Genomic DNA, 57,307 nt, shown 5'->3' with positions numbered 1-57,307 from the left:
CGCACTGGTTCGGCACCGACGACTTCGGCCGCGACGTCTTCAGCCGCGTCATCCACGGCGGCAGGCTGTCGCTGATGGTGGGCTTTTCCGTCGTGATCGTGTCCAGCGTGCTGGGCATTGCGCTGGGCCTGATCGCCGGCTTCTTCCGCACCGCCGACAAGTTCGTGTCGCGGCTGATCGACGCGATGATGGCGTTTCCCGACATCCTGCTGGCCATCTCGCTGGTGGCCGCGCTGGGACCGTCGCTGGTCAACGTGGTGATCGCGCTGGGCATCGTCTACACGCCCCGCCTCGCGCGCATCGTCCGGGCGTCGACGCTGGTGATCCGCGAACTGCCTTTCGTGGAAGCCGCCCGCGCGCTGGGCGTGCCCACCTGGCGCATCGTCACCGTGCACGTGCTGCGCAACCTGGTGTCGCCCATCCTGGTGCAGGGCACGTTCATCTTCGCCTACGCGATCCTGGCCGAGGCCGGCCTGTCGTTCCTGGGCGTGGGCGTTTCGCCCGACATCCCGACCTGGGGCACCATGATCAACGCTGGCCAGCAGTACATGGGCTCGGCGGACTGGATCATGATCTTTCCGGGCATCGCCATCGTGCTGTCCGTGCTGTCGCTGCAACTGGTGGGCGACGGCCTGCGCGACGTCCTCGACCCGCGCCTGCGCAAGGAGCTGTAATCATGACGGCAAGCACCCGAGACATCGTGCTGTCCGTGGAAGGACTGAAGACCTGGTTCCACAGCCGCGACGGCATCGCTAAATCTGTGGACGGCGTGACCTTCGACCTGGCGCGCGGCGAAACGCTGGCCATCGTGGGCGAGTCCGGTTCCGGCAAGTCCGTGACCAGCCTGTCCATCATGGGCCTGCTGCCCAAGCCGGCCGGCCGCATCGAGGTTGGCAGGATCCTGTTCCGCGACCGCCAGGGCGCGCAGCATGACCTGGCGCAGGCCACGCCCGCCACGCTGCAGAAGATCCGCGGCGCCGAGATCGCCATGATCTTCCAGGAGCCCATGACCAGCCTGAATCCGCTGTACACGGTGGGCGACCAGATCGCCGAGGCCGTGCTGCAGCACGAGGGCGGCTCGTACGCCGCGGCGATCAAGCGCGCGAAAGAGATGCTGGAACGCGTGGAGATCCCCGCGGCCGACCGGCGCGTCAACGAATATCCGCACCAGATGTCGGGCGGCATGCGCCAGCGCGTGATGATTGCGCTGGCCCTGGCCTGCAATCCGGCGGTGCTGATCGCGGACGAACCCACCACCGCGCTGGACGTGACGGTGCAGGCGCAGATCCTGGACCTGCTGCGCCGGCTGCAGGCCGAAATGAACATGAGCATCCTGTTCATCACGCACAACCTGGGCGTGGTGGCCGAGATCGCGCATCGCGTGGCCGTCATGTACGCCGGACGCGTGGTGGAAGACGCCGGGGTCTACGACCTGTTCGAAAAGCCCACGCATCCCTACACGCGCGGCCTGCTGTCCTGTCTGCCGACGGCCGCGCTGCTGGCCTCCGGAGAGCGCCTGCGCGCCATCCCCGGCAACGTGCCCAGCGTGCTGTCGCTGCCGCCCGGTTGCACTTTCGCGCCCCGCTGTCCGATGGCGGCGGACGACTGCCGGGCCGGCGTGCCCGACCTGGTGACGGTGCAGGCCGAACACCGCGCGCGCTGCATCAAGGTGAATCCGATATGACGCACAACCCGACCCTCCGCGGCGAAGCACCGCTGGTCCGCATCGAAGACTTGAAGGTTCACTTCCCGACCTCGCAGGCGCGCAACGCCCCCGTCGTGCGCGCCGTGGACGGCGTGAGCTTCGACGTGCCCCGCAACACGATCGTGGGCCTGGTCGGCGAATCCGGCTCCGGCAAGACGACGACTGGGCGCGCCTTGTTGCGCCTGTTCGCGCCTACTGCGGGACGCATCACGTTCGACGGACAGGACATCACCACGCTGAACGAAAAGCAGATGCTGCCATGGCGCCGCCGCATGCAGATCGTGTTCCAGGATCCCTACGCCAGCCTGAACCCACGCATGACGGTGGCCGAGATTCTGGGCGAGGCGCTGGACACTCACAAGCTGGCGCGTGACCGCCGCAGCGCGCGCATTGGCGAACTGCTGGAGCGCGTGGGTTTGAACGCGGACCACAGCCGCCGCTATCCGCATGAATTTTCCGGCGGCCAGCGCCAGCGCATCGGGATCGCCCGCGCGCTGGCGGTGGAGCCCGACTTCATCGTGGCCGACGAGCCGGTGTCCGCGCTGGACGTGTCGGTGCAGGCCCAGGTGCTGAACCTGCTTCAGGACCTGCAACGCGACCTGGGGCTGACCATGCTGTTCGTGGCGCACGACCTGGCGGTCGTGGACTATCTGTGCGACGACGTGGTGGTCATGTACCTGGGGCGTGTCATGGAACGTGGCCCGACCAGCGAGGTCTATGCCCGACCGCGCCATCCCTATACGCGCGCCCTGCTGTCCGCGGCGCCGGTGCCGGATCCCCGCGCTCCGCGTTCGCGTATCCTGCTTAAAGGCGACATCCCCAGCCCGGTCAACCCGCCCTCCGGCTGCGTGTTCCGCACGCGCTGCCCGCATGCCATCGACGCCTGTGCGGCGGCCGTGCCGCCCGCCGTGGGCGTCGGCGCAGACCACTACGTGTCCTGCATACGCGTCGACGATCCCGAGCTTGCGGCCTGACGTCGCCCCGCCCGATCTGATCCAGGAATCACACATGAACATCATCCGCGACATCGTCTTCCAGATACGCAGTCGGCGGGACGCATTGAGCGTGACAGAACGCAAGGTTGCCGACGCCATTCTGGACGACATCATCTGGAGCGCCAGCGCCACCGTGGACCAGTTGGCCGCGAAGGCCGGCGTCAGCATCGCGACCATCTCGCGCTTTGCCCGCACAGTCGGCTGCGACGACACCCGCGACCTGAAAATGAAGCTGGCGCAGGCCAGCACGGTGGGCAGCCGCTTCCTGGATCCCAGCGCGCCGGCCGAGGAAAGCACCTTCTACGCGCGCATCTACGCCGACATCGAAAGCACGCTGCGCGCGCACCTGCCCACCTTCACAGAGCCGCTGTTCGAAGAAGCCGCGTCCATCGTGGACGGCGCGCGCATGGTCTACGTGTTCGGCATGGGCGGCGCGTCGGCCGTGCTGGCGCAAGAGGTGCAATCGCGCCTGGTGCGGCTGGGCTATCCGATCGCCGTCTACAGCGACGCCGTGCTGCTGCGCATGGTGGCCGCCACGCTCGACGAACGCGACGCCGTATTGATCCTGTCGGCCTCCGGCCTGACGCCCGAGATCGTCGGCGCCGCGCGCATCGTGAAGCAGTACCGCGCGCGCATCGTCGCCATCACGGACGCGTCTTCCGAACTGGCCAGGCTGGCCGACGTGGTGCTGCCCATCCGCACCGACGAGACCGACTTCATCTACAAGCCGTCGGCTTCGCGCTACGCCATGATGCTGGCCATCGACCTGCTGTCCACCGAACTGGCCATGCTGAACCAGGAAGAAAACCGCGAACGCCTGCGCCGCATCAAGCTGGCGCTGGACGAGCACCGCGGCGGCCCGAACCGCCTGCCGCTGGGCGATTGAATCTGGAAACGAAGATGTACGACACTCTCATAGGCAACGTCCGCATCCTGGACGGCACCGGCGGCCCGGAATACTGCGCCAGCGTTGCGTTGGACGGCGGCCGCATCGCCGCCATCGGCGACCTGTCCGGCGCGACTGCGCGGCATACCATCGATGGCGCCGGCCTGGCGCTGGCCCCCGGGTTCATCGACGTCCACACCCACGATGACACCAACGTCATCCGCACGCCGGACATGCTGCCCAAGCTATCGCAGGGCGTCACCACGGTGGTGGTGGGCAACTGCGGCATCAGCGCGTCGCCCGTGACCCTGCGTGGAGAACCGCCGGACCCGATGAACCTGCTGGGCAAGCGCGGCGACTTCAGCTACCCGACATTCGCGGACTACACGCGCGCCATCGAGGCCGCGCGCCCCGCCGTGAACGTGGCCGCGCTGGTGGGGCATACGGCATTGCGCAGCAATCACATGGACCGCCTGGACCGGCCCGCCACCCACGACGAAGTGCTGGCGATGCGCGCCCAGTTGCGCGACGCCCTGGCGCACGGCGCGATCGGGCTGAGCACCGGCCTGGCGTATGCGTCGGCGTTCGAGGCCGATACCGCCGAGGTCAAGCTGCTGGCCGAGGCCCTGGATGAATTCGGCGCCCTGTACACGACGCACCTGCGTTCGGAGTTCGCCGCCATCCTGGAAGCCATGCAGGAGGCCTTCGACATCGCGCTGCACGCCCGCGTCCCGGTCGTGGTGTCGCACCTGAAGTGCGCCGGCGCGGGCAACTGGGGCCGCACGAAGGAAGTGCTGTTCAAGCTGGAAAACGCGGGTCGGCTGCAGCATGTGGGCTGCGACTGCTATCCCTATTCGGCCAGCTCGTCCACGCTGGACCTGAAGCAGGTCACCGACGAGTTCGACATCGACATCACCTGGTCGGAGCCGCACCCGGAGCAGGCTCGCCGCAAGCTCGCGGCCATCGCGGCCGACTGGGGCGTGACGCTGCTGGAAGCCGCCCAGCGCCTGCAGCCGGCCGGCGCGGTGTATCACAACATGCATGAAGACGACGTTCGCCGCGTGCTGTCGCACCCGCTCACCATGGTGGGCTCGGACGGCCTGCCGAACGATCCCATGCCGCACCCGCGGCTGTGGGGCGCATTCCCGCGCGTGCTGGGCCACTACAGCCGCGACGTGGGGCTGTTCCCGCTGGCGCAGGCCGTGCACAAGATGACCGGCCTGTCCGCCGCCCGCTTCGGCCTGGCCGACCGCGGTCTGGTGCGCGAAGGCTGCCACGCGGATCTGGTGCTGTTCGATCCGGCCACCGTCATCGACCGCGCCACCTTCGCCGAGCCCGTGCAGACCGCGGGCGGCATCGAGGCCGTGTGGGTCAATGGCGTCCTGTCCTACCGAAGCGGCGAAGCCACTGGCGAGCGCGCCGGGCGCTGGCTGCCGCGCAGCGGCGACCTGCGCGCGTCGTTTCCCGAAGAGCGGGCAGTCTAGGCCCGGCCGTTCACCCCATATTTGCAAGGAGAACCTTCCCATGAGCGCTACCCCCTCCCCCGACAACAACGGCATCACCCGCTACGGCGTCGCCGGCGGCACCGGCCAAGGCGGCTCGCACATGCCGTTCGCCCGCGCGGTTGCGGCCGACGGCTGGCTTTACGTGTCCGGCCAGGTGCCGATGGAAAACGGCGAAGTCATCGAAGGCGGCATCGTGGCGCAGAGCCACAAGGCGATCCAGCAGGTGCTGGGCATCCTGAAGGAAGCCGGTTACGGCCCGGAGCACGTGGTGCGCTGCGGCGTGTGGCTGGACGACGCGCGCGACTTTGCGTCGTTCAACAAGGTCTTCAAGGAATACTTCGGCGCAAACCCGCCGGCGCGCGCGTGCGTGCAGTCGAGCCTGGTTGTCGACGCGAAGGTGGAAGTCGACTGCGTGGCGTATAAGCGCGCCTGAGGCGGCGCGCAATCGCAGCGCGCAAACAAAAGGCCCGGCTGCGCGCCGGGCCTTCAGGAAACATTTGTCTTTCTGGCAAGGTGTCTGACACCCCGGGAGACGCGGCTACATCTTCACCACATCCACGCCCTTCGGCGCGGTGAATTGGAATTCCTTGGCCGGCAGTGACGGATTGGCCTGGATGGCCGACAGGTCGACGCGGGTTGTCTGGCCGAAGGAATCCAGCAATTCCACGCGCACGGGCAGGTTGTCCTTCATGCCGATGTCGACGCGCGAAAAGCCGGCGTCGGCGGTGCGGGGCTTGGCGCGCAGCCATTCCACGCCATCCTTGGCCGGCAGCGCGGACACATCGAAGGACTGCTCCAGCGACCCCGATCCGAAGAGAATCGCGGCGGGCGACGTGCCGATGGCGGCGTCGACCTTGCGCTCGGTGACCTGGGCCAGGTCCGGGTCATATTGGAACACCTGGCGGCCGTCGGAAATGACCAGCTGTTCATAAGGCTTTTGCACGGCCCACTTGAACTTGCCGGGGCGCTGGAACGAAAACACGCCGGTCTGCGCGGGTTGGGTGCGGCCCTGGTCGTTCACGGTGTATTGCGAGAACGAGCCGGTCGCCGCGGTGACCGTCGACACGAAGGCGCGCAGTTGTTCCTGCGCGCTGGCGGCAAGGGCCAGCGCCGGCGACAGGCCCAGGACCGCGACAGCGGCCAGGCGGCGAAACGTCATCATCATGCTTCCTCTCGGGCGGCGGCAGCAGCGGGAACGAGGATCTCGCGGTTGCCATTGGACTGCATCGCCGACACCATACCCGATTGCTCCATTTGCTCGAGTAACCGGGCCGCACGGTTGTAACCAATGCGCAGATGGCGCTGCACCAGCGAAATGGACGCGCGGCGGTGCTTGAGCACCACTTCGCAGGCCTGGTCGTACATCGGGTCCGATTCGGCATCGCCGCCGATGCCGGTGACGCTGCTGGCGCCCTCGGCGCCATCGCCTTCCACCCCGCCTTCCAGCAGGCCCTCGACGTAGTTCGGTTCGCCCTGCGCCTTCAGGCTTTCGACGACGCGATGGACTTCGTCGTCGCTGCAGAAGGCGCCGTGCACGCGCACCGGCAGGCCGGTGCCGGGCGGCATGTACAGCATGTCGCCCTGGCCCAGCAGCGTTTCGGCGCCCATCTGGTCAAGAATGGTGCGCGAGTCGATCTTGGATGACACCTGGAACGCGATGCGCGTCGGGATGTTGGCCTTGATCAGGCCCGTGATCACGTCCACGCTGGGACGCTGCGTGGCCAGGATCAGGTGGATGCCGGCGGCGCGCGCCTTCTGCGCCAGGCGGGCGATCAGTTCTTCGATCTTCTTGCCCACCACCATCATCAGGTCGGCCAGTTCGTCGATGACCACCACGATGGTGGGCAGCGGCGACAGCGGCTCGGGCTGGTCGGGGGTCAGCGAGAACGGGTTGGGTATCGGTTCCTCGCGCTTGATGGCGTCGCGGATCTTGGTGTTGTAGCCCGCCAGGTTGCGCACGCCCATCTTGCTCATCAGGCGATAGCGCTTTTCCATTTCTCCCACGCACCAGTTCAGCGCATTGGAAGCCTGGCGCATGTCGGTGACGACCGGCGCCAGCAGGTGCGGGATGCCTTCGTAGACGCTCATTTCGAGCATCTTGGGGTCAATCAGGATCAGGCGGGTGTGCGAGGCGTCAGCCTTGTACAGCAGCGACAGGATCATCGCGTTGATCCCGACGGACTTGCCCGAACCGGTGGTGCCCGCCACCAGCAGGTGGGGCATCTTGGCCAGGTCGGCCACGACCGGATTGCCGGCGATGTCCTTGCCCAGCGCCATGGTCACGACGGAATGGCTGGCGTGATAGGTCTGCGAGCCCAGGATTTCCGACAGGCGCACCATCTGCCGGCGCGGATTGGGCAATTCCAATCCCATCAGGTTCTTGCCGGGGATGGTTTCCACGACGCGGATGCTGACCAGGCTGAGGGCGCGCGCCAGGTCCTTGGCCAGGTTGACGATCTGGCTGCCCTTGACGCCGGTGGCCGGCTCGATTTCGTAACGGGTGATGACAGGGCCGGCCTGCGCGGCCACCACGGTGACGGAGACGCCGAAGTCGGCCAGCTTCTTTTCGATCAGGCGCGAGGTGAATTCGATGGTCTCGGCCGACACCGTTTCCTGGTTGCTCAGGGGCGGATCCAGCAGGCTGATGGCGGGCAGGTCGCCCTCGGCGCCGGGCGCGGGCGCGAAGAACAGCGACTGCTGCTTTTCCTTTTCGACGCGTTCGGACTTGGGCACCACGGTGATGGCGGGTTCGATGCGGACGGGCTGCTCATGGACCAGCTTTTCCTGCTTGGCCACGACCTGCTCGGTGCGCACGGCCTTGGCCACTTCGCCGACCTTGCGATCCTGTCGGGCGATGTAGGAGTCACGCACGCGGCGGATCAGGCCTTCCAGCCAGGAGCCCACGCGCTCGGCGACGGCCAGCCACGAGAACGAGAAAAACAGACTGAGTCCGATCGCCAGCATGACCAAAAAGGCCAATGTGGCGCCCGTGAAGCCGATGCTGTTGCCGATCAGGTCGGCCAGCATCTGCCCGATGACGCCGCCGGCGCCGCTGGTGGTTTCAGACGCGCCCGGCAAATGCGTGCCGCGGCTGGCCAGGCGCAGGGCTTCCATGCCCAGCGAGCCGATCATCAGCAGGAAGAAGCCGATGCCCTCTTCCCAGTGGACGCGCGGCAGCACTTCGGGCTGCTTGCTGTTGGCCACGCGCAACTGCGCGGCCAGGCGCCGGTAGCCGGCCCGGACCCGGTGCAGCAGCAGGATGACCCACCACCAGGCGGAAAAACCGAAGAGATAGAGGAGGATGTCGGCCAGATAGGCGCCCAGCCGGCCGCCCTGATTGCGGACGACGTCGCCAGGCACGGAGTGCGACCAACCGGGGTCGGATGCGCTCCAGGTGGCCAGCACCAGGGTGAGCCAGGCCGCCAGGGCGGCAAATAGGATCCAGCGGGCTTCACGCAGCAACGCGGAAATGCGCGTTTGCAGCGGAGAAGGGCCGTTGCGGGTGTTGCGCGAGGCGCGCGGAGAAGCAGTCGAGATACGCGGCATGCGGCTCATTATAATTGGGCGTTAACCTAAAGATACCCGCCCATGTCCACGCCTACCCACGCTAAAGTTTTGATACTCGGTTCCGGCCCGGCCGGTTACACGGCGGCCGTCTATGCCGCACGCGCCAATCTGAACCCTGTTCTTGTTACAGGTCTGGCCCAAGGCGGCCAGCTCATGACCACCACCGACGTCGACAATTGGCCGGCGGATGCGGATGGCGTCCAGGGTCCTGACTTGATGCAGCGGTTCCAGAAGCACGCCGAACGCTTCAACACCGAGATGCTGTTCGACCACATCGCCAAGGTCGACCTTTCCAAGCGCCCCTTCACCCTGACCGGCGACACGGGCAAGATCTACACCTGCGACGCCCTGATCATCGCGACCGGCGCCTCGGCCAAGTACCTGGGCCTGCCGTCCGAACAGTCCTTCATGGGCCGCGGCGTGTCCGGCTGCGCCACCTGCGACGGCTTCTTCTATCGCAACCAAGATGTCGTGGTGGTCGGCGGCGGCAATACGGCCGTCGAAGAAGCCCTGTACCTGTCCAACATCTGCCGCAAGGTCACCCTGATCCATCGCCGCGACAAGTTCCGCGCCGAGCCCATCCTGGTCGACAAGCTCATGAGCAAGGTCGAAACCGGCAACATGGAACTGAAGCTGTTCCACACGCTGGAAGAAGTGCTGGGCGACGACAGCGGCGTCACCGGCGTGCGCGTTCGCCACGTGGACACCGGCGCCACCGAAGACATGGCCGTCACCGGCGCCTTCATCGCCATCGGCCACCAGCCCAACACGGAGATCTTCCAGGGCCAGCTTGAAATGAAGGACGGTTACATCGTCACCAAGAGCGGCCTGTCCGGCATGGCCACCATGACCTCCGTGCCCGGCGTGTTCGCCGCCGGCGACGTGCAGGACCACGTCTACCGCCAGGCCATCACCAGCGCCGGCACGGGCTGCATGGCTGCGCTGGACGCACAACGGTGGCTGGAGAATGCGGGGCAGTAAGGTCGGCCAGGCCGACCTGAAACGCCTGAAGAAAGACCTGCAGGCCGAACGCGAACGCGCCGCCCTTGCCCCGCAACGGGCGGCGGCTCAGAAAAAGCCCGAACCCGCCGCCGAGGACGACATGGCGGCGTTCCGCCGCACGATGAAGTCGGTCACGCCGATCAAGCATGACGCGCGCGTGGCGCACAAGCCGGTCCCGGAACCCGCGCCTGCGCTGCGCCGGGCCAACGCCCTGGGCGAAACGCCCACCCGCGCCGACGCCGGCGTTTCGGACGGCGGAGAAATCACGCACCTGCTGTCGGAAGGCGGCACCGCCTTCGTGCGCGGCGACGTCGCGCCCGACACCGCCCGCAACCTGCGGCGCGGCCAATGGCGCGCGGGCGCGGAACTTGACCTGCACGGGCTGCGCGTCGAACAGGCCCGCCATGCCCTGCTCTCGTTCCTGGACGAATGCCAGGAGCACGGCATCCGCTGCGTGCGCATCGTGCACGGCAAGGGCTACAACTCCGAGGGCCTGGAACCGGTACTGAAGGACAAGGCCCGCACCTGGCTGGTGCAAAAGGCCGAAGTCATGGCGTTTTCGGAAGCGCCCGAACGCGAAGGCGGCGCCGGCGCGCTACTGGTGCTGCTTCGGCAGTCTGAAGGACCGCGCAAATGAAGTGGCTGTACCTTGCCGTTGCCATCGTGGCCGAGATCTTCGCGACCAGCGCGCTGAACGCCTCCCAGGGCTTCACGCGCCTGCTGCCATCCGTGGTCACCGTCTTCGGCTATCTCATCTCGTTCTACTTCCTGTCGCTGACCCTGCGCGAGATCCCCGTCGGCATCGCCTACGCGATCTGGTCCGGCGTCGGCATCGTGCTGATCTCCATCGTGGGCGCGGTGCTGTTCAAGCAGCACCTGGACACGCCGGCGCTCATCGGCATCGGCCTCATCATCGCCGGCGTGGTGGTGATGAACGTCTTTTCCAAATCCGTCTCGCATTGACGGCACGCGCCGCGGTCGTCGCGCAGGGCTTCCCGCGCCGATTCGGCCTGCCGCAGTCCCGCCCCTAGGTGTTGTCGGCCTGCGGACGGGGCGCCCCCGGGTTGCGCAGGTAGTCCACCAGCGCCAGCGTGGCCCGGTCGGGCGGCGGCGTCAGCAGGGACACCACCACGATCGTCAGGAACGCCACCGGCGCGCCAAAGACGCCGGCCGCGATCGGCTGAATGCCCCACCACAGATCCACGGGCTGCGAGCGCGCAATGCCCAGCACCGACTCCCGCAGCCAGGGATGCGTGTGCGTCATGTAGGCGAACGTCACGGCCAGCCCCGCCGCCATGCCCAGCGTGGCGCCCCATTTGTTCGCGCGCCGCCAGAACACGCCCATGACCAGCGCCGGAAAGAACGACGACGCGGCGAACGAGAACGCCGCCGACACCATGAAGAGGATGTCCGCGGGCTTGCGCGCCGCCACCCAGGCCGCGCCGAAGGCCACCACCAGCAGCAGGATCTTGGAGACCATCACCCGCCGCGCCGCCGACATGCGCGGCGACACCATCCGGTACCACATGTCGTGCGACAGGGAATTGGACAGGGTCAGCAGCAGGCCGTCGGCGGTGGACAGCGCCGCCGCCAGTCCGCCCGCCGCCACCAGTCCCGAAATCACATAGGGCAGCCCGCCGATTTCCGGCATGGCCAGCACCACGACGTCCGCCCCCATGCTGATCTCGCTAAGCTGCACGACGCCGTCGCGGTTGATGTCGGTGACGTCCAGCAGGTTGGTGTCCACCGCGCTCCACGCGTGCACCCAATTGGGCAGGCTCAGGAAGTTCGACCCCACGACCTGGGTATAGATCTCGAACTTGACCAGCAGCGCCAAAGCGGGCGCCATGAAATACAGCAACAGGATGAACAGCAGCGACCAGCACACCGATTTACGCGCCTCGATGACCGACGGCGTGGTGTAGGACCGCATCAAAATGTGCGGCATGCCCGCGGTTCCCAGCATCAGGCACAGCACCATCGCCAGGAAATTGACGCGCATGTTGCGCTGTTCCTCGGGGTCCTTGGCGGGGAATGGCTCGGCGTGCGGCGTGGGAGGCGCGGCGCGGGCTTCGTAGGTGGCTTTTGCCTGTGACCAGACGGCGCTGGCGTCCTCGACAGTGGGCGGGTAGGCGGCCAATTCGCGCTCGGCCGAACGGATCTCCACCATCGGGGCGTCGCTGGCGTTCAACTGGGCCAGCCGGCTGCGCAGCTTGTCCTTTTCCAGCGTCCACGATTCGGGCAGCGCTTCCAGGCGGCGCCCCATTTCGTCGGCGCGCTGCTGCCAGATCCGCCGCACTTCGATTTCGGACGGATCGTTCTTCAGGTAGGTTTCTTTCTCGGTCACCTGCTGCAGCACCGCGCCGCCCGACAGTTGCGGCAGCGGCATGTTGGTGTGCTTGACCGACAGCCAGATGACCGGCACCAGGTAGGCGATGACCAGGATGATGTACTGCCCGACCTGCGTCCAGGTGACCGCCCGCATGCCGCCCAGGAACGAGCACACCAGCATGCCGCCCAGCGCCACGAAGATACCGAGTTCAAACGAAATACCGGTCATGCGCGTGGTGATGATGCCCACGCCGTAGATCTGCGCGACCAGGTACGTGAACGAACACAGGATGGCGCAGGCCACGCCGGCCAGACGCGGCAGGTTGCCGCCATACCGCGCGCCCATGAAATCGGGAATGGTGTACTGGCCGAAGCGGCGCAGGTAGGGCGCCAGCAGCATCGCCACCAGCACATAACCGCCTGTCCAGCCCATGATGTAGGCCAGCCCGCCATAGCCCGTCAGGTACAGCGTGCCGGCCACGCCGATGAACGACGCCACCGACATCCAGTCGGCTGCCGTCGCCATGCCGTTGTACACGGCGGGCACCCTGCGCCCCGCCACGTAGTACTCCACCTGGTCGGACGTGCGGCAGACGATGCCGATGCCCGCATACAGGCTTACGGTGACCAGCAGGAATACATAGCCGATCCAGTTGCGCGGCATGCCCAGAATCTCGGCCAGCGCCATCAGCAGGATCATCAGCGCGAAACCGGCCGTGTACAGCACATAGATGCGCCGCAGGCGGATGCGGAATTGCTGGGGCGTGTCTCCGCTGAAAAACGGCATCAGGACTGCTCCCCGGTTTCTTCGGCGCGCTCATCGGCGCGATTCATGACCCGGGCGTAGACGGCGATGATGATGAGGTAGGCCAGCGGAGCGCCATAGGCTGCCATCCAGAAGGCGAAAGGCCAGCCGATGAAGTCGAAACTCAGGCTGCGGGCGAAATACGACGGGACGAATGTGAGCGTGCCCCAGACCACCAGCAACAGCAGGATCAGCCGCAGGTTGCGGCGCCAATAGGGCGTGGCGGATGTCCGGGATACGGGAAGGCGCGTTTGCGGCATAGCGTGGATGAGCAGGTCCCATCTGAATATCGCCAAACGCAGCGCTTGAAAAGCCCTGAAGCTTGATTTGCCGGCTTTTTATGCGACAACGGCTGGCACTTCCTGGTGCCAGCCGTTGTGCGTTTGCTTTTTTTGAGTACTGCTTTACTTTTTTTATGTACCGGTGCCGCCGGCATTTGCCCATGCAGGGCTTTGTCTCCTCACCTGCATGGGAAGAGATTCTGCACCAGATGCGGGAATGCCACACTAGGGGAATGCCCTAAGACGGAGCATTCATTTACATATTTCCTGCACCACATAAGTGCGATTTTCGCTTTCTGTACTAAATATTGGGATTTTTTGGCCTTGAACAGCCGGCGTTCGGGCTAATTCTTGAGGAATGCTCAGTTAGTGAGCAAGCACGATTGCGAATGCGTGCACGCCTCTGCCCGCTTCCGTGCCCTCCGCCATGCCCGATTCCGGGCATGTGCGTCCCCAATTCTGCAGCGGCTTCTTTACGCCGCGTTTACACCCGGCTTCCCAAGCTATACCCCGTTTTTACCCCCTGCTCCGTAACCTGCCGGTGTCCTGATTGGTCACCTCGCCTGCCCCGCCCGTATCCGCATCCGGGGAAGGCTGTCGTTCGAAGGGAGCAAGCCTCCCGGGGAGAAAAAACGTGGATCTCATCTATATCGCCATTTTCGCCGTCATGGCGGGGCTGACATTCGCCCTGCTCCGGTTCTGCGAAGCCTTGTCCGCGGGAGATCAGCCATGAGCTGGCTTTACTGGCTGAGCGGCCTGACGGCCGCCTTGCTCTTCGTGTACCTGCTGGTCGCACTGTTCAAACCGGAGAAATTCTGATGACCGCCGAATTCGTCGGACTGCTGGTCCTGTACCTGGCAGTCCTGCTTGCGATCGCGCCGTTGCTGGGGCGCTATATCCGCATCGCCATGGAAAACGGAACCTCGCGGCTGACCGCCTGGGGACGTCCGCTGGAACGTGGCATCTATCGCCTGGCGGGCATCGACCCGCAGGCCGAGATGGGCTGGAAGCGCTATGCCGGGGCTGTTCTGGCCTTCAATCTGATCGGCATCGTGGTTGTCTACGCACTGCAACGCGTGCAGGGCATGCTGCCTTTGAACCCCGCCGGCCTGGGCGCCGTATCCCCGGATTCCGCCCTGAACACCGCCATCAGCTTCGTGGCCAACACCAACTGGCAAGGCTACGCCGGCGAGGCGACGATGAGCTACCTGACGCAGATGCTGGCGCTGACGGTGCAGAACTTCGTGTCCGCGGCGACCGGCATCGCCGTGCTGTTCGCCCTGATCCGAGGGCTGGCCCGCCATTGTTCGGCCACGGTGGGCAATTTCTGGGCCGACATGGTCCGCTGCACGCTCTATGTGCTGCTGCCGCTGTCCCTGGTGTTGGCGCTGGCGCTGGTCAGCCAGGGCGTGATCCAGAACCTCCTTCCCTACCAGGAGGTCCAGACGGTCGAGGCCGTGCATTACGACCAGCCGCGCGTGGACGCGCAGGGCCAGCCAGTTCTGGACGCGCAAGGCAAGACGGTCGCGGACCCAGCCTCGTCCCAAACCCAGACGCTGGCGATGGGCCCCGTGGCGTCGCAGGAAGCGATCAAGCTGCTGGGCACCAACGGCGGCGGCTTCTTCAACGCGAACTCGGCGCATCCGTACGAAAACACCACGCCGCTGTCGAACTTCCTGCAGATGCTGGCCATCCTGGCGATACCCGCCGCGCTGTGCTTTTCGTTCGGTGAGATGGTGGGCAGCCGGCGCCAGGGCGTCGCCATCCTGGCCGCGATGACGGCACTGTTCGCCGTGTTCGCGCTATCCACCGCCTATTTCGAGCAGCAGCCCAATCCGATGGCCACGCAGGCCGGCGTGTTCACGCCCGGCGGCAACATGGAGGGCAAGGAAACCCGCTTCGGCATCGCCGCCACCTCGCTGTTCGCCACGGTGACGACCGCGGCGTCCTGCGGCGCGGTGAACGGCATGCACGACTCGCTGACGGCGATGGGCGGGCTGTCGCCCATGCTGCTGATGCAGTTGGGCGAGGTCGTGTACGGCGGCGTGGGCTCGGGCCTGTGCGGCATGCTGGCCTTCGCGATCCTGGGCGTCTTCATCGCGGGGCTGATGATCGGACGCACGCCGGAATACCTGGGCAAGAAGATCGAAGCGTACGACATGAAGATGGTGGCCATCGTCATCCTGGCGACGCCCCTGCTCGTGCTGGGCGGAACGGCGCTGGCCGTTTCCGTGTCCGCCGGCCAGGCCGGCGTGCTGAATCCCGGCATCCACGGCTATTCGGAAATCCTTTACGCGCTGTCCTCGGCCGCCAATAACAACGGCAGCGCCTTCGCCGGCCTGTCGGCCAACACGCCCTTCTACAACGTGCTCCTGGGCATCGCGATGTGGTTCGGCCGGTTCGCGGTGATCGTGGCGGTGCTGGCGATGGCCGGATCGCTGGCGGCCAAGCGCAGGCTCGCGGCGGGGCCCGGCAGCATGCCGACGACCGGCCCGCTTTTCGTGACGCTGCTGATCGGCGCCGTGCTGCTGGTGGGCGCCCTGACCTATGTGCCCGCGCTGGCCCTGGGCCCCGTCGCGGAACACCTGCAACCCTGATGCAACAGGCTAGGAAAGAAAATGGCCAAGATTGAAATGCAAACTACCGGCGCCGGCGGCGGCGCCGCCCCCACCGTTCCGGCCGCCGCGCCGGCCCGCCCCTTCGGCATGTGGTCGCGCGCCCTCGTCGGCCCCGCCCTGCTGGACAGCCTGCGCAAGCTGTCGCCCGCCGCGCAGGTCAAGAACCCGGTGATGTTCGTGGTCTACGTCGGCAGCATCCTGACCACCGTGCTGTGGATCATGGCGCTGCGCGGCCAGGCCGAAGCCCCCGCAGGCTTTATCCTGGGCATCACCGTGTGGCTGTGGTTCACCGTGCTGTTCGCCAACTTCGCCGAGGCGCTGGCCGAAGGCCGCGGCAAGCAGCAGGCCGCGACGCTGCGCGGCCTGCGCACCACGATCGACGCGCGCCTGCTCAAGGGGTTCCGAGATTCGGACGCACTTGACGCGCACCCCGCCCGCTGGCGCGCGCAGGCGGTCAGCCAGCCGTCCGGCCTGCTGCGTCGCGGCGACGTCGTGCTGGTGGAGGAGGGCGAGACCATTCCCGGCGACGGCCAGGTCATCGCCGGCGTGGCCTCGGTGGACGAAAGCGCCATCACGGGGGAATCCGCGCCCGTCATCCGGGAATCCGGCGGCGACTTCTCGTCCGTCACCGGCGGCACGCGAGTGCTGTCCGACTGGATCTTCGTGCGCATCGCCGCCGATCCCGGCGAGAGCTTCCTGGACCGCATGATCTCGATGGTCGAAGGCGCCAAGCGCCAGAAGACGCCGAATGAACTTGCCCTGACGATCCTGCTCGTCGGCCTGACGGTGGTCTTCCTGCTGGTCGTGGTGACCCTGATGCCGATATCGATTTACGCGGTGTCGGCGGCCGGCGGCGGCGCCGTCGTCACGGTGACGGTGCTGGTGGCCCTGTTGGTGTGCCTGATCCCCACCACCATCGGCGGCCTGCTGTCCGCCATCGGCGTGGCCGGCATGAGCCGCATGATGAGCGCCAACGTGATCGCCACCTCGGGCCGCGCGGTCGAGGCCGCCGGCGACGTCGACGTGCTGCTGCTGGACAAGACCGGCACCATCACCTTCGGCAACCGCCAGGCGTCCACCTTTCTGCCGGCGCCGGGCGTGTCGCCGCGTGAGCTGGCCGAGGCCGCCCGCCTGGCGTCGCTGGCCGACGAAACGCCCGAAGGCCGCAGCATCGTGGCGCTGGCGGACCGGGCCATCCACGCCCCTGCCGCCCGCCACGCCGCCATGGAGTTCGTGCCCTTCACCGCGCAGTCGCGCATGAGCGGCGTAAACCTGGGCGAGCGCATGATCCGCAAGGGCGCCGTCGACGCCATCCAGTCGTGGCTGGCCGCGCAGGACGGCAGCGTGCCCGAACCGGCGCTGCGCCTGGCCGAAGACGTGGCGCGACGCGGCAGCACGCCGCTGATAGTCAGCGACGGCAACCGCGCGCTGGGCGTGGTCGAGCTCAAGGACATCGTCAAGCCGGGCATCCAGTCGCGCTTTGCGGAACTGCGCCGCATGGGCATCAAGACCGTGATGATCACGGGCGACAACAAGCTGACCGCCGCGTCCATTGCCGCGGAGGCCGGCGTCGACGACTTCCTAGCGGAAGCGACGCCGCAAGCCAAGCTGAAGCTCATCCGCAACTACCAGGCGCAAGGCCGGCTGGTCGCCATGACGGGCGACGGCACCAACGACGCACCGGCGTTGGCGCAGGCCGACGTGGCCGTGGCGATGAATTCCGGCACCCAGGCCGCGAAGGAAGCCGGCAACATGGTCGACCTGGATTCCAATCCGACGAAACTCATCGAGATCGTCGAGATCGGCAAGCAGATGCTGATGACGCGCGGCGCGCTGACGACCTTCAGCGTGGCCAACGACGTGGCGAAGTATTTCGCCATCATTCCCGCCGCCTTCGCGACCGTCTATCCGCAGCTCGACGTGCTCAACATCATGGGCCTGGCGACGCCGGCGTCGGCCATTCTGTCGGCGGTGATCTTCAATGCGCTGATCATCGTCGTGCTGATCCCGCTGGCGCTCAAGGGCGTGCGCTACCGCCCGCTCGGCGCATCGGTGCTCCTGCGCCGCAACCTGCTCATCTATGGCCTGGGCGGCCTGTTGGTGCCGTTTGCCGGCATCAAGCTGGTCGACATGGTGCTGGCTGCGCTGGGCTGGGCCTAGATCCCCTTCATCAAAAGGAATTTCGACATGACATCCACTCCCCTCGCGCCGCGCCAAGGCGGCATCCTGCGCCCCGCCCTGGTGGTCTTCGCCGCGCTGTCGCTGGTCACCGGCCTTGCCTACCCCTTCCTGACCACGGGCATCGCCGCCGCCGTGTTTCCCCACGAGGCGGCCGGCTCGCTGGTCCAGCAGGACGGCAAGGTGGTCGGCTCGGAATGGATCGGCCAGTCCTTTACGTCCCCACAGTACTTCTGGAGCCGCCCGTCGGCCACCGCGCCCATGCCGTACAACGCGGCGGCCTCCGGCGGCTCGAACCTCGGGCCGCGCAATCCGGCGCTGGCCGAGGCCATCCAGGCGCGCATCGCCGCCCAGAAGGCAGCCGACGCCGGCAACTCCGCGCCCGTGCCGGTGGACCTGATCACCGCATCGGGCAGCGGACTGGATCCCCACATCAGTCCCGCGGCGGCGGCATACCAGGCGGACCGCGTCGCGCGCGCCCGCGGCCTGCCGCGCTCGGAGGTCGACGCGCTGATCGACGCCCACACCGATAAACCCTGGCTGGGCGTGCTGGGCGACCCCGTGGTCAATGTGCTGATGCTGAACCTGGCGCTGGACAAACGAGGCGCGGCGCGCTGATGGCGCGGCGTATAGTATTGCCAGCCGTTCCTTCCCCCCTTTTGCGCGTTCATGGCTGACATTGCTGGCGAGCGTCCCGATCCCGACGCGCTGTTGAAAACCCTGGACGAGGCCGAGCGCCAGGCCGTGCGCGGCAAGCTTCGCGTGTACTTCGGCTCGTCGGCGGGCGTGGGCAAGACCTACGCCATGCTGGCGGCCGCGCGCGCGCAGGCGGCGCAGGGCGTCGACGTGCTGGCCGGCATTGTCGAAACCCATGGCCGCCGCGAAACCGCGACGCTGCTTGAGGGCCTGCCGGTCCTGCCTCTCAGGGACGTCGCGTACCGCGGCCACGTGCTGAAAGAGTTCGACCTGGACGGCGCCTTGCAGCGGCGTCCAGGCCTGGTGCTGGTGGACGAACTGGCGCATTCCAATGCGCCCGGCTCGCGCCACGCCAAGCGCTGGCAGGACATCCAGGAGCTTTTGGCCGCGGGCATCGATGTCTGGACCACGCTGAACGTGCAGCACCTGGACAGCCTGAACGAAGCGGTCGGCAGCATTACCGGCGTGCGGGTCTGGGAAACCGTGCCCGACGAAGTCTTCGACGGCGCCGAGGAGGTGCTGCTCGTCGATTTGTCGGCCGACGAGCTGCTGCGCCGCCTGAAGGAAGGCAAGGTCTACCTGCCCGAGCAGGCGCGCCACGCGACGCGCAACTTCTTCCGCAAGGGCAACCTGATTGCGTTGCGCGAACTGGCCTTGCGCCGCACCGCCGAACACGTCGACGACGACGTCCAGGCCTACCGCCGCGACCGCGCCATCGAGCCGGTCTGGCGCACACGCGAGGCCATCGTCGCCTGCATCGGACCCGACGCCGACGCCGAATACGTGATTCGCAGCGCCCACCGCATGAGCCAGCAGCTGGATTGCGACCTGCACGTCGTCACGATCGACACGCCGCGCGCCGCTCCCCAGCCTGCCGCCGAACAGGAACGGCTGCAGCACAGCCTGGCGTTGGCCGATTCGTTGGGCGCCCGCACTGAAACGCTGGCTGGCGGAGACATGGTTGACGCCGTGGCGCGCTATATCCGTCGTCACAACATCACCAAGGCCATCGTCGGCCGCACGCGGGCCAGCGGATTGCAGCGGCTGCGCCTGTCTATCTCGGCCGCGCTGACCGCCATCATGTCGCCGGGATGGCTCTGGCGACGCCACAGCTTTGCCGACATGCTGGCCGCGGGCTGCCCGGAAATCGACGTCATCCGGCTGGGCGCCCCGCCGCTGCCCGCGCATACGCCGCCCGGACGCGACCCGTTGACTCTGGGCCGGCGCGCGGGCCAGGCCGACGACCCGCGCAAGGGCCGTCCGCTGGCCGGCTATGCCTGGGCGCTGTGCTACTGCGCGGTCGCCACGGCGCTGTCGGCGCTGGCTTTCCCGGCCCTGCACCAGACCAACATCGTCATGCTCTTCCTGCTGGCGGTGGCCGCGGTGGCGCTGCGCCACGGCCGCGGACCCGCGGCGCTGGCCTCCGTCGTCAGCGTGGGGCTTTTCGACTTCTTCTTCGTGCAGCCGCTGTCGTCGTTCGCCGTGTCCGACGTGCAGTACCTGCTGACGTTCGGCGTGCTGCTGGGCGTCGGCCTGTTGATCGGCCAGCTGACCGCCGGCCTGCGGTTGCAGGCACAAGCTTCGGTCAAGCGCGAGGCCGACGCGCGCAGCCTGTATGAGTTCGCGCGGGAACTGTCGTCCTCCCTGCTGCCCGAGCAGATCGTCGCCCTGGCAAGCTCGTTCGTGCATGCGACCTTCGGGTCGCGCTGCGCGCTCTATATCCTGGGCCTGGACGACCGGCTGAAACTGGCCTCGCCCGCCGCCGGCGACATGCCATCGCCAGAGTCCGCGCTGGCTCAATGGGTCTATGACCACGGACAACCCGCTGGCGCCGGCACCGCCACACTGTCCAACAGCGACCTGCTCTACCTGCCGCTCAAGGCGCCGATGCGCACGCGCGGCGTGCTGGTGATGGCGGCCGCACATCGCAGCCTGTTTTCGCATCCCGATTCGCGCCGGCAGATCGAGGCCTACGCCACCCTGATCGCCATCGCGCTGGAACGCCTGCACTACGTGGAAGTGGCGCAGCAGGCGCTGGTCAGCATGGAATCGGAGAAGTTGCGCAACTCCCTGCTGGCGGCGGTCTCGCACGATCTGCGCACGCCGCTCACCAGCCTGGTGGGCATGACGGACACGCTGATGCGCCAGCAGGCCGCGCTGCCCCCCGGCGTGCAGGACACCGTCCAGGCCATGCGCGACCAGGCCCAGCGCATGCACGCGCTGGTCGTCAACCTGTTGGACATGGCCAGACTGCAAAGCCACGACGCTCCGCTGCGCCTGGAGTGGCAGTCCATCGAAGAACTCGTCGGCGCGGCGCTGGCCGCCATGCGCGAGCCGCTGGCTGCGCACCGGGTCGCCGTGGACAGCCTGTCGGCATTGCCGCTGGTGGAATGCGACGGCGTCCTGATCGAACGCGTGCTGTGCAACCTGCTGGAGAATGCGGCCAAGTACACGCCCGCCGGCAGCGCCCTGCGCATCCATGCGGCCGTCCACGAAAGCGAAATGCGCGTGGCCGTCAGCGACAACGGGCCCGGCGTCGCGCCGGGGCTCGAACGCCGCATCTTCGAGAAATTCACGCGCGGCGAACGCGAATCGTCCACGCCCGGCGTCGGACTGGGCCTGGCGGTATGCGAAGCCATCATTGCCGCCCACCACGGCCGCATCTGGGTGGAGCATGCGCCGGGCCAGGCCAGCGGCGCGCAGTTCGTCTTCAGCCTGCCGCTGGGCTCTCCGCCCCAGATCCAACCCGAAGCCCCTTGAATTCCCATCGCCCATGTTCGACTTCCAACCTGCCATCCTGATCATCGAAGACGACGCCAACATCCGGCGGTTCGTGCGCCAGGCCCTGGAGAGCGAAGGCTGCATCGTCCACGAGGCCGACACCGTCAGGCGCGGCCTGATCGAGGCGGGCACGCGGCAGCCCGACGCCATCGTGCTGGACCTGGGCCTGCCCGACGAAGACGGCATGACGCTCATCCGCGAACTGCGCGGCTGGACCGAGGTGCCGGTGTTGGTGCTGTCCGCGCGCAGCGCCGAAGCCGACAAGGTCGCCGCGCTGGACGCCGGCGCCGACGACTACCTGGCCAAGCCCTTTGGCGTGAGCGAACTGCTGGCGCGCCTGCGCGTGCTGCTGCGGCGTCACGCCCGGGGTGGCGCGGGCAACGCAGCGGAGATCGCGTTCGGCGACGTGCGCGTGGACTTCTCGAAGCGCACCGTCGAACGCGCCGGCCAGCACGTGCACCTGACCGCGATGGAGTACCGGTTGCTGGCGGCGCTGCTGGCCCACCGCGGCAAGGTCATGACGCACCGCGAACTGCTGAAGCAGGTATGGGGACCGTCGCACGTCGAGAGCAACCACTACCTGCGGATCTACATGGGCCATTTGCGCCAGAAGCTGGAGGCCGACCCCGCGCAGCCCGTATTCCTGCTGACGGAAATCGGCGTGGGCTACCGTTTCGCGGGCTGATTGACGCGGCGTTTACGCGCGCGGCGCAAGTCTTGTCGCGCGTTTTACGCGCGCCCTCCTATCGTTGCGATCCATCCAACGACAGGAGCTTTCCATGCCCCGCTACACCCTGGCCGCGCTTGCGCTGCTGACCTTCGCCAACGCTGCCAACGCCAGCGATGGCCCTGCCGCCGAATCCGCCGATGCCGCGTCGCCATACACGTTGTCCGCCAACGTCACGCTGGCCAGCCAGTACCGCTATCGCGGCCTCATGCAGACCAACAACAAGCCTGCCATCCAGGGCGGCTTCGACCTTGCGCACGCCAGCGGCTTTTATTTGGGCAACTGGAATTCCAGCATCAGCTGGTTGAACGACGGCAATAGCGAAGTTTCCGCCCCCGTTGAAATGGACTTCTACGGCGGCTACAAGGGCAACCTTGCGGATGGCGTGCCGGCGGACCTGGGCGTGCTGCAGTACTACTACCCGGGAGACTATCCGTCCGGCTACACCAGCCCGGACACCGCCGAGTTGTACGCGGGGATCGGCTACGGCCCCGTCGCGTTCAAGTATTCCATCGCCATGACCAACCTGTTCGGCTTCGCGGACAGCAAGTACAGCCAGTATTTCGACCTGTCCGGCAACTTCGATACCGGGTTCTGGGGCCTGACCGTCAACGCCCACGTGGGCCGCCAGACCGTGCGCAACGTCGACAACGGTTCCTACACCGATTGGAAGCTGGGCCTGACGAAGGACTTCGGGCAGGGCCTGTCGGTAGCTCTCGCCTATCTGGACACCAACGCGGACCGAGCCGTGTACACCAATACGCGCGGCCGGGACATGGGTCGCGCCACGGGCTTGTTGTCAGTCACCAAGACGTTCTGAGCCGCGTTCGCCGTTGACGGCATTTTTACGCGGGCCGCGCGCTTTTATCGGTGGGATTTATGGCGCGGTTCCTATAGTGGAATCGTCGCCAACCAACCCGATCCACGGATCGGCGCTCCCGATCCGCTCCCCGCCATGACTCCCCGACTGCAACGTATTTCCTCCATCGTCCCGCGTCCCCTTCCGTCGCCGCAATCCAGCCTGGTCACGCTGACAGTCAGGATCGTCACGGTGGACGCCCTGAACGTGCGGCTGGCGTTGCATCGGGAACTGGGAGGCCGGATTGGCATTTACCTGCTGTCCGTGGACCACAAGCATGCGCAAAGCACGCTTCGGGTGCAATGCGAACGCGGCGAACTGGACGCCTTGATGCATGCCGTCATGTGCGGCCTGCCCCAGGCCGAGTTTGGTGTAGTGCTTCCCGCCTGCGCGGTCACGGAGGGCTGAGACATGGACATGCCCGCCAAACCGCTATTCCGCGGCCTATGGCTCCCCATGGTCACGCCCATGCGGGGCGGATACGTGGACCTGGACGCCGCAAAGGCGCTGGCCCGTTACTACCGCAACGCCGGCATCGCCGGCCTGGTTTTGTTCGGTTCCACCGGCGAAGGAAACCTGCTGAGCATTCCGGAAAAGATCGAGATGATCGAGGCCATTGCCAGCGATCCGCATGCGCTGCCGCTGGTGCTGGGCGTCGGCGGCGTCGATACGCGCGGCGTGGCGGCGGCCGTGCGCCGGTTGGATAAATACGCGCCGGCCGGCTACCTGGTGCCGCCGCCGTATTATCTTGGCCCGTCGCAAGCGGGCATCCTCTGGCATTACCGACAGATCGCCTGGGCAACCGAACGCCCCATCATTCTGTACAACATCCCCAAGCGCGCGGGCGTCACGATGACCGTCCAGACCATGGAAACGCTCGCCGCCCTGCCCAACTTCGGCGCTGTGAAGGAATGCAATCCCGCTGTGCTGTCCACGCTGAACGCGCGCCGCACCCTGGACGTCCTGTGTGGAGAAGACCCGGCCCTGTTGGATCATTTCCTGACGGGCGGCCAAGGGGCGATCCCGGCAGCCGCGCACGTGTTTCCGGAACGCTTCGTCGAAGTCATGCAGCTTGCTCGCGAAGGCCACGCGGAGGCGGCGCGCGAGCTGTTTGAACCCCTGCGGGCGCTGGCGCGGCTGCTGTTCAGCGAACCCAATCCCGCGCCGATCAAGCGCGCGCTGGCCATGCAGGGCCTCATCGCCGACGAACTGCGCATGCCGATGATGCCCGCCAGCCGCGAGCTTGGCGCACGTCTGCACCGGGCGATGAGGTTGGCCCCGGAATCGGTCAGCCGGCTGCGGACAGCCTGACGGCCGGCACGGTACGCGCCGGGTCAAATGCCCAGGCCATCTCGTCGGATATCAGCGGCGCGTCGACTGAAGCGGACGCGCCGTGGTCAGGGCGATCAGCGTGACCATGATCAGGCTGTAGGTGGGGACGCTGCGCATGTTGCGGAACATCATTTCCGTCAGGCTGAACGCGGTATAGCTCAGGCAGAACAGCAGCCCCATTTGGGCACCTACCCGGATGACTCGATCGTCACTGGCCAGGCGCCGGAAGAAGATCGCCGCCGGCAGCAGGTACAACGTCAGCATGCTCAAGAGGCCCAGCACCCCGTAGCCCGACAACGCCGCCAACAGATCGTTGTGCGGTTCGCCAAAACCATCCACGACCTCCTGCGTCACGATGCCCTGGCCTTGCAGCACGCGCAGTTCTTCGCGGAACTTGCTGGGTCCGATGCCGACGACCGGGCTCTTTTCAAACATCAGGATCGCGGCATGCCAAAGCTGCAGACGGATGCCGAACGAGGTGTCGCGATTGGACGACGTGGCGAAGCCCTGCACGTCGTGCGAGATCTCCTGCATGCGGCTGCTGAAGGTCCAGATGGCGGCCGCGCTGGCGATCAGCGCAACGCAGATGGCCAGCGCGCAATACACCTTGTGGCGGCGCCTCCAGTTGCGCAGCCCCAGCAGGACGACAAGCCCCAGGACGGGCAGCAGCATCCAGCTGCTGCGGGTTTCGGACATCCAGGTGGCGCATACGGCCAGCGCCACGGCCAGCAGCTTCAGGGCGGTTTCAAGACGACGCCAGCGCGAGCTGGGCCCCCAGCCAAGCGACAGCAGCGTCATGCCGCCGAACAGCAGGACCATGTTCGCGAAGGCGACGGCGTTGTAGCGGCCGCCGACTTCCACCATGGCCCCGCGTCCGCCCGTAATCATCGTCACGATCAGCAGCACGGACCCGGCCAGCGCGCCGGCAAGAATGGTCCATTCGATATGGCGGAGCCACCGCTGCGGCGCGCGCAACAGCAACCAAAGCACCGGCAGCGCCAGCGCAAAGCGCAGCAACTTTTCCAGTTCGGAATTGCTCCACAAGCCTTTGACCGTGGACGTGACCAGCATACAGGCCAGCGGCGACAGCAGCGCCAGCGCCATGGGCCACAGCGCGCGCAAATCCATCGGCTCGTAGCGCTTGATCGCATTCACGACCATCGCGGTGAGCGCGATGAGGGCGCTCAGATAAAGAACTGCAGGACCGCCCACCGGGCTGGTCAACGCCAGCGCGGGAACCAGGAGCACCAGCCAGACGGCCAAAGATACATACAGTCGGGGCACAACAATCAACCTGAAAAGAACAAAGCAAGCGCAAAGCGCACCATGCTGGTTTGTCAGACAAAACCCGCCCGCCTTGACGGCGGGCGGGTTCTCGGAAAATGCGGGTCAGGTCCGAAGCGAGCCGTACCAGGCCCGCGCATGGCGACCGGCCGCGGCTTACATGTTTTCGATCATCACCTGGCCAAAGCCCGAGCACGACACCTGCGTTGCGCCTTCCAGCAGGCGCGCAAAGTCGTACGTGACCTTCTTGGACAGGATGGATTTTTCCATGCTGGAGATGATCAGGTCCGCGGCTTCGGTCCAGCCCATGTGACGCAGCATCATTTCGGCCGACAGGATCTCGGAACCGGGGTTCACGTAGTCCTTGCCTGCATACTTGGGCGCCGTGCCGTGGGTGGCTTCGAACATGGCCACGGAATCCGACATGTTCGCGCCCGGGGCGATGCCGATGCCGCCCACCTGCGCGGCCAGCGCGTCGGAGATGTAGTCGCCGTTCAGGTTCAACGTGGCAATGACGTCGTATTCGGCCGGACGCAACAGGATCTGCTGCAGGAAGGCGTCGGCAATCACGTCCTTGACGATGATTTCACGTCCGGTCTTCGGGTTCTTGAACTTGCACCACGGGCCGCCGTCGATCAACTGGGCGCCGAATTCCTTTTGCAGCAGGGCGTAGCCCCAGTCGCGGAATCCGCCTTCGGTGAACTTCATGATGTTGCCCTTGTGCACCAGCGTCAGCGACGTGCGGTCGTTGTCGATGACGTACTGCGCGGCCTTGCGCACCAGGCGCTCGGTGCCTTCGCGCGACACGGGCTTGATGCCGATGGACGAGGTGTTCGGGAAGCGGATCTTCTTGACGCCGAGCTTGGTCTGCAGGAACTGGATCAGTTCCTTTGCCTGCTCGCTTTCCGCCATGTATTCGATGCCGGCGTAAATGTCTTCCGAGTTTTCGCGGAAGATCACCATATTGGTTTTTTCGGGTTCGCGCACCGGGGACGGCACACCCTTGAAATACGCTACGGGGCGCAGGCAGACATACAAGTCCAGTTGCTGGCGAAGCGCCACGTTCAGCGACCGGATGCCGCCGCCCACCGGCGTGGTCAGCGGGCCCTTGATGGAAACCACGTAGTCTTTGACGACTTCCAGGGTTTCGTCGGGCAGCCACACGTCGGGGCCATAGACCTTGGTGGCCTTTTCGCCGGCGTAGACCTCCATCCAATGGATCTTGCGCTTGCCGCCGTAGGCTTTCTGCACCGCCGCGTCAACGACCTTGATCATCACGGGCGTGATGTCGGCGCCCGTCCCGTCGCCTTCGATGAACGGGACGATGGGCTGGTCAGGCACATTCAGCGAAAAATCGCCGTTGACCGTGATTTTCTGGCCGCCGGCGGGAACCTTGATATGTTGGTAGGACATGAATGCTCCATTTGCTCCGGGTGGTTTTTCTGCACGCGCCAACTGTACGCGCCGCAGCGCGCGCCGCTGCTCACGCCGACATCGGAATTCGTCCGATTCCGCGGGCCTTGCCGCCCCCTGTGAACCGCACAGGCGATGGCGGATAGCAACCCATTCTATATCGCAAAGCGCCGGGCAAAACCAGAGCCCCGCACAGGGCGGTAAAATAATGCGACTACAGCCGCCATTTTGCCCCCCTCCGATGTTCAATCCCTCCCGCGACCAAGTCCGCGAATTCTTTATCGAAACCTGGCGCAAGCATCGCGCCAACGAGGTGCTGACCCCGTTGGAGGCCATTGCGCTGGACTGGATCATCGAGCACCCGGAATATCACTCCGACCTCGAAAGTCCCGAAGCAATGACGACCGAATACGCAGTGGAAAAAGGACGGACCAATCCGTTCCTGCACCTTTCCATGCACCTGGCCATCGCCGAGCAATTGTCAATCGACCATCCGCCCGGCATCCGCCTGGCCTACCAGCAGCTGACAGCCCGGTCCGACGCGCACCACGCCGCCCATGAAATCATGGAATGCCTGGGCCAGGTGGTCTGGGAAGCGCAACGCCTGGGCACTCCGCTGGACAGCGACACTTACATCGACCTGATCCGCCGTCGCGCAAGCCTCTAAGCCAAAGAAAAACCCTCGCATGCGAGGGTTTTCATCGAGCTTTGGAAGTTTTTTGCGCCGGCTATCTGCGCACACCCAGATCGCTGGGCAGCGACGACAGCCACGCCGACACATTGCTGATGTCCTGGTCGGACAACTGCGTGGCGAAGGCGCCCATGATGGGGTTCTTGCGCACATTGGCCGTTGCCGCGCTGCCGGAGGCCCCGCGCTTGTAGGCCTTCAGCGCGTGAGCCAGGTAATCCGCATGCTGGCCGGCAAGCGTCGGATACGCCGGGTCCACCGCCGTCTTGGCGTCGGCGCCGTGGCAGGACGCGCAATTGAACTTGTCGAAGACGGCCTTGCCGGCCGCCAGGTCCTGTGCCTGGGCAGCAGCGCCCCAGATAGCCAGGGCCGCGCCCGCAAGGGCAAACATCGTGCGATTCATGGTTTTGCCCCCTTATTTGAGATTCGAGTAGTACGCGGCCAGGTCGGCGATGTCCTGGTCGGACAGGCTGCCGGCCACGGCGTCCATCGTGGGATGGCTGCGCGCGCCTTTTTTGTACTCGTTGAGGGCGGTTTCGATGTACTTGGCGTTCTGGCCAGCAATCATCGGAACATGGTAGAGCTCGGGAAACGACGCCTTGTAGCCCTCGATGCCGTGGCAACCGATGCACATCGAAACCTTGTCGCGGGCGTTCTGGACATTACCGACCGGCGCTGCGTCTGCAGCAACAGCCTGGCCGGCGATCGCACAGGATGCCATCGCGGCCAACACGGAAACCGTGCACTTCAGAGAGGTTCGCAACTTCATTGGAATGACTCTTCTTGGTATGGCTAAGGACTAGGGCCTGCTCACACGAAAAGGCCCTCGGCAAACACGTTGCGGGTGGAACCCAAAGCAAAACCGCCTGATTGTACGATAATTGCTCGGGATTAATACCTTTGCGATAGTGTTGATTCCAATCAAACCACAGAAGCCATCAGACCATGCCCGCAGCCCAGACCGCCTCTACTCCCAAGCCAGTCCGCTTCGATGGCACCGACAGCTACGTCGCCACCGATGACCTCAAGCTCGCCGTCAACGCCGCCCTCACCTTGCAGCGCCCCCTGCTGATCAAGGGAGAACCCGGCACCGGCAAGACGATGCTGGCGGAAGAAGTGGCCCGCGCGCTGGGCCGGCCGCTGCTGCAATGGCATATCAAGTCCACCACCAAGGCGCACCAGGGCCTGTACGAATACGACGCCGTGTCGCGCCTGCGCGATTCGCAGCTGGGCGACGAAAAGGTTCGCGACATCCGCAACTACATCGTGCAGGGCACGCTGTGGCAAGCCTTCCAGTCGCATGAGCCCGTGGTCCTCCTGATCGACGAGATCGACAAGGCCGACATCGAATTCCCCAACGACCTGCTGCGCGAGCTGGATCGCATGGAATTCCATGTCTACGAAACCCGTGAGACCATCTCTGCCCGGCACCGTCCGCTGGTCATCATCACGTCCAACAACGAAAAGGACCTGCCCGACGCCTTTCTGCGGCGCTGCTTTTTCCACTACATCCGCTTCCCCGACCGCGACACGATGCGCGACATCGTGGCCGTCCACTATCCGGACCTCAAGCAGGATGTCCTGCGCGCGGCGCTGGACACCTTCTTCTCGCTGCGAGACGCTCCCGGCCTGAAGAAAAAGCCTTCCACGTCGGAACTGCTGGACTGGCTGCGCCTGCTGCTGGCCGAAGACGCCACCGCCGCGCAGATCGACGCGCATACCGCCACCGCCGTGCCGCTGATGGCCGGCGCCCTGCTGAAGAACGAGCAGGACGTGCATCTGCTGGAGCGCCTCGCGGCCATGACGCGCGGCGGCCAGCGCCGCTGACACGGCATCCACGGGCGCGCCGCACATGCTGATCGACTTCTTCTATCACCTCCGGGCCCACAAGCTGCCCGTTTCGGTCAAGGAATACCTTACCCTGGTGGATGCCCTGCGCCAGGACCTGATGTCGCCCACGCTGGACGAGTTCTACTTCCTCGCGCGCGCCACGCTGGTCAAGGACGAATCCCTTTACGACCGCTACGACAAAGCCTTCGGCGCCTACTACAAGGGCATCGAAGCCGCCCTGCCCGCCGGCAAGGAAATCCCGATCGACTGGCTGATCAAGCAGTTTGAAAAAAGCCTGTCGCCCGAGGAAAAGGCCGCCATCGAAAAGCACGGCTGGGACAAGCTCATGGAGCTCTTCAAAGAGCGCCTCGAAGAGCAGAAGGAACGCCACGCGGGCGGCAGCAAATGGATAGGCACCGGAGGCACCTCGCCCTTCGGCAACGGCGGCTACCACCCGGAAGGCATCCGCGTGGGCGGCGCATCGGCCGGCAACCGCACCGCGGTCAAGGTCTGGGACATGCGCCAGTTCAAGGACTACGACGACCAGGTAGAACTGGGCACGCGCAACTTCAAGGTGGCGCTGCGCCGCCTGCGCCGCTTCGCGCGCGAAGGCGCGGAACTGGAGCTGGACCTGGACGACACGATCGCCAGCACGGCCCGCAACGCCGGCCACCTGGACTTGCGCATGGTCCCGGAGCGCCACAACACGGTCAAGGTGCTGATGCTGCTGGACGTGGGCGGCAGCATGGACGACCACATCGGCCGGGTCGAGGAACTGTTCTCGGCCGCCCGCAGCGAATTCCGCAACCTCGAGGTCTATTACTTCCACAACTGCCCGTACGAAAGCCTGTGGCAAAGCAACCGCCGCCGCCAGAGCGAACGTTCCGACACCTGGGACGTGCTGCGCAAGTACAACCCGGACTGGCGCCTCATCATCGTCGGCGACGCCACGATGAGCCCGTACGAGATCCTGCAGCCGGGTGGATCCGTCGAGCACTACAACAAGGAACCCGGCGCGCAGTGGATGCGCCGTTTGCTGGACGCCTGGCCCAAGTCCGTGTGGCTGAATCCCGAACCCACGGCGTCGTGGCAATACCGCCAGTCCATCGCGCTGATGCGCGACATCATGCAGGACCGCATGTATCCCGTGACCGTCGCCGGCCTTGAGCAGGCGATGCGGATGTTGTCCAAATAAGGCCGGTGCCCGACGCGTCGCTCAGGCCGCCACCGAGGCGCCTGAATCAGCCGTCGATGGGGTTTTCCGGGGTGTCCAGCGTCAGCTGGTAGAACGCCAGGTCCAGCCAGCGGCCAAACTTGAAACCGGCCTCCCGGATAGTGCCGGCGTGCTTGAACCCCAGCTTTTCATGCAGGCGAATGCTGCCCTGATTGGCCGCGTCGATCCCGCCGACCAGAACGTGCACGCCGTTGGCGCGCGCCCGCTGGATAAGCTCGCGCATCATCGTTTCACCCAGACCCAGACCGCGGAAGCGGGCATCCACGTACACCGAGTGTTCGACGGAATACTTGAAGGCCGGCCAGGCGCGGAACGTTCCGTAGCTGGCGAACGCCATCAGCTCACCCTCCGCGTTCTCCATCCCCACGACGGGGAACCCGCCCTGCTGCTTGGTCTGGAACCATCCCTGCATGGCCTCGCGCGGGCGCGGCTTATAGTCATACAGGGCCGTGGACGTGATGATGGCGTCATTGAAAATGGCCAGGATCTGGTCCGCGTGACGTGCGTGCGTGCAGTCGACCAGGGAAGCGCCCTGCAAAGCGCTGGATGCGGCGTGTGTGTTCATGGCGGGATTTTAGCCAGCCGGGACGCCCAGGCAGTTGCCGCGGACAAAAAAAACCGGCGGTTCCGCCGGTTCAATGAGGTGTTGCCGCTTCTGGCCACTCTCAGGCGGCGCGGCTCTCCACAGATCGTTGGGCGCTTTTCGCCGAGTAGCGCAAACCCGGGCACTGTCGCCACGACAATTCGTCGGCGTCCATATCCAGGTCGAACAGATCGTGCGCGGCGGGCCAGGGATGGGGACGCGCGGCGGCGCCTTCCATTTCGAGCACATGGCCGGCAAATCCGCGGGGGGATCCCCCGCACTCCGCGAAATACCGCTGCGTGTTCAAGTCCACCACATACGTGGTCATGTCGTGAGTCAGTATGGCCACGTATTGGCCGTCATCACTGGCATAGGCGTACTGAAACTGTCCTTTGATGCCATCGCCGCTAAGGGCGCTGCCTGTCAATTGGGACAAAGCACGCGTGACGAGCTCGGTCAGCATGGGTCGTTCCTCCGTAGAATGCACCGGCAGGATGCCGGCGGCGAAGGCGCGAACGACAAGCACCGGCGCCGCACTGCGGCGGCGTCTGGCGTTGGACGGGAAGCCGGTAGACGGCTGTCGCGCATCCCGTCGGCAACAGCTACTACGTCTTCAAAAGCTTACACCCGCGACCCGGAACGGTTCAAATCGCCCCGGAAATTCATCATGCTGCGAAGCAGCATCCAGTATTGGCGAGGCTTTCCGTCCCTTATGCCGCCGCGACGACCGATGTGTCTGAATCATCGGCGCCGTTGTTGCGCCTGCGCCAGCCATCCCGTCCAATTCGGTACAGCACATGCGCGCGCAAGGCGCTTCCGGCGGGAACGGCGGGGTGATCGAATGAATCCGAGTCGGCCTTCATGCCCAGGCGGTCCATCACCGCGCGCGAGCGCAAGTTTCCGGACGCCGTGAAAGCGACGATCTCGTCCACCCCTACCTGGTCGAAACCGACGCGAAGGGCGGCCTCCGCTGCCTCACTGGCGTAGCCGCGTCCCCAATATGGACGCGCCAGGCGCCAGCCGATTTCCACCCCGGGCGCGAACGGCAACACCGGCGCCAGCGGCTTGATACCCACGAAGCCGACGAACGGCGCCACGCCGGGCGCCTCAACCGCCCAGAACCCCCAGCCGTGCTCGTCGATCCCCGCCGCCAACCGGTCGGCCAGCGCGTCGCTCTCCTGGGCGGTGATCGGAAGCAAATATTCCGTCACCTGCGGGTCGGCATTGAGGTCGGCGAAGGGCTTGCGGTCGGCGGCTCGCCACTGCCGCAGCACGAGGCGGGGCGTTTCGACTTCCACGGAGATAGACATAGCGGACTTCCTTGGCCTTGGGCGCGACGCAATGGGGGACAGCATCTGGAAATGCTGGCTGGCGCTGCCGCGCCCGGCAGGGCCTCCTGAACCATTGCCAACGTATACACTCCAACGGATTCTGCCATGCCAAAGGAATAATCCGCCATGCGCTTGTCCCTGTCGAAGCTGCCGCGCCCATTGGGCGTGCTGCTGTTTTCCTCCTTCCTGGCCTTCCAGGCCGGGGCCGCCAGCCTGCCGGCCGGCGTCACGGAGGCCGCCTCGATCGAAGGCATCACCGAATACCGCCTGGCCAACGGCCTGCGCGTGCTGCTCGTCCCCGACGAATCCAAGCCGTCCACCACGGTCAACATGACGTACCTGGTGGGCTCGCGCAATGAAAACTACGGCCAGACCGGCATGGCGCACCTGCTTGAGCACATGCTGTTCAAGGGCACGTCGACCACGCGCAACGCCATGGGCGAATTTTCACGCCGCGGCCTGCAGGCCAACGGCTCGACTTCCAGCGACCGCACCAACTATTTCGCCAGCTTCGCGGCCAACCCCGATACCCTGAAGTGGTACCTGGGCTGGCAGGCCGACGCCATGGTGAACTCGCTGATCGCCAAGGAAGACCTGGACTCGGAAATGACCGTGGTCCGCAACGAGATGGAAAGCGGCGAAAACAGCCCGTTCCGCATCCTCATGCAGAAGATGCAGGCGGCGGCGTACCAGTGGCACAGCTACGGCAAGAACACCATCGGCGCCCGCTCCGACGTCGAAAACGTGGACATCGGCCAGTTGCGCGCCTTCTATCACCAGTACTACCAGCCCGACAACGCCGTGCTGATCGTTGCGGGCAAGTTCGATCCGCAGACGACGCTGGCGGATATCGAGGCCACGCTGGGCAAGCTGCCCAAGCCCGATCGCAAGCTCCCGCCCGAATACACCATAGAGCCTGTGCAGGACGGCGAGCGCTCGGTGACGCTGCGCCGCACCGGCGGCACGCCCCTGGTCGCGGCGATGTATCACATCCCGGCCGGCGGCAGCCCCGATTTCGTGCCGTTCGACCTGGCCACCACGATCCTGTCCGACACGCCGTCGGGCCGGCTTTACCATGCCTTGGTCCCCACGAAGCTGGCTTCGGGCGTCTTCGGCTTCACCATGGAAAACCTGGATCCGGGCCTGGCCATGTTCGCGGCCCAGCTGACGCCCGGCAAGGATCTGGACGCGGCCATGAAGGCCCTGACCGGCACGCTGGAATCGCTGGGAAAGAAGCCGTTCACACAGCAGGAGCTTGATCGCGCGCGCAGCAAGTGGCTGACCGCATGGGAGCAGACCTACAGCGATCCCGAGCAGGTCGGCGTGGCGCTGTCCGAGGCGATCGCCGCGGGCGACTGGCGCCTGTTCTTCCTGCAGCGCGACCGCGCGCGCCAGGCGACGCTGGCCGAAGTCCAAACGGCCGCGACGACCTACCTGGTGCAAAGCAACCGCATCGAAGGCCGCTACATCCCGACCGAAAAGCCGGAGCGCGCCCCGCAGACGCAGCGCGTGGACCTCACGGCGGTGTTCAAGGACTACAAGGGCGATCCGGATTTCAAGGCCGCTTCGGCGTTTGATCCCACTCCGGAGAACATCGACAAGCTCACGCAGCGCAAGACGCTGGACTTGCCCAATGGCCCGGTGAAGCTGGCGTTGCTGCCCAAGGCGACGCGCGGCAGCCGCGTGCAGGCGCAGATGGAGATCCAGTTCGGCAACGAAAAGGACCTGCTCGGCCAACGCGTGAATTCCAGCGCGGCAGCCGATCTGTTGCTGCGTGGCACGGCGAAGCTGTCGCGCCAGGACATCCAGGATCGCCTGGACAAGCTGCAGGCCGAACTGGGCTTCAGCGGCGGCGGCACCACGCTGAAGGTCGCCATGTCGACCAAGGGCGAGAACCTGCCTGAACTCACGGCCCTGGCGCTGGAGATCATCCGCAACGCAAACTTCCCCAAGGAGCAGCTCGAAGAATACCAGCGTCAGCTCGAGACTTCGATTCAGAACGCCATGACCGAACCCTCGGCACTGGCCGGACGCACCCTGGCCCGCCACGACAACCCCTGGCCCACCGACGATCTGCGCTACGTGCCGACGTTCGAGGAGTCGCTGGCCGGCGTGCGTGCGCTTAACCGCGAGGCGCTGGCGAAGTTCCACGACAAGTTCTACGGAGCGGGCAGCATCGAGTTCTCCGCCGTGGGCGACTTCGAGCCGCAGGCCATTGAGAAGGCGCTTGCTACCGGCCTTGCAGGCTGGAAGAAGGCGCCGGCCTACACCCGCGTCCCGAACCCGTACCGCGACGTCACCGCCAAGCAGTTCGACATCGACACGCCGGACAAGGCGAATGCTTTCTATCTGTCGCGCATCCCCGTGAAGCTTCAGGATACGGACGCCGATTACGCAGCGCTGTACCTGGGCAACTACCTTTTCGGCGCATCGGAAACGTCTCGCCTGTGGAACCGCGTTCGCGAGACCGACGGGCTGTCCTACAACGTGCGTAGCTCGTTGTCGGTGTCGTCGTTTGAGCCGGCGGCCAACTGGAGCATCTACGCGATCTACGCGCCGCAGAACCGCGAGCGCCTGGAAAAGGCCATCAACGAGGAACTGGCTCGTGTGCTGAAGGACGGTTTTTCGGACAAGGAGATTTCCGAAGGCATCACGGCCCTGCTGAACTACCGCAATCTGGCGCGCGCGCAGGATGACGTGTTGGCCAGCACCTGGCTGGATTACCTGGAGCGTGGCCGCACGTTCGCCTGGTCGGCGGAGATGGACAAGAAGATTTCCGCTCTGACGCCTGAGGCGGTCAATGCCGCGATGCGCAAGTATCTGCGTCCGGATGGTTTCAGCACGGCGCTGGCCGGCGACTTCAAGAAGCCCGCCAAGCCCTGAACCGCCCTTGAGCGGAATAGTAAAGCCCCTGCTTCGGCAGGGGTTTTTTTTGCATAAACCATTAGATCCCAGGTTGTCGCGGGGCCCGATTTTTGACCTACTATGCCGTCCATGGTTGTAATTTTTCCAATTAATCGGATTACTCGGATATTTGGAAAGATGTTTTCGTGAAATACGGGTTTATCCCAGGTGGGATGACGCGCACAATTCAGTCATCGGGAACAGCAAACGAACCACGACGGAGTGCCGCCGGATTCGGTCCCTATTTACGACGAATTGGAGGTCTCATTATGAAAACCCTAGCCACCACCCTTTTCCTATCCCTGGCCCTGGCTGGCGTCGGCGCCCAAGCCGCTGGCGTTGAGCAAGCCAAGAGCAGCGCGCAGGTCGCAACCGAGCTGCAACAAGCAAAGGCCAACGGCCAGTACACCTTCGGCGAGCTGGACTATCCGCTCGCCCAGGCCCAGACGACCAGCCTGACGTCGCAGGAAGTGCAAGCCCAGCTGCAACAAGCGAAGGTCAGCGGCCAATACACGTTTGGCGAACTGCAATACCCGCCCGTGGCGGCGGCGACCAGCGGCACGAAGTCGCGTGCCGATGTCCAGGCGGAACTGGCGCAAGCGAAGGCCAGCGGTCAATACACGTTCGGCGAGCTCGAATACCCGCCGATCAGCCGGTGAGCTGCTTGCTGTAGCCCGGCCGGCCTCGGGTGGCGTCATGGCTTGAGGCCGGTATTTTCTGGCGACAGCGGCGGTTGAAGTAGCAGTAGTAGTGAAGTGCAGTTGTAGTTGCTGTTGATGTTGATGTTGATGTTTTTGCAGTTGAAGTTGCAGTTGAAGTAGCAATTGAAGTTGCTTTAAGTGCAGTAGCTGTTGAAGTTGAAGTCGCTTTAATGAAGTTGAAGTTGCAGTTGCTTTAAGTGCAGTAGCAGTAGCAGTAGCAGTGAGACCGCGGCGACAGCCGCGGTTTCTTTTTGGGTGATCGGAATGAGCGGGCGCTTGAGTTGTGGCGCGTGTAGTTCTTTAGCCGCCTGGCGGGGAGTGTCAGATTTTTTGTCTTCTAGGTTCGTGCGCCGGCGTGCAGGACCTTTCATCGCCATAGCGAGATCCCAGGGCGAAAAAAAACCGCGACTCTCGTCGCGGCTTTTTTGGCGCCTGCAGAGCGTGCGCTTAGCTGAAGAATTCCTTCACGCGGTCCGTCCAGGATTTGCTTTGCGGCGAGTGGCGGTCGCCGCCGTCGTTCAGGGACGCTTCGAACTGGCGCAGGATGTTCTTCTGGTCGTCGCTCAGGCGTACCGGGGTTTCGACCACGACGTGGCAGTAGAGGTCGCCGGGGTAGCTGCCGCGGACGCCGCGGATGCCTTTGCCGCGCAGGCGGAAGGTTTTGCCGGACTGCGTGCCTTCGGGGATCGAGATCTCGGCTTTGCCGCCCAGCGTGGGCACCTGGAGTTCGCCGCCCAATGCCGCCGTGGTGAACGGGATGGTCAGTTCGCAGTGCAGGTCGTCGCCGTCGCGCTGGAAGATCTTGTGCTGCTTGATGTGGATTTCCACATACAGATCGCCCGGAGGGCCGCCGTTGATGCCCGGTTCTCCGTTGCCGCTGGAGCGGATGCGCATGCCGTCGTCGATGCCGGCCGGGATCTTGACCTGGAGGGTCTTGTTGCGGCGGATGCGGCCGACGCCGTCGCAGGACGGGCACGGGTCGGTGATTTCCTTGCCATTGCCGTGGCAGGTGGGGCAGGTCTGCTGCACGCTGAAGAAGCCCTGCTGCATGCGCACGGCGCCCGAGCCGCCGCAGGTGCGGCAGGTCTTGGGCGAGGTGCCGGGTTTGGCGCCAGAACCGTGGCAGGTGTCGCAGTTTTCCCAGCTGGGCACGCGGATTTCGGTATCGAAGCCGGCTGCGGCCTGCTCGAGGGTGATTTCCAGCGCGTATTTGAGGTCGGCGCCGCGGTACACCTGGGGGCCACCGCCGCGACGGCCACCGCCGCCACCGCCGAAGATTTCGCCGAAGATGTCGCCGAAGGCGTCGGCAAAGCCGCCGCCCATTCCGGCGCCGCCCATGCCGGCTGCGTTGGGGTCGACGCCAGCGTGACCATAACGGTCGTACGCGGCGCGCTTTTGGTCATCGCCCAGGACCTCGTAGGCTTCCTTGGCTTCCTTGAACTTCTCTTCGGCTTCTTTGCTGTCCGGATTGCGGTCCGGATGATATTTCATGGCCAGCTTTCGATAGGCCTTCTTGAGATCGTCGTCCGAGGCGTTCTTCGCCACGCCCAGGACTTCGTAATAGTCGCGTTTTGCCATGATCCGTGGGCTCGAAAACGAGCCTTCTTTTCAGTGCTACAGAATGAGTTCGCCCGGTAGGCGGATTTCTCCGGCTACCGGGCGGCAGAGGCAGGTCAGCGCCCGGCCATTATTGGTCGCGCTTGACTTCCTTGAAGTCGGCGTCGACGACGTTGTCGTCCACCGGCTTCGCGTTGTCGGCAGCCTGCTGCTGGCTGGCGGCTTGCTGCGCCTGCATGTCGGCGTACATCTTTTCGCCCAGCTTCTGCGATGCCGTGGACAGGGCTTCGACCTTGGCGTCGATGGCGGCCTTGTCGCCTTCCTTCAGCGTGTCCTCGAGGTCCTTGATGGCGGCTTCGATGCTTTCCTTCTCAGCAGCTTCGAGCTTGTCGCCGTACTCGGTCAACGACTTGCGGGTGGCGTGCACCAGCGCGTCGGCCTGGTTGCGAGACTGGGCCAGTTCGGCAACGCGGTGATCTTCCTCGGCGTTGGCCTCGGCATCCTTGACCATGCGCTGGATCTCGTCTTCCGACAGACCCGAGTTGGCCTTGATGGTGATCTTGTTTTCCTTGCCGGTGCCCTTGTCCTTGGCGGACACGTGCAGGATGCCGTTGGCGTCGATGTCGAACGTGACTTCGATCTGCGGCATGCCGCGCGGCGACGGCGGGATACCTTCGAGGTTGAATTCGCCCAGGGCCTTGTTGCCCGCGGCAATTTCACGCTCGCCCTGGAACACCTTGATCGTCACGGCCGGCTGGTTGTCGTCGGCAGTCGAGAACGTCTGCGAGAACCGGGTCGGGATCGTGGTGTTCTTCTGGATCATCTTGGTCATCACGCCGCCCAGGGTTTCGATACCCAGCGACAGAGGCGTCACGTCCAGCAGCAGCACGTCCTTGCGGTCGCCCGACAGCACGGAACCTTGAATGGCGGCGCCAGCGGCGACGGCTTCATCGGGGTTCACGTCCTTGCGCGGATCCTTGCCGAAGAATTCCTTCACCTTTTCCTGGACCTTGGGCATGCGGGTCATGCCGCCGACCAGGATCACGTCGTCGATGTCGGAAACCTTCACGCCGGCGTCCTTGATGGCGACGCGGCAGGGTTCGATCGTGCGTTCGATCAGTTCTTCGACCAGCGCTTCCAGCTTGGCGCGCGTGATCTTCAGGTTCAGGTGCTTGGGACCCGATGCGTCCGCCGTGATGTACGGCAGGTTGATTTCGGTCTGCTGAGCGGACGACAGTTCGATCTTGGCCTTTTCGGCAGCTTCCTTCAGGCGCTGCAGGGCCAGGACGTCCTTGGACAGATCAACGCCTTGTTCCTTCTTGAACTCGGCAATGATGTAGTCGATGATGCGCTGGTCGAAGTCTTCGCCGCCCAGGAAGGTGTCGCCGTTGGTCGACAGCACTTCGAACTGCTTTTCGCCGTCCACGTCGGCGATTTCGATGATGGACACGTCGAACGTGCCGCCGCCCAGGTCATAGACGGCGATCTTGCGGTCGCCCTTTTCGGTCTTGTCCAGGCCGAACGCCAGCGCCGCGGCGGTGGGTTCGTTGATGATGCGCTTGACTTCCAGACCGGCGATGCGGCCGGCGTCCTTCGTGGCCTGGCGCTGGCTGTCGTTGAAGTAGGCGGGCACGGTGATGACGGCCTCGGTCACTTCTTCGCCCAGGTAGTCCTCGGCGGTCTTCTTCATCTTGCGCAGCACGTCGGCCGACACTTGGGGAGGCGCCATCTTCTTGCCGCGCACTTCAACCCAGGCGTCGCCGTTGTCGGCCTTGACGATGGCGTAGGGCATCAGATTGATGTCCTTCTGCACTGCCTTTTCTTCGAACTTGCGGCCGATCAGGCGCTTCACTGCGTACAGCGTGTTGCGCGGGTTGGTAACGGCCTGACGCTTGGCCGGCGCGCCGACCAGGGTCTCGCCGTCATCCATGTACGCAACGATGGAGGGGGTGGTGCGAGCACCTTCCGCGTTTTCGATGATTTTGACCTGCCCGCCGTCCATGACAGCTACGCAGCTGTTGGTCGTGCCCAGGTCAATGCCAATAATCTTGCTCATGGTGGGTTACCTTGATTATCAAATCTATGAAAATAGAGGAAAACTTCTTGTCCACCCATAACTGGGGCTGTCCAAGGGGTTTTTCAAGACGCCTGGCTGGAATTTTCCGTGTCGGGGTCCTGCAGGCGGCGGATCGCCGCCGTGAACTGGGGCAGTCCGGGCCAACCGGTGATGCGCCCAAGGCGCTTTCCAGACCGGTACAGCACAAAAGTGGGGACGCCATGCAGCGAAAAGCGCCGGCCCAGCGGTTCGTCCGCGTAGACGTCCGCCTCGAACCAGGTCAGGCCCAGGCCAAGCAGCGTTTCCTGATGCAGCAGAGCTGCCTGCTTGAAAAGATTGCAGTTATAGCAATCCTGGCCCCACAGGAACACGCAGCGCAAATCGGACCCCGCAGCTTCAACCACGGCCGCATCGAATCCCGGGGAATCGACATGGCGCATGCCGAACACCTGGAATACCTGGGCCGGGTCGAAATGGGGGTCGCTCATCGCGCCTGAAGCTCGTCAGCCCTGCCCGGCCGACACCACCACCAGGGCCGGACGCAGGGTACGGTCGGCGATGGCATAGCCCTTTTGCAGCAACTGGATCACGGTGTTGGCCGGCTGCTCGTTGGGAATGGACGAAATGGCCTGATGCAGGTGCGGGTCGAACTTGTCGCCCTGCGCCGGCGCGATTTCCTTGAGCAGGTTGCGCTCGAAGCCGGCCGTCAGTTGCTTGAGCGTGACTTCGACGCCTTCGCGCAGGGTTTCAACGGTCTGGTCGGGCTGGGCCAGGGCGGCTTCCAGGCTGTCCTTGACCGGAACCAGGCTTTCGGCGAACGACTCGATGCCGAACTTACGCGCCTTGGACACTTCTTCCTGGGCGCGGCGGCGCACGTTCTCAGCCTCGGCGTGGACACGCAGAAGCTGGTCGTGCTGCTCGTTGACGGTAGCCTGGGCGGCGTCCAGCTGGGCGCGCAACTCGTTCAGCTCGGCCTGCGCGGCGTCCTGGGCGGCGGGTGCCGCATCGGCGTTCTGGCCGACTTCGGGCGTCTGGTCTGCAGGCTCGTGGGGTGCCGTCATGGGGAATCCTCCAAAAAGAATGGCTTTCGCAGACATGAATGGGGGCCAATACCCCTAATTCAAGCCCGGGTAAGCGAAATATTCCCTGGGGGCCAGCGGGCCGGACGGCCGACCCGCTGAATATGGCCCCTTATTTCTTGCCGGGCTGCGCCGGGGCCACGGGATCGCTAGCCGGGAAGCTCTCTTTCAGCGCGCGGTCCACTCGCTTGTCGTCCGCGTCCGGATCAGAGGGAATCGCGACCGGGTCGCTGGCCGGAAAGGTGTCCGCCAGAGCCTCGTCCAGTTCGTGTTCGACGTGGTCTTCGTCGACTGGAGTGCTTACCTTTCCCTTTTTGACCGTTTTTCCAGTCTTGGGATCATGGTGCATGCGCCTTCTCCTTCAAGTCCGTGGTGCCTGGAATCCACCCCTGCAAGTGCCGTTCCACCAGGCTGGCCAACCCGGCGATCCAGGCGGGATCGTCGTTGATGGCCGGGATGTAACGGAACTGCTTGCCGCCGGCTCCGATGAAGGCGTCGCGGCATTCCAGGCTGATTTCTTCCAGGGTTTCCAGACAGTCTGCCACAAATCCCGGACACACCACATCGACCTCAGTGATGCCCGAGGCGGCCAGCGCCTTCAGGGTGGGCTCGGTGTACGGCTCCAGCCAGCGGGCAGTGCCGAACCGGCTCTGGAAGGTGACTTCGATCTGATCGCGGGGCAGCGAGAGCCGCTGGGTCAGCAGCCGGGCGGTCTCCATGCAATCGCGGTAGTAGGGGTCGCCCAGTTCGATCGAATAGCGCGGCAGGCCGTGAAAGCTCATGACCAGTTTCTGCGGCTTTCCGTGCTCGAGCCAATACCGCTCGATCCGACCCGCCAGGGCGTCCAGATAGGCCGGTTCTTCGTGGAAGCGCTTGATGAAGCGCATTTCGGGCTGGTCACGCAGCCGTCCCATGTAGCGGGTGACCGCATCAACGACCGTGGCAGTAGTGCTGGCCGCATACTGGGGATACAGAGGAACGGTCAGGATGCGTTCGCAGCCCTGCTTGCGCAGTCGCGAGATGGCATCGGGAAGCGACGGGTTGCCGTAGCGCATTCCCAACTCGACAACCGCGTCCAGACCGCGCGCCTGCAGGGCGGCCCGTACGCCGTCGGCCTGCCGCTGGCTGTAGACCATCAAGGGCGAACCCTCCTTCATCCACACGCCGGCGTAGCGCGGCTCGAGTCTTTTCGGACGACGCCGGAGCACCATGCCGTGCAGGATGGGTTTCCAGAGATAGCGCGGGATTTCGATGACACGAGGATCGGACAGGAATTCGCCCAGGTACTTGCGAATATCCTTCGTGCCCGGCGTGTCGGGCGTGCCCAGGTTCACCAGCAGCACGCCGACCTTGCCCGCCACGCGCGGCGGCGGGTCTTCGTTGAAGGGGTCTTCTTGCTCGGGTTCAGGCAGGTAGCGTTCAGGCCAGAGATACTTGAACAGGCGAAGAAACACAAAAACTCCCCTTCCTCCGCAAGGAGGATGTAGCTTTGAATGGAACTACTGGTTGTGGCTGAGGGCGTTGGACAGCAGCCGCGCCGTGATGTCCACGATGGGAATCACGCGCTCGTAGGACATGCGGGTTGGTCCGATGACGCCCAGCGTACCCACTACCTTGCCATCGACGCCATAGGGCGCGGTGATGACGGAAACGTCTTCGAGCGGCACCAGTTGCGAATCGCCGCCGATGTAGATCTGCACCCCCTGCGCACGGCTGGACACGTCGAGCAGTTGCAGCAGGTCGGTTTTCTTTTCGAACAGCGAGAACATCTTGCGCAGCCGGTCCATGTCGGACGCGATGTCGGTCACGTCCAGCAGCTTGCGTTCGCCGGAAATGACCACGGCATCGCCGTCTTCGGCGGCCTCGGCGCTGGCTTCGACGGCGGCCTGCATCAGGCGCGAGATGTCTTCGCGCAGTTGGGCCAGCTCGGTGGACAGCGTCTGCCGGACAGCGTTGAACGACTTGCCGGCAAAATGCATGTTGAAGAAATTGCCGGCTTCCAGGAGTTCGGATTCGGAGTAGTCGCGCTGAACGAAGAGGATGCGGTTCTGGACGTCGCCGTCGGGCGTGACGATGATCAGCAGGACGCGCTTGTCGGACAGCCGGATGAATTCGATCTGGCGGAACACCTGGGCCCGCTTGGGCGTGAGCACCACGCCGGCGAACTGCGTCAGGTTGGACAGCAGCGCCGCAGCGGCGTTAACGGCGCGGGTGGGTTCCGCCGCGGACAGCATTTCGCCCATGTTGTGCGGCTGCAGCTGGTATGACTGCACCGCCAGCAGGGAATCGACGAACATGCGGTAGCCGCGCGGCGTGGGCACACGGCCGGCGGAGGTATGCGGACTGTGGATCAGCCCCAGTTCTTCCAGATCCGCCATGACGTTGCGGATGGTGGCCGGGGACAAATCGAAGACTTTAGAAAGCGTCCGCGAGCCGACTGGTTGCCCATCGGCGATGTAGCGTTCTATCAACGCTTTCAGTAATGCGCGTGCGCGGTCATCCATAAGGGGTATTTTAGGGAATCTTTTCCGATTGAGGCGATTTTTGTCCCGCAAGCCGATATACGGCCCCATATAATCGGTTAACCGGCCCATTTCGGGCAGGTTTGGCGTTCGGTTTCGCCCTTTTCATTTGTACGCAGCCATGCATTTTCCTACAGTCGCCCTGATCGGCAGATACCAGGACACCGGCCTGGACACACCGCTGAGAGCACTTGCGCACGCGCTGACGCAAGCGGGCCGGCATGTGCTCATCGATGCTGACACGGCGCGCAACACCGGCCTGACCGAATACCCCATCGCCACGCTCGAAGAAATCGGCAAGACCGCATCGCTGGCGGTCGTGATGGGCGGCGACGGCACGGTGCTCGGCGCCAGCCGGCATCTTGCGCCCTACGGCATGCCGCTGGTCGGCATCAATCACGGCCGCCTCGGATTCATCACCGACATCGCGCTGCAAGATGCGCACGCCGCGCTTGCCCGCGTGCTTGAAGGCAGCTTCCAGATCGAAGAACGCATGCTGCTTGAAGGCAGCGTGTGGCGCGGCGACCAGAAAATGTATTCCGCGTCGGCTTTGAACGACGTCGTCCTGAACCGCGCGGGGCGCGGTGGCATGATCGAAGTCCGGGTCGAACTGGACGGCGCCTTCATGTACACGCAGCGCGCCGACGGCCTGATCATCGCCACGCCCACGGGTTCCACCGCGTATGCGTTGTCCGCCAACGGTCCTATCCTGCACCCCGGCATGAATGCCATGGTGCTGGTGCCGGTGGCGCCGCAAACGCTGTCGAACCGCCCCATCGTCATCCCGGACACGGGCGTACTGAACATGACGCTCACGGCCATGGGCCGGGTCGAAGTCGGCGCCAGCGTGCATTTCGACATGCAGACCTGGTCCGACCTGCAACCGGGCGATCGCATCGTCGTGCAGCGTGCGCCCTATACCATCCGCTTCGTGCATCCCGAAGGCTACAGTTTCTTCTCCACCCTGCGGCGCAAGCTGCACTGGAACCTGATGCCCGAAGCCTCCGACAACGTAGAGTAGTAAGCGCCCCGACATGCTGCGCACCCTGCACATCCGCGACTTCGTCATCGTCGAACAGACCGAAATCCATTTCGGCCCTGGCTTTACCGTCTTTTCCGGCGAGACCGGCGCAGGCAAATCCATCCTGGTGGATGCGCTGGCGCTGACGCTGGGCGAACGCGGCGACGCCAGCATGCTGCGCGAAGGCGCAACGCGCGCCGACATCACGGCGGTCTTCGACATGCCCAAGTCGCTGCACGCCTGGCTGGCCGAACGCGAGATCGACGCCGACGACGAACTCTCCCTGCGGCGCGTCATCGACGCGCAGGGCCGCAGCCGCGCCTATATCAATGGCACGCCGGCCACGGTGGCGCAGCTGCGCGAACTGGGCGACAGCCTGGTCGACATCCACGGCCAGCACGCGCACCAGAGCCTGATGCGACCCGATGCGCAACGCGACCTGCTGGACGCCCATGGCGGCCACGGCGATCTCCGCCACGCCGTCGCGCAGGCCTGGAAACAATGGCGCGCGCTGGCGCGCCAACTTGAATTCGCCGAAAAAGACGCCGAAAGCCTGGCTGCCGATCGCGACCGTCTGCAGTGGCAGGTCGACGAACTGGACCAGCTGAACCTGGGCCCGGACGAATGGGACTCGCTGCAATCCGAGCACACGCGCCTGTCGCATTCGCAATCGCTGCTGGACGGCGCTTCGCAGATCCTTGAAGCCCTGGATGGCGAAGGCGACTCGGCGCACCACCGGCTCACGGCGGCCAACCAGCGCATCCAGCAGATGCTGCGGCACGATCCGGGCCTGAAGGGCGTTCACGACGAACTGGAATCGGCGCGCATCGCCATCAGCGAAGCCGTTTCCGACCTGAACAACTACGTCAGCCGCGTCGACCTGGACCCCAAGCGCCTTGCCGATGTTGAAGCCCGGCTAGGCCTGGTGTTCGAAACCGCCCGCAAATTCCGCACCGAGCCCGACGCGCTGTGCGAACTGCGCGAGTCCTTGCATGCCGAACTGGCCGCCTTGCAGGCCGCGGGCGACATCGATGCCTTGCGTGCCCAGGCCGTCGCCGCGCAGACGCAATACGACGCGGCGGCAGCCAAGCTCACGGCCGCCCGGCGCAAGGTCGCGAAAGACCTCGGCAAGCAGGTCACGCTGGCCATGCAGACGCTGGCCATGCAGGGCGGCCGGTTCGAACCCACGCTGGCGGCGTCGGCGCCGTCGGCGCATGGCAGTGAACAGGTGGAATTTCTGGTGGCCGGCCACGCCGGCACCACGCCGCGCCCACTTGCCAAAGTGGCGTCGGGCGGCGAACTGTCACGAATTTCGCTGGCGCTGTCGGTCATCGCCAGCCGCGCGGCGCGCGTGCCCACCCTGATCTTCGACGAAGTCGACAGCGGCGTGGGCGGCGCAGTCGCCGAAGCCGTCGGCAAGCTGCTGCGCGAACTGGGCGAACGCCACCAGGTGCTTTGCGTCACTCACCTGCCCCAGGTTGCCGCATGCGCCAACAATCAGTTCCTGGTAGCCAAGGCGGAATCCCGCGGCACCACGCGCTCCAGCATCGAAGAACTGGACGCCTCCGCCCGCGTCGAGGAGATCGCGCGCATGCTGGGGGGCGCGAAACTTACGGCCACCACGCGTGAACACGCACGCGAGATGCTGGAAGGGTTCGGCCAGCCGGCCTCCTAGCCCTGCGGGCAGCCGGTCGCCACCCCTGGCCGGCTGCAAAAGGGAAACGCCGCAACAGCGGCGCCTGCTCGCACAACATGCCACAACATGCAAAAAGCCCCTTCAATTTGAAGGGGCTTTTGATCTTGGGCAAGCGATGGCGGACGGGCCGCCTCTATGCTGCCGGAAGAAGCCTTATCGGCCCTTCAGGCAGTTGCCGCAGACGCCGTACAAGACCATCGCGTGGCTTTCCAGCGCGAAGGCGTTGTCCTTGGCTATCTTCTGCTGACGCTTTTCGATCTCGGGGTCCGAGAATTCGACGACTTTTCCGCAATTGGTGCAGATGAGGTGATCGTGGTGATCGCCGTCATTGAGTTCGAAAACGGCCTTGCCGCTGTCGAACTGGCTGCGCGCCAGAATGCCGGCCTGCTCGAACTGGGTCAGGACGCGGTAGACCGTTGCCAGGCCGATTTCGACGTTTTCGCCGATCAGGGCGCGGTAGACGTCTTCGGCGCTGAGGTGACGTTCACCCGATTTACGGAAAATATCAAGAATCTTCAGGCGAGGAAAAGTCGCCTTCAAACCCATGTTTTTCAGTTCGCTTTGGTCGCTCATGGTGTAATCGCTCTCCGTCCGCGTTGGCATGGGCAAGGACAGGGGTCACCGCGAGCCGGCTCACCGAATTCATGCCGCCACGCGGAACTATCCTTATGAAACCTTTATGATAACGGTTTTGTTTGCTTCCAAATAATAGGGGCGCGTAGTGTCCATGTTTGCACGTATTCCCTCCCGCTCACTGAAGACCGGTTTGGCCATCGCCGCCCTGGCCGTCGCCCTGGCGGGCTGCACCTCGAACAAATGGGGTTTCCCGTACAAGGCGCCGGTCCAGCAAGGCAACTGGATCACGCAGGAACAGGTTGCGCTGCTCCAGCCCGGCATGACCCGCGAGCAGGTGCGCTTTGCGCTCGGCAGCCCCACGCTGACCAGCGTGCTGCACGCGAATCGCTGGGACTACCCGTACTACTTCAAGCCCGGCTACGGCGAAGCCCAGGAACGCAAATTCACGGTCTGGTTCGAGAACGACCGGCTGGTCCGCTGGGAAGGCGACAAACAGCCCGACCTGCAGCCCTACCAGATCAACACGCCGGATTCGGTCTCCGAAGAAAAGGCCGAGAAGCGCGTGGACCAGGACGAAGCCCGCACGAAGGAAGAGCAGGACGAGCAAAAACGCGACGCCGACGCGCCCGCCAGTCCGCTCAACCAGTACCCGGGGCAGCCTGGCAACGCGCCGCAGCCGCTGCTTTAACACCAAGGAATCTTTATGCGTATCGCTATTGCCGGCGCCAACGGCCGCATGGGCCAGATGTTGATCGAGGCCATCCTGAAGGCCGAAGGCCTGGAATTGGCCGTGGCGCTGGACGCCAAAGGTTCCAGCGCGGTTGGCCGCGACGCCGGCGCAACCCTGGGCAAGCAAACGGGCGTGGCCATCACGGACGACCTGGATGCCCTGGCCGGCGCCGACTGCCTGATCGATTTCACGCGGCCCGAAGGCACGCTCGCGCACCTGGATGCGTGCGTCAAGCACGGCGTGAAGGCCGTCATTGGCACGACCGGCTTTGACGACAACGGCCGCGCCGCGATCGAAGTCGCCGCACAGAAGACCGCCATCGTGTTCGCGCCGAACATGAGCGTGGGCGTCAACGCCACGCTCAAGCTGCTGGACATGGCCGCTCGCATCCTGAACGCCGGCTACGACGTCGAAGTCTTCGAAGCCCACCACCGCAACAAGGTGGACGCCCCCTCCGGCACGGCGCTGAAGATGGGCGAGACCATCGCGTCCGCCTGGGATGTCGCCCTGCCCGACGTCGCCACCTGGAGCCGTCACGGCGACACCGGTGTGCGCAAGCCCGGCACCATCGGCTTTTCCGTGCTGCGCGGCGGCGACATCGTGGGCGACCACACCGTGTCGTTCTGCGGCATCGGCGAACGCATCGAAATCACGCACCGCTCGTCCAGCCGAGCCACCTACGCGGAAGGCGCGTTGCGCGCAGCGCGCTTCCTCGAAGGCAAGTCGAACGGGCTGTACGACATGCAATCCGTGCTGGGACTCTGAACCCGAGCCACAACAAAAAAGGACCCTGCGGGGTCCTTTTTTTCGTCGGTTGCTGGCCGTGCGCTTGGGCTGGCCGCCTGCGTTGATTGGCTGTGTGCGTTGACTGGGCGCGTTCGATGGCCGGCTGCATCTTGCCAGCCGTCGTCAGACGACCACGGGTTCCGGCTCCAGGCGCACGCCATACCGATCGGCTACCGCGTCCTGCACCGCGCGCGCCAGACCCATGATGTCGGCAGCCGTCGCCCCGCCCCGGTTGACCAGCACGAGCGCCTGACGGTCGTGCACGCCCGCCGCGCCCAGCGCCCTGCCCTTCCAGCCGCATTGGTCGATCAGCCAGCCCGCCGCCAGCTTGTAGCGGCCATCTGACTGCGCATACGAAACCAGTCCGGGAAAACGCGCGGCCAGATCGTCGCGCTGTGCGGCAGGAACGATGGGGTTCTTGAAGAAGCTGCCGGCGTTGCCCGTGACCGCGGGATCGGGCAGCTTGGTGCGCCGGATGTCGCAGACGGCGTCGAACACGTCACGCGCGCTGGGAGTACCCGCCGCCAACCGCGGATGCCGCTGCAGATCGGGATAGCCCAGCACAGGCCGCCATGGCCGAGGCAGCGCAAAACGCACGCTGACAATGATCCAGCGACCGGGCTCGTCGTGCTTGAACACGCTGTCGCGGTAGGAAAAACGGCAATCGGCCGCGTGCATTTCCACATAGCGTGCCTGGCGCGTGTCCCACGCTGTCAGGCTGTGGAAGCGCTCCTGCAGCTCGACGCCGTAGGCGCCGATGTTCTGCACAGGCGCGGCGCCGACGGTGCCGGGTATCAGCGCCAGGTTTTCAAGCCCGTCCCAGCCCTGCTCGACGCAGGCGGACACGAAGCCATGCCAGTTCTCGCCACCCGCGGCTTCGACCAGCCACGCATCCGGGCTGGCCTCGAGCAGGCGCACGCCTTTGAAGGCCACGCGCGCCACCAGGCCGGGCACGCGCTCGGGCAGCACAAGATTGCTGCCGCCGCCCAGCACCAACAGCGGCGATACCTGCCGCGCCAGTGCCGACAGCGCGGGCAACTGCGCGGGATCGTCCAGCGTGACAAAAGCATCGGCGCGGGACGCCAGACCCAGCGTATTCAGGCGGGTGAGATCTTGCGCAACCGGAGACAAGGAATCGGGCGCAATTTCTGCGAAGGAATTTGACATGAGCGCTTTTAGTTTGCTATAGTTTTTGTCTTCGCTCAGTTTACTTGATTGAGTGCTTGGTTTAAGTATTTACCCCGGTCAGGCGAAAACGCCCTACCCGAGGACAAGCCGAAAAAATCATGCTAGACTGCGCGCCTTCTGATCGATAACCAAGTTGATCAGGGTGAATAAGAAACGAGGTTCTGGGCAGTTTACGGAACCAACGCGGGAGTAGCTCAGTTGGTAGAGCGCAACCTTGCCAAGGTTGAGGTCGCGAGTTCGAGACTCGTCTCCCGCTCCAAATTCGCATTCGTAGCGCAAGCGACACTTGCATGCACTACGAATCAAAAAGGGCCCCACGGGGCCCTTTTTTCATTTCCGCGTTGCCAACGTCGCGCGACTATTGCCCCCCACATTGCATCCTCCGCATCTCCCCATCGCATTCACCTGCCGATGACGGTCTCTGCTCTGCGCGCGCGGGCCATCAAGAATACGCATTGCCCGTTCACTCATGAAAAAGGCGCCGGCACGGGACCTTGTCCCGCGCCGGCGCCTTCGCCCTCAGCAGCGCGCTTTCACATCTGGCTTACAACCCGACGCGCTGGCGCTCCTCGGGCGTGAGCAGGCTGGCCTGCTTCTCGGAAAGCTTGCCGTCTCCCAGCACCTGCACCATGCCGTCGGGCCGGTAGGCGGATTCGCCCGCGTTGCCGGCCTGCGAACCGCCTGCGTCGGCACTGTTGCCCGCGCTTGCGCCGTCATTGCCGAAGCCCAGGATCTGCACGCTGAAGATCGACGGCTGGTTCTGGCGCGCCTCGTTTCGGCTGCGTGCCACGGCGTCCTGCGCCGAGGAGGCGGCGGTCGAAGCTGCGGCGCTGGCCGAGGTCAGCGCGCCGGTGTTGACCGTCGCGACGACGGGGACGCCGGCAGAATCGCCCTGCACCTGCACGTTGGCGGCGTTGGCCACTTGCAGGGCCGCCACGTTCAGGTTGCCGGACACCCGGATGCCGGCCTCGCCCGCGTCGATCGTGCCCAGGGGCGCGATCAGGTCTACGTCGCCCGGCGGCACCTCGGGGATCGGATTGTCCGTGGCGACGCCCGCGCCCATGCTGGGCGCCTGCGGCGATAGGGTCACGTTGCCGACGTTGTCGTACAGCCGGCGCGGCGGCGTGTACAGCACGGTGGTCTTGGCGCCCCGGCCGGCGTTGATGTCGCCCTGGGCCGACCAGGCCTGGATGCTGCCGCCGAACGTCGTCATGATGCGGCTCTGCCCCAGCAGGATGCTCCCCAGCGAGTACAACTGGATGTCGCCCTCGCCCTGGGTCAGCACGCCTGCTGTGGAAGGCGGCGCGCCGCCCTCGAGGCCGTAGGTCTGCTGGCCGCCCGGCGTCAGCACCTGGATATCGCCGCCCGCATAGGTGTGGATGCCCGCGCCGCCATACATGGTGACGCTGCCCTGGTACACAGACGGTTCGCCCGAGGCGAGCGACGCGGGGAACAGCGTGGCGATCGCCTCGCGTCCACGCAGGTAGCTGCCCTGGCGCGGGCTGGCCGGATCGTTGTATTCCCGGCCGCCCTCGCGCAGTTCGTTGAAGTAAAGCTGCCGCGCGTAGATGGCCCGCTGTTCCGGCGCCAGGGCCTGAAGGTAGGCCATCGCGTCGGCATCGCTGCCGTGGAATCCATACCGCGCTTCCAGCCAATTGACGAGGTGAACCTGGCTGGCCTGCTCGTAGTCGCTGGCATAGATGCGACGCGGCTGGGTCGGGTCGGCGTCCCGGCGGGCCTGCAGCTCGGCCAGGAACGCCGGCGCCTGCTCGTCGGCGCCGGTGTAGCCATGCTTGTCGCGCAGCCACTGCGCCAGCGTCAGGCGCCCTTCGTACGTCTGGACCGCGCCCTGCGGTTGATCGGCCAGGGCGGTGCCGGCAGCCAGGCGATTGGCTGGGTTCAGATAGCGCGCCAGCAGCGCGGCATAGTCCGGACCTGCTGCGCCCGCGCCGGCCACGACGCTGATCGACGCGCCGCGCGCAAGTGGCACGTTGGGGTCGGCGGAGCCCAGGCTGGTGTAGTTGACTTCCTGATAGGCGTTCCCCACGCCGTTCCCCGACGCGTACAGGTTGCGGCCCGCCACCAGGCTCATGTGTCCCGGCCCGGCCACGTGGAAGCTGCTCAGCCGGATATCGCGACCCGCCTCGATCATCGTTATGTCGTCGGGACGGGAGTGGATAGCCAGGGCGCCGGTGGAACGGCCGTTGGTGCCGGTGCCCGCGAGCACCTGGGCGGGCGCGTAGACAGTGGCGCCCAGGGGCGTACCGGCATTCACGATATCGCGCCCGGCCAACACACGCAGCGGACCGCTGCCCTGGTACATGACCTGGCCCGGATAGGTCAGGATTTCCCCGGTGCGCAGGCCGATGATGTCGCCCTCCATTGCGTAGAAGCGCACCGGTTCGCGCGCGGCGGGCACGGCGGCGCTATAGCGGTCAGGCCCGAATGCAAACAGCGGGAACGTCGCGACCCCGGGCGACACCTCGACGCTGTAGTTGCTGTAGGACGGCTTGGTCGACTGGCCGATGTAGCCGGCGAACGCCGGCTTGAACGGAGTGGCGACGCTGCCGGGCGCCGCGCCAGAGCGTGTAATGGCATACCCGGCCGCGTAGATGGAATCGCCCGCGATCAGGTTCAGGACGCCCGACTCGGACGGCGCGGTCACCAGGCTCTCGATCACCGAATCGATGCTCTTGCCCAGGGCGGCGCTGCCGTAATAAAGGCTGCCCTGCGGCGCCGCGGCGCGCAGGATGGACGGATAGGTATAGCGGCCGTCCGCCGACGGGATATTGAGCGTAGGCGTCGGGATCGAGGTCTGGATGGGCGTCAGGTTGCCCCCCGCGCTCAGCAGGTCGATCGCCGTGTTGTCAGTCCAAAGCGAAAACTGACTCATGCCCCCTCCGCCCTGCCGTATGCCGTCGGCATCCTGGTAGGGGGTCGAGTTCATCATGATCAGCCGGCCCGGGTCGCCCACGCCTTGCAGCACCAGATCGCCGCGGGTATCCATGCGCGCGGCCGAGTCGCCCGCCACCACGACCAGACCGCCGCGCGACAGGGCAAGCGTGGACGTATAGGGCTGGTAGGCTCGGGATTCGCTGACGTTGTGCAAGCCGGCCGTGCTGCCGTACATCTGCGCAATATTGCCGATCGCGCCGGCCTGCGCCTGCAGCGCGCCGCGCAGGTTGATCAGCGCGCCTGGCAGATCGGCGTCAAGCGAAGCCCGGTCGACGGCCGCCGGCGACGGATTGATCGCCCCGCCGACGCGCAGCGACAGATCCCCGCCCCCCGTCTGCACCAGCGACCCTTCCGGCGTCATCCTGCCGGTGCTGCCAATGGCCAGCACCAGGCCCTGGCTGCGCTCCGTGTAATTGCTGGGTCCGCCATAACCGTAGACCAGGCCGGCGTTGCCGCCCGCCCGCACGTCCACGTTGCCGCCGCCCAAGGTGCCGATCCCGGTAAAGCCCACCATGAACGGATCACCGCTGTTCTGTCCGGGCTGCAAGCCCAAGGAACCAAAGTTGATCCACCAGGCCGTGGGGATCGACGCGTAGCCGTCGCTGCGCTCGCCCGTGCCCTGGCGCCAGAGCCAGTTCCCCACGAGCGAGGCCGAACGCTGCGCGCGCAGGGCTTTGACCTCGTTGGACTTGCGCGCCTGCACATTGCCCATCAGGTCGCCCTGCGCCGCCAACAGCAGGTTGCCGCCGTTTTCGGGGTACCAGGCGGCGTAGGCGCCGCCATCCTGGATCTGGCGCGTCAGGTGTTCGTAGTCGACGCCGCCCGCGCCCAGCACCGTGAATTCGCGGTTATAGAGGCCGCGCGCCTGCTGGTAGGGGTCCACAGGGCCAGATGACAGCGACGCGGACTGCGAGCCCGCGGTGTAGACGCCATACAGCGAATCCATGCGGAAATCGCCGCCGGAGATCAGGTCCAGGTCCCCCGCGCCGGTGCGCAGCACGCTGAAGAGGTGCGTGGTGGGGGTGACGAACAAGCGTGCCGGTTCGTTGGGCAGCGTCACGGCGATGCACCAGGTGGGCATCAGCGTGCAGATTTCAAGCAAGGCTTCATCGACGTCCGTACCCGGCTCGCCGATGCCCTGCTCGTCGGCACCGGCCCACACGTACTTCACGCGGGGCTCGGGCTCGACCAGCAGGCACCAGCCAAGCGGAATGCAGAACTCCAGGAGAGACTCATCTTCCACGCGCTTGCCAGGCTCGTCGATCCCCTGGACGTCTCCACTGGCCCACACGTAATACGGTTCCTCGGCTCCTCCGCCCACGATCTCGCGCGAGCCGATGTAATGGGCATCCGCCAGCCGCAGCACGGCCTTTGCCGCGTCGGGACGCGTCATGCGCGTATCGGCGGCGGACAGGTCCGCGCCCGCCACCAGGCGCAGCGACCACGACTGCGATCCCTGCGGCAGCAGGGTCGCCAGCGCCCAGTTGCGGCCTTGTTGGCCATCCGCATTGGCGGGCCGCAGATCGACCGCGCCCAGTCCGTCCGGCAGCTTCACGTCCACCCCGGCCGGGATCCGCGCGCCCAACGCCAACGCCAGCTCGCCGCGCTGCGTCAGGTTGGTGGCCGGCACGGGCACGCCCGCGGGCCACCAGCCGCCCTGCACCGGCGCGTTGACCGTCAGGCGCGTACCCGCGCCCAGCACGGAACCCGCCGGCAGCGACACGGACTCGCCCAACAGAGTGCCCGCCGCGAACAACAGCGCGCCGTCCGCGCCGCGGATGTCCGCATGCAGGGCCGTGCCGGCCGCGAGCACGAGCGGCTCGCTCAGCGTCATGGCGGCAGGCATTTCCACGCCACCCGGCAGCGTGAACGCGTCGTAGGGCACCGCGAAGTTCAGTTTCTGTCCCGCCTTGTACAAGGTGCCCTCGGCCAGCACGACGCCGGTACGCGGAATCACCACGTCGTTCTCGAACGGCTGCACGCCCGTAAGCAGCATCCAGCCCTTGCCGTCCGTGCGGGTTTCGCCAGTGGCCCAGTCGGGCGGCGCGAAGCCGTCGGTGATGCTGCCCAGCACGTCCAGGCTGCCTTGCGCGCGCAGCACCAGGTTGCCGGATTCGCCCGACCCATACACGGTGGTCTTCTGCGTATGCGGATTGACGCTGGCGTAGCGGTAGCCGGACAGGTCCACGTCTCCCACCACCGCGAGGTCGTTGGGGGTCACGATCTCGATCCCGGGACGCAGATGGAAGGCATCGCGGTAGCGCGCATTGTTCAGGCCCGCCAGCTTGCCCTGCATCAGGCCGGCGTTGGCCAGCGCGTTGTCGATGAAGTCCCTGCTTTGCAGGTGCTTGGCGTCCAGGTAGGCCTGATCGATGGTGTGATAGGCATTGCCGTCCGCATTGAGTCCATCGCCGGGCGTGGCGTCGGTGTAGCGCGCCGTGCCCAGCACGATGATGTCGCGTGCGCCCTGGATATCCACCGGGCCGCGGGCCTCGATGGCGATGTCGCCCACGCGGGGATCCGCCTGGTTGCCACGCGGCGCGTTCAAGACCAGCGTGCCGCGCGCGCGGCCATCGCCCAGGCCCGACACGTCGGCCGTGCCGTGGCGCAGGTCGATCTGCGCGCCCGGAGACAGCGTCAGGACGCCGTCGCGCGTGGCCAGTTCCACCATCGCGCGGTTGGGACTATCGATGATCCCGCCATGGCTGTCCACGCGCAGCACGCTGCCATGCGCGTCCAGCACCGCGCCCGCCCCCAGCGTCAGGTTCCCGACCGCGGCAAGACGGATGCTGCCCACGCGCTCGCCGCTGGCGTCGATCCGGCCGTTCACGGTCAGGCTGCCGCCGTCGACGGAAACCTCGACTTGATTGGCGCGCACCTCGTCGCCGATGACCAGGTCGCCGCGCTTCAACTGGAAGCTGCGCGCGCCGATCATCTGGTCGCGGTTCAGGCGCGCATTCAGCGCGGCGAAATCGCCCATGTCCTGGGCCCGGACGGTCACGCGGCCATAGGCATGCGGCACCCAGGTGCCGCCAGCGTCGTAATAGCCTTCCGTTGCGCCCAGGATGCGCCCCTGCAGATCGACACGGCCCGCCGAATCACCCAGTGCGATTGCCGTCAGCGAACCGGCGCTATTGCCGCGCGCGGACACGTCGATGACGCCGCCCGCGTGCTGCGTGATGTTGCCGGCGCGGCTCTCCAGGATCACGTCGCCGCCGCCCGTAGCCTGCGTGACGTCATGCAGTTGCAGGACGCGGCCGGCCAGATCCAGGTTGGCTCCCGCTCCCAGCAGCACCGCTTGTTCGCCCCGCAACGCCAGCTTGCCGGAAGGCAGTCTGATCAGGCCGTCGACCTGCACGCGATTGCCTTCCAGCGCCAGTTCCGCGCCCAGCGGCTGCGCTTCATTGGGCAGCGCGACCGCGCCCGGCAGTCCGATGTAGGAAAGGTCCCCCGTGCGCACCGTGCTGATCGAACCAGCCTCGCCCGTCCACACGGGCGTGCTGATCGTCAGGCGGCCGCCGTCGTAAGTGGCGCCCTGTCCGTCCACATAGCCGGTGCGCCGCTGGTACACCGACAGCGACCCCTTGCCATTGGCCGTCACTTCCTTGCTGGCATGGACATTCATGTCGGCAAAGCCCAGCACAAGGCGGTCGGACGTCGTCAGGTTGTCGGGCCGGCTGTTCGGACCATAGCCCAGCACCAGCCGTTCGACGTCGATATCCAGCGTGCCCGCGTCCGTGCCCGCGCCGCCCACCAGCGGCGCAGTCGGGGCCAGCGCATTGCCCAGCCAGATCAGTTCGCCGGTCTGGATGCGGGCGTGCTCGCCGGCCGCGCCCGCGCCATACAGCGCGGGCGAGCCCAAGGCCAGGCGCGCCAGCGTGGACTTGCCATCGGCGCCAAGCGTGCTCAGCGTCACGTCGCCGTAGAAGCTGATGGCGTCGCGCGCCGTCAGCGACAGCTCTTCCAGCGCCGGCGCGCCCATCGACGTGTCGCCGCGCAGCAGGCGGTCGAGCACCGACTGGTTCAGCGTCAGGCCGCTGGCCAGCACCCCGCCGGCCTGCGCCGCTTGCAGCGCGGACGTGTTGCCCACATTGATGGCGCCCACGGCCAGGGCCAGCTTGCGCGCGCCAAAGCGCGCGCCCTCCGCCAGCTCGAACGTGTTGTCCGTGGCTGCCGTGAGCGTTCCTTCGGAATACAGCGAGGCGCCCGAACCGATCAGGATCGGCGCGGCGCCGCCCAGGACCAACGGATTGGGATCGGAAGAGGATGGCAGTACATCCAGCCACCCATTGGACACTGCCAGCAATCCGTTGTTGCCCGGGTCGTAGATGAAGCCGGCGCGCGAATCGTAGGGCGCCAGGCCCGCGCCGAGCGTGTTGATGGACGCGCCCGGCTCGATGCGGATCACGCCTGTCTTGCGGGCGGACGTCATCAGCACTTCGGCCGCCTTCAGCGTCGCGCCTTCGCGCAGGTAGATCTCCGTCAGTTGGCTGGCAATGAAATTGACCGTGTTGCCACCCTGGCCATACACCACATAGGGCAGGTTGCCGAACGAGAGCCGTGGCGCGCGCAGCGCGTTCAAGTCCGAGGCATACACCGACGTGCCGGCAAAGCCCGGCGTGGCGCCCTTGCCGTCAGCCACGATTTCCAGCGTGGATTGTTGCGACAAGATCGCGACCGTGCTGCCGAACATGACGGTACGGCCACCCCTCAATCGGCTGACATCCTAGTCAAGAAAAGTAACAATTACATGACACTTAACTTGCAGGGCTGGGCAAGCGCTACGCACCCGATGCATTTTTCAAAAAAGTCGGTATACTCTCGCCTCTTGCAAAAAAACGGCAAGAAATGCGGGAGTAGCTCAGTTGGTAGAGCGCAACCTTGCCAAGGTTGAGGTCGCGAGTT

48 protein-coding genes and 1 tRNA gene (1 of these 49 cut by a window edge) are annotated in these 57,307 nt (G+C 65.5%); 28 read left to right on the top strand and 21 right to left on the bottom strand.

What is annotated here, in order from left to right; genetic code table 11:
* The 6 genes in view from RT614_RS10710 to RT614_RS10685 are tightly spaced (at most 40 nt apart) and all read left to right on the top strand, a layout consistent with a single transcriptional unit that may run on beyond the window.
* On the top strand, positions 1-674 hold the 3' portion of the coding sequence (locus RT614_RS10710) for an ABC transporter permease (protein WP_313622100.1). The gene continues 208 nt to the left of window position 1, outside the view; 674 of the gene's 882 nt are visible here — the last part of the coding sequence; its start codon lies off the left edge, out of view; its stop codon occupies positions 672-674.
* Between the two features lie 2 nt (positions 675-676).
* Complete coding sequence (locus RT614_RS10705) at positions 677-1,684, top strand: ABC transporter ATP-binding protein (protein WP_313622099.1); 1,008 nt, start codon at positions 677-679, stop codon at positions 1,682-1,684.
* Positions 1,681-2,679: an ABC transporter ATP-binding protein gene (locus tag RT614_RS10700; RefSeq protein ID WP_313622098.1), complete on the top strand. Its 999-nt coding sequence runs from the start codon at positions 1,681-1,683 to the stop codon at positions 2,677-2,679. The genes RT614_RS10705 and RT614_RS10700 overlap by 4 nt, the downstream gene beginning before the upstream one ends.
* A gap of 34 nt (positions 2,680-2,713) precedes the next feature.
* Positions 2,714-3,586: a MurR/RpiR family transcriptional regulator gene (locus tag RT614_RS10695; protein WP_313622097.1), complete on the top strand. Its 873-nt coding sequence runs from the start codon at positions 2,714-2,716 to the stop codon at positions 3,584-3,586.
* Positions 3,587-3,600: 14 nt separating this feature from the next.
* Complete coding sequence (locus RT614_RS10690; RefSeq protein ID WP_313622096.1) at positions 3,601-5,070, top strand: D-aminoacylase; 1,470 nt, start codon at positions 3,601-3,603, stop codon at positions 5,068-5,070.
* Between the two features lie 40 nt (positions 5,071-5,110).
* Positions 5,111-5,524: a RidA family protein gene (locus tag RT614_RS10685; protein WP_313622095.1), complete on the top strand. Its 414-nt coding sequence runs from the start codon at positions 5,111-5,113 to the stop codon at positions 5,522-5,524.
* A 105-nt stretch (positions 5,525-5,629) separates the two neighbouring features.
* Here RT614_RS10685 and lolA read toward each other — a convergent pair whose 3' ends face one another.
* Both lolA and RT614_RS10675 read right to left on the bottom strand, forming a co-directional pair.
* The gene (gene lolA / locus RT614_RS10680) at positions 5,630-6,253 is read right to left on the bottom strand and encodes an outer membrane lipoprotein chaperone LolA (RefSeq protein ID WP_313622470.1); all 624 of its coding nucleotides are present in this window, start codon (positions 6,251-6,253) and stop codon (positions 5,630-5,632) included.
* Complete coding sequence (locus RT614_RS10675; protein ID WP_313622094.1) at positions 6,253-8,637, bottom strand: DNA translocase FtsK; 2,385 nt, start codon at positions 8,635-8,637, stop codon at positions 6,253-6,255. Before RT614_RS10675 ends, lolA begins: the two co-directional genes overlap by 1 nt.
* Before the next feature lie 42 nt (positions 8,638-8,679).
* Here RT614_RS10675 and trxB point away from each other — a divergent pair, with 42 nt between their 5' ends.
* The 3 genes from trxB to RT614_RS10660 are packed head-to-tail and all read left to right on the top strand — an operon-like array spanning position 8,680 to position 10,623.
* Positions 8,680-9,639, top strand: a complete 960-nt coding sequence (trxB, locus tag RT614_RS10670; protein WP_008158848.1) for a thioredoxin-disulfide reductase — start codon at positions 8,680-8,682, stop codon at positions 9,637-9,639.
* Positions 9,626-10,297 carry a Smr/MutS family protein gene (locus tag RT614_RS10665; protein ID WP_313622093.1) on the top strand — a complete coding sequence of 224 codons (672 nt, stop codon included), beginning with the start codon at positions 9,626-9,628 and terminating at the stop codon, positions 10,295-10,297. The genes trxB and RT614_RS10665 overlap by 14 nt, the downstream gene beginning before the upstream one ends.
* On the top strand, positions 10,294-10,623 hold the full coding sequence (locus RT614_RS10660; RefSeq protein WP_313622092.1) for a multidrug efflux SMR transporter: 330 nt from the start codon (positions 10,294-10,296) through the stop codon (positions 10,621-10,623). The genes RT614_RS10665 and RT614_RS10660 overlap by 4 nt, the downstream gene beginning before the upstream one ends.
* 64 nt (positions 10,624-10,687) lie before the next feature.
* Here the strand turns inward: RT614_RS10660 and RT614_RS10655 are convergent, their stop codons facing one another.
* Together RT614_RS10655 and RT614_RS10650 are read right to left on the bottom strand one after the other, a co-directional pair.
* The gene (locus RT614_RS10655; RefSeq protein WP_313622091.1) at positions 10,688-12,778 is read right to left on the bottom strand and encodes a sodium:solute symporter family protein; all 2,091 of its coding nucleotides are present in this window, start codon (positions 12,776-12,778) and stop codon (positions 10,688-10,690) included.
* Positions 12,778-13,056 carry a DUF4212 domain-containing protein gene (locus RT614_RS10650; protein ID WP_313622090.1) on the bottom strand — a complete coding sequence of 93 codons (279 nt, stop codon included), beginning with the start codon at positions 13,054-13,056 and terminating at the stop codon, positions 12,778-12,780. The genes RT614_RS10655 and RT614_RS10650 overlap by 1 nt, the downstream gene beginning before the upstream one ends.
* A 750-nt stretch (positions 13,057-13,806) precedes the next feature.
* Here RT614_RS10650 and kdpF point away from each other — a divergent pair.
* The 9 genes from kdpF to dapA all read left to right on the top strand — a co-directional run bounded on the left by kdpF (position 13,807) and on the right by dapA (position 24,247).
* On the top strand, positions 13,807-13,896 hold the full coding sequence (gene kdpF / locus RT614_RS10645; protein WP_035183859.1) for a K(+)-transporting ATPase subunit F: 90 nt from the start codon (positions 13,807-13,809) through the stop codon (positions 13,894-13,896).
* Complete coding sequence (gene kdpA, locus RT614_RS10640; protein WP_313622089.1) at positions 13,896-15,674, top strand: potassium-transporting ATPase subunit KdpA; 1,779 nt, start codon at positions 13,896-13,898, stop codon at positions 15,672-15,674. The genes kdpF and kdpA overlap by 1 nt, the downstream gene beginning before the upstream one ends.
* A gap of 21 nt (positions 15,675-15,695) precedes the next feature.
* Positions 15,696-17,855 carry a potassium-transporting ATPase subunit KdpB gene (gene kdpB / locus RT614_RS10635; protein WP_313622088.1) on the top strand — a complete coding sequence of 720 codons (2,160 nt, stop codon included), beginning with the start codon at positions 15,696-15,698 and terminating at the stop codon, positions 17,853-17,855.
* A 27-nt stretch (positions 17,856-17,882) separates the two neighbouring features.
* A complete protein-coding gene (gene kdpC / locus RT614_RS10630; RefSeq protein ID WP_313622087.1) occupies positions 17,883-18,491 on the top strand; it encodes a potassium-transporting ATPase subunit KdpC in 609 nt (202 codons plus the stop codon).
* Between the two features lie 51 nt (positions 18,492-18,542).
* Positions 18,543-21,329 (top strand): sensor histidine kinase KdpD, encoded by a 2,787-nt coding sequence (locus RT614_RS10625; protein ID WP_313622086.1) that lies wholly within the window; start codon positions 18,543-18,545, stop codon positions 21,327-21,329.
* Positions 21,330-21,342: 13 nt separating this feature from the next.
* The gene (gene kdpE, locus RT614_RS10620; RefSeq protein WP_313622085.1) at positions 21,343-22,035 is read left to right on the top strand and encodes a two-component system response regulator KdpE; all 693 of its coding nucleotides are present in this window, start codon (positions 21,343-21,345) and stop codon (positions 22,033-22,035) included.
* A 94-nt stretch (positions 22,036-22,129) separates the two neighbouring features.
* Positions 22,130-22,897 carry a TorF family putative porin gene (locus RT614_RS10615; protein ID WP_313622084.1) on the top strand — a complete coding sequence of 256 codons (768 nt, stop codon included), beginning with the start codon at positions 22,130-22,132 and terminating at the stop codon, positions 22,895-22,897.
* Positions 22,898-23,032: 135 nt separating this feature from the next.
* Positions 23,033-23,344, top strand: coding sequence for a hypothetical protein (locus RT614_RS10610; RefSeq protein WP_313622083.1), 312 nt, complete (start codon positions 23,033-23,035; stop codon positions 23,342-23,344).
* A gap of 3 nt (positions 23,345-23,347) precedes the next feature.
* Positions 23,348-24,247, top strand: coding sequence for a 4-hydroxy-tetrahydrodipicolinate synthase (gene dapA, locus RT614_RS10605; protein ID WP_313622082.1), 900 nt, complete (start codon positions 23,348-23,350; stop codon positions 24,245-24,247).
* A 51-nt stretch (positions 24,248-24,298) separates the two neighbouring features.
* Here the strand turns inward: dapA and RT614_RS10600 are convergent, their stop codons facing one another.
* On the bottom strand, positions 24,299-25,552 hold the full coding sequence (locus RT614_RS10600; protein ID WP_409558446.1) for an O-antigen ligase family protein: 1,254 nt from the start codon (positions 25,550-25,552) through the stop codon (positions 24,299-24,301).
* A 156-nt stretch (positions 25,553-25,708) separates the two neighbouring features.
* Entirely contained in the window at positions 25,709-26,965 is a 1,257-nt protein-coding gene (gene icd, locus RT614_RS10595; RefSeq protein WP_313622081.1) for an NADP-dependent isocitrate dehydrogenase, read from the bottom strand.
* A gap of 241 nt (positions 26,966-27,206) precedes the next feature.
* On the opposite strand from icd, the gene RT614_RS10590 reads away from it, so the two are divergent.
* Positions 27,207-27,632, top strand: a complete 426-nt coding sequence (locus RT614_RS10590; RefSeq protein ID WP_313622080.1) for a DUF1841 family protein — start codon at positions 27,207-27,209, stop codon at positions 27,630-27,632.
* Positions 27,633-27,693: 61 nt separating this feature from the next.
* Here the strand turns inward: RT614_RS10590 and RT614_RS10585 are convergent, their stop codons facing one another.
* The gene (locus RT614_RS10585) at positions 27,694-28,056 is read right to left on the bottom strand and encodes a c-type cytochrome (protein WP_313622079.1); all 363 of its coding nucleotides are present in this window, start codon (positions 28,054-28,056) and stop codon (positions 27,694-27,696) included.
* A 12-nt stretch (positions 28,057-28,068) separates the two neighbouring features.
* On the bottom strand, positions 28,069-28,422 hold the full coding sequence (locus tag RT614_RS10580; protein WP_313622078.1) for a cytochrome c: 354 nt from the start codon (positions 28,420-28,422) through the stop codon (positions 28,069-28,071).
* Between the two features lie 176 nt (positions 28,423-28,598).
* Here RT614_RS10580 and RT614_RS10575 point away from each other — a divergent pair, with 176 nt between their 5' ends.
* Together RT614_RS10575 and RT614_RS10570 are read left to right on the top strand one after the other, a co-directional pair.
* A complete protein-coding gene (locus tag RT614_RS10575; protein ID WP_313622077.1) occupies positions 28,599-29,480 on the top strand; it encodes a MoxR family ATPase in 882 nt (293 codons plus the stop codon).
* 25 nt (positions 29,481-29,505) lie between these two features.
* Entirely contained in the window at positions 29,506-30,678 is a 1,173-nt protein-coding gene (locus RT614_RS10570; protein WP_313622076.1) for a hypothetical protein, read from the top strand.
* A gap of 46 nt (positions 30,679-30,724) precedes the next feature.
* Here RT614_RS10570 and RT614_RS10565 read toward each other — a convergent pair whose 3' ends face one another.
* From RT614_RS10565 to RT614_RS10555, 3 genes are all read right to left on the bottom strand, one after another.
* On the bottom strand, positions 30,725-31,282 hold the full coding sequence (locus tag RT614_RS10565; RefSeq protein ID WP_313622075.1) for an N-acetyltransferase family protein: 558 nt from the start codon (positions 31,280-31,282) through the stop codon (positions 30,725-30,727).
* Between the two features lie 100 nt (positions 31,283-31,382).
* The gene (locus tag RT614_RS10560; RefSeq protein WP_313622074.1) at positions 31,383-31,763 is read right to left on the bottom strand and encodes a hypothetical protein; all 381 of its coding nucleotides are present in this window, start codon (positions 31,761-31,763) and stop codon (positions 31,383-31,385) included.
* A 247-nt stretch (positions 31,764-32,010) separates the two neighbouring features.
* Positions 32,011-32,610 (bottom strand): GNAT family N-acetyltransferase, encoded by a 600-nt coding sequence (locus tag RT614_RS10555; protein ID WP_313622073.1) that lies wholly within the window; start codon positions 32,608-32,610, stop codon positions 32,011-32,013.
* Between the two features lie 147 nt (positions 32,611-32,757).
* On the opposite strand from RT614_RS10555, the gene RT614_RS10550 reads away from it, so the two are divergent.
* Positions 32,758-35,514 (top strand): pitrilysin family protein, encoded by a 2,757-nt coding sequence (locus RT614_RS10550; RefSeq protein ID WP_313622072.1) that lies wholly within the window; start codon positions 32,758-32,760, stop codon positions 35,512-35,514.
* A gap of 290 nt (positions 35,515-35,804) precedes the next feature.
* Positions 35,805-36,194: a DUF4148 domain-containing protein gene (locus RT614_RS10545; protein ID WP_313622071.1), complete on the top strand. Its 390-nt coding sequence runs from the start codon at positions 35,805-35,807 to the stop codon at positions 36,192-36,194.
* 489 nt (positions 36,195-36,683) lie between these two features.
* Here the strand turns inward: RT614_RS10545 and dnaJ are convergent, their stop codons facing one another.
* From dnaJ to hrcA, 7 genes are all read right to left on the bottom strand, one after another.
* Positions 36,684-37,814 (bottom strand): molecular chaperone DnaJ, encoded by a 1,131-nt coding sequence (gene dnaJ / locus RT614_RS10540; protein WP_313622070.1) that lies wholly within the window; start codon positions 37,812-37,814, stop codon positions 36,684-36,686.
* Positions 37,815-37,923: 109 nt separating this feature from the next.
* Positions 37,924-39,849, bottom strand: a complete 1,926-nt coding sequence (dnaK, locus tag RT614_RS10535) for a molecular chaperone DnaK (protein ID WP_313622069.1) — start codon at positions 39,847-39,849, stop codon at positions 37,924-37,926.
* An 83-nt stretch (positions 39,850-39,932) separates the two neighbouring features.
* Positions 39,933-40,337 carry a thioredoxin family protein gene (locus tag RT614_RS10530; protein WP_313622068.1) on the bottom strand — a complete coding sequence of 135 codons (405 nt, stop codon included), beginning with the start codon at positions 40,335-40,337 and terminating at the stop codon, positions 39,933-39,935.
* Positions 40,338-40,352: 15 nt separating this feature from the next.
* The gene (grpE, locus tag RT614_RS10525) at positions 40,353-40,910 is read right to left on the bottom strand and encodes a nucleotide exchange factor GrpE (protein ID WP_313622067.1); all 558 of its coding nucleotides are present in this window, start codon (positions 40,908-40,910) and stop codon (positions 40,353-40,355) included.
* Between the two features lie 130 nt (positions 40,911-41,040).
* Positions 41,041-41,277: a hypothetical protein gene (locus RT614_RS10520; RefSeq protein WP_313622066.1), complete on the bottom strand. Its 237-nt coding sequence runs from the start codon at positions 41,275-41,277 to the stop codon at positions 41,041-41,043.
* Positions 41,267-42,382 carry a ferrochelatase gene (hemH, locus tag RT614_RS10515; RefSeq protein WP_313622065.1) on the bottom strand — a complete coding sequence of 372 codons (1,116 nt, stop codon included), beginning with the start codon at positions 42,380-42,382 and terminating at the stop codon, positions 41,267-41,269. Before hemH ends, RT614_RS10520 begins: the two co-directional genes overlap by 11 nt.
* A gap of 45 nt (positions 42,383-42,427) precedes the next feature.
* The gene (hrcA, locus tag RT614_RS10510; protein WP_313622064.1) at positions 42,428-43,432 is read right to left on the bottom strand and encodes a heat-inducible transcriptional repressor HrcA; all 1,005 of its coding nucleotides are present in this window, start codon (positions 43,430-43,432) and stop codon (positions 42,428-42,430) included.
* A gap of 139 nt (positions 43,433-43,571) precedes the next feature.
* On the opposite strand from hrcA, the gene RT614_RS10505 reads away from it, so the two are divergent.
* A complete protein-coding gene (locus tag RT614_RS10505; RefSeq protein ID WP_313622063.1) occupies positions 43,572-44,471 on the top strand; it encodes an NAD kinase in 900 nt (299 codons plus the stop codon).
* Positions 44,472-44,484: 13 nt separating this feature from the next.
* Positions 44,485-46,146: a DNA repair protein RecN gene (gene recN, locus RT614_RS10500; RefSeq protein ID WP_313622062.1), complete on the top strand. Its 1,662-nt coding sequence runs from the start codon at positions 44,485-44,487 to the stop codon at positions 46,144-46,146.
* 174 nt (positions 46,147-46,320) lie between these two features.
* On the opposite strand, the gene fur is transcribed toward recN, so the two are convergent.
* Complete coding sequence (fur, locus tag RT614_RS10495) at positions 46,321-46,740, bottom strand: ferric iron uptake transcriptional regulator (protein WP_313622061.1); 420 nt, start codon at positions 46,738-46,740, stop codon at positions 46,321-46,323.
* A 154-nt stretch (positions 46,741-46,894) separates the two neighbouring features.
* Here fur and RT614_RS10490 point away from each other — a divergent pair, with 154 nt between their 5' ends.
* Together RT614_RS10490 and dapB are read left to right on the top strand one after the other, a co-directional pair.
* Positions 46,895-47,431, top strand: a complete 537-nt coding sequence (locus RT614_RS10490; RefSeq protein ID WP_313622060.1) for an outer membrane protein assembly factor BamE — start codon at positions 46,895-46,897, stop codon at positions 47,429-47,431.
* 15 nt (positions 47,432-47,446) lie between these two features.
* Positions 47,447-48,238, top strand: coding sequence for a 4-hydroxy-tetrahydrodipicolinate reductase (dapB, locus tag RT614_RS10485; protein WP_313622059.1), 792 nt, complete (start codon positions 47,447-47,449; stop codon positions 48,236-48,238).
* Positions 48,239-48,382: 144 nt separating this feature from the next.
* Here the strand turns inward: dapB and murB are convergent, their stop codons facing one another.
* A complete protein-coding gene (gene murB / locus RT614_RS10480; protein WP_313622058.1) occupies positions 48,383-49,426 on the bottom strand; it encodes a UDP-N-acetylmuramate dehydrogenase in 1,044 nt (347 codons plus the stop codon).
* 204 nt (positions 49,427-49,630) lie between these two features.
* Here murB and RT614_RS10475 point away from each other — a divergent pair.
* Positions 49,631-49,706 (top strand) — tRNA-Gly (locus RT614_RS10475).
* A 285-nt stretch (positions 49,707-49,991) separates the two neighbouring features.
* Here RT614_RS10475 and RT614_RS10470 read toward each other — a convergent pair.
* Entirely contained in the window at positions 49,992-57,095 is a 7,104-nt protein-coding gene (locus RT614_RS10470) for a filamentous hemagglutinin family protein (protein WP_313622057.1), read from the bottom strand.
* Between the last annotated feature and the right edge of the window lie 212 nt (positions 57,096-57,307).

It is taken from the genome of Achromobacter sp., from assembly GCF_032102605.1.
GTDB lineage: Bacteria > Pseudomonadota > Gammaproteobacteria > Burkholderiales > Burkholderiaceae_B > Achromobacter.
The sequence above is the reverse complement of the archived record's forward strand: the minus strand, read 5'-3'. Positions and strand labels throughout refer to the sequence as shown.

What these genes read in the sequence shown, in the direction of transcription:
- recN (WP_313622062.1), top strand. Translation starts at nt 44,485, where the DNA reads ATGCTGCGCACCCTGCACATCCGCGACTTCGTCATCGTCGAACAGACC.
- trxB (WP_008158848.1), top strand. Translation starts at nt 8,680, where the DNA reads ATGTCCACGCCTACCCACGCTAAAGTTTTGATACTCGGTTCCGGCCCG.
- RT614_RS10650 (WP_313622090.1), bottom strand. Translation starts at nt 13,056, where the DNA reads ATGCCGCAAACGCGCCTTCCCGTATCCCGGACATCCGCCACGCCCTAT.
- RT614_RS10695 (WP_313622097.1), top strand. Translation starts at nt 2,714, where the DNA reads ATGAACATCATCCGCGACATCGTCTTCCAGATACGCAGTCGGCGGGAC.
- RT614_RS10610 (WP_313622083.1), top strand. Translation starts at nt 23,033, where the DNA reads ATGACTCCCCGACTGCAACGTATTTCCTCCATCGTCCCGCGTCCCCTT.
- RT614_RS10570 (WP_313622076.1), top strand. Translation starts at nt 29,506, where the DNA reads ATGCTGATCGACTTCTTCTATCACCTCCGGGCCCACAAGCTGCCCGTT.
- RT614_RS10700 (WP_313622098.1), top strand. Translation starts at nt 1,681, where the DNA reads ATGACGCACAACCCGACCCTCCGCGGCGAAGCACCGCTGGTCCGCATC.
- RT614_RS10615 (WP_313622084.1), top strand. Translation starts at nt 22,130, where the DNA reads ATGCCCCGCTACACCCTGGCCGCGCTTGCGCTGCTGACCTTCGCCAAC.
- RT614_RS10590 (WP_313622080.1), top strand. Translation starts at nt 27,207, where the DNA reads ATGTTCAATCCCTCCCGCGACCAAGTCCGCGAATTCTTTATCGAAACC.
- RT614_RS10550 (WP_313622072.1), top strand. Translation starts at nt 32,758, where the DNA reads ATGCGCTTGTCCCTGTCGAAGCTGCCGCGCCCATTGGGCGTGCTGCTG.
- RT614_RS10530 (WP_313622068.1), bottom strand. Translation starts at nt 40,337, where the DNA reads ATGAGCGACCCCCATTTCGACCCGGCCCAGGTATTCCAGGTGTTCGGC.
- RT614_RS10560 (WP_313622074.1), bottom strand. Translation starts at nt 31,763, where the DNA reads ATGCTGACCGAGCTCGTCACGCGTGCTTTGTCCCAATTGACAGGCAGC.
- RT614_RS10555 (WP_313622073.1), bottom strand. Translation starts at nt 32,610, where the DNA reads ATGTCTATCTCCGTGGAAGTCGAAACGCCCCGCCTCGTGCTGCGGCAG.
- kdpF (WP_035183859.1), top strand. Translation starts at nt 13,807, where the DNA reads ATGAGCTGGCTTTACTGGCTGAGCGGCCTGACGGCCGCCTTGCTCTTC.
- icd (WP_313622081.1), bottom strand. Translation starts at nt 26,965, where the DNA reads ATGTCCTACCAACATATCAAGGTTCCCGCCGGCGGCCAGAAAATCACG.
- dnaK (WP_313622069.1), bottom strand. Translation starts at nt 39,849, where the DNA reads ATGAGCAAGATTATTGGCATTGACCTGGGCACGACCAACAGCTGCGTA.
- RT614_RS10520 (WP_313622066.1), bottom strand. Translation starts at nt 41,277, where the DNA reads ATGCACCATGATCCCAAGACTGGAAAAACGGTCAAAAAGGGAAAGGTA.
- RT614_RS10575 (WP_313622077.1), top strand. Translation starts at nt 28,599, where the DNA reads ATGCCCGCAGCCCAGACCGCCTCTACTCCCAAGCCAGTCCGCTTCGAT.
- grpE (WP_313622067.1), bottom strand. Translation starts at nt 40,910, where the DNA reads ATGACGGCACCCCACGAGCCTGCAGACCAGACGCCCGAAGTCGGCCAG.
- RT614_RS10655 (WP_313622091.1), bottom strand. Translation starts at nt 12,778, where the DNA reads ATGCCGTTTTTCAGCGGAGACACGCCCCAGCAATTCCGCATCCGCCTG.
- kdpA (WP_313622089.1), top strand. Translation starts at nt 13,896, where the DNA reads ATGACCGCCGAATTCGTCGGACTGCTGGTCCTGTACCTGGCAGTCCTG.
- fur (WP_313622061.1), bottom strand. Translation starts at nt 46,740, where the DNA reads ATGAGCGACCAAAGCGAACTGAAAAACATGGGTTTGAAGGCGACTTTT.
- kdpB (WP_313622088.1), top strand. Translation starts at nt 15,696, where the DNA reads ATGGCCAAGATTGAAATGCAAACTACCGGCGCCGGCGGCGGCGCCGCC.
- hrcA (WP_313622064.1), bottom strand. Translation starts at nt 43,432, where the DNA reads ATGGATGACCGCGCACGCGCATTACTGAAAGCGTTGATAGAACGCTAC.
- dnaJ (WP_313622070.1), bottom strand. Translation starts at nt 37,814, where the DNA reads ATGGCAAAACGCGACTATTACGAAGTCCTGGGCGTGGCGAAGAACGCC.
- RT614_RS10585 (WP_313622079.1), bottom strand. Translation starts at nt 28,056, where the DNA reads ATGAATCGCACGATGTTTGCCCTTGCGGGCGCGGCCCTGGCTATCTGG.
- RT614_RS10685 (WP_313622095.1), top strand. Translation starts at nt 5,111, where the DNA reads ATGAGCGCTACCCCCTCCCCCGACAACAACGGCATCACCCGCTACGGC.
- RT614_RS10505 (WP_313622063.1), top strand. Translation starts at nt 43,572, where the DNA reads ATGCATTTTCCTACAGTCGCCCTGATCGGCAGATACCAGGACACCGGC.
- RT614_RS10545 (WP_313622071.1), top strand. Translation starts at nt 35,805, where the DNA reads ATGAAAACCCTAGCCACCACCCTTTTCCTATCCCTGGCCCTGGCTGGC.
- RT614_RS10580 (WP_313622078.1), bottom strand. Translation starts at nt 28,422, where the DNA reads ATGAAGTTGCGAACCTCTCTGAAGTGCACGGTTTCCGTGTTGGCCGCG.
- RT614_RS10660 (WP_313622092.1), top strand. Translation starts at nt 10,294, where the DNA reads ATGAAGTGGCTGTACCTTGCCGTTGCCATCGTGGCCGAGATCTTCGCG.
- RT614_RS10705 (WP_313622099.1), top strand. Translation starts at nt 677, where the DNA reads ATGACGGCAAGCACCCGAGACATCGTGCTGTCCGTGGAAGGACTGAAG.
- kdpC (WP_313622087.1), top strand. Translation starts at nt 17,883, where the DNA reads ATGACATCCACTCCCCTCGCGCCGCGCCAAGGCGGCATCCTGCGCCCC.
- dapA (WP_313622082.1), top strand. Translation starts at nt 23,348, where the DNA reads ATGGACATGCCCGCCAAACCGCTATTCCGCGGCCTATGGCTCCCCATG.
- murB (WP_313622058.1), bottom strand. Translation starts at nt 49,426, where the DNA reads ATGTCAAATTCCTTCGCAGAAATTGCGCCCGATTCCTTGTCTCCGGTT.
- RT614_RS10665 (WP_313622093.1), top strand. Translation starts at nt 9,626, where the DNA reads ATGCGGGGCAGTAAGGTCGGCCAGGCCGACCTGAAACGCCTGAAGAAA.
- RT614_RS10625 (WP_313622086.1), top strand. Translation starts at nt 18,543, where the DNA reads ATGGCTGACATTGCTGGCGAGCGTCCCGATCCCGACGCGCTGTTGAAA.
- RT614_RS10470 (WP_313622057.1), bottom strand. Translation starts at nt 57,095, where the DNA reads ATGTTCGGCAGCACGGTCGCGATCTTGTCGCAACAATCCACGCTGGAA.
- RT614_RS10565 (WP_313622075.1), bottom strand. Translation starts at nt 31,282, where the DNA reads ATGAACACACACGCCGCATCCAGCGCTTTGCAGGGCGCTTCCCTGGTC.
- lolA (WP_313622470.1), bottom strand. Translation starts at nt 6,253, where the DNA reads ATGATGACGTTTCGCCGCCTGGCCGCTGTCGCGGTCCTGGGCCTGTCG.
- dapB (WP_313622059.1), top strand. Translation starts at nt 47,447, where the DNA reads ATGCGTATCGCTATTGCCGGCGCCAACGGCCGCATGGGCCAGATGTTG.
- RT614_RS10490 (WP_313622060.1), top strand. Translation starts at nt 46,895, where the DNA reads ATGTTTGCACGTATTCCCTCCCGCTCACTGAAGACCGGTTTGGCCATC.
- RT614_RS10690 (WP_313622096.1), top strand. Translation starts at nt 3,601, where the DNA reads ATGTACGACACTCTCATAGGCAACGTCCGCATCCTGGACGGCACCGGC.
- RT614_RS10675 (WP_313622094.1), bottom strand. Translation starts at nt 8,637, where the DNA reads ATGCCGCGTATCTCGACTGCTTCTCCGCGCGCCTCGCGCAACACCCGC.
- kdpE (WP_313622085.1), top strand. Translation starts at nt 21,343, where the DNA reads ATGTTCGACTTCCAACCTGCCATCCTGATCATCGAAGACGACGCCAAC.